The organism is Tsukamurella pseudospumae, assembly GCF_001575195.1.
GTDB classification, from domain to species: Bacteria; Actinomycetota; Actinomycetes; order Mycobacteriales; family Mycobacteriaceae; genus Tsukamurella; species Tsukamurella pseudospumae.
Genome location: NZ_LSRF01000001.1, coordinates 56,773 through 112,655 on the forward strand (window position 1 = coordinate 56,773; position 55,883 = coordinate 112,655).

The window sequence follows — 55,883 nt, forward strand, 5'->3', positions numbered from 1 at the left end:
CCCCGACACCGAGCTCGTCCCCCTGCGGGACTGGTTCCGCTCCCTGGAGGCGGTGCGCGGCGGGGATCCGAGGTACGGGCGTTCCTGGGCGGCAGCGGAATCGCTGCTCGCGGACCCGCGGGATCAGGTCGTGCTGCACGGCGATGTGCACCACGACAACGTCCTCGACTTCGGCGAGCGGGGGTGGCTGGCCATCGATCCCAAGTGCGTCGTGGGCGAGCGCGGCTACGACTACGCGAACCTGCTCACCAATCCCGACCTGCCCACCGCCGCCGATCCCGTGCGCTTCGTCCGCCAGCTGGAGGTGATCGTCGCGGAGTCCGGCCTGCCGCGCGAGCGGCTGTTGCGGTGGGTGCTCGCGTTCGCCGGGCTGTCCGCGGCGTGGTTCGACGAGGACGGTGACATCGACGAGCGGGAACGGGATTTCGCCGTCGCGGACCTCGCTGCGCGGCATCTGGAAGGGGCCGTTGCGTGACCGCTGTGGTCCTGTTGCACGGGTGGCCGGTGACGGACCTGCACTGGCGCTTCCTCGTTCCCCGTCTCCGCGACGCGGGTTTCGATCCGGTCCCGGTCACGCTGCCCGGCCTCGGCGCCGGTCCCGACGGTGCCACCTCCTTCCGCAAGCGCGACCTCGCGGAGCGGCTGCGTGAACACCTTGCGGCGCAGGGACTCACACGGTTCGCGGTGATCGGGCACGACTGGGGCGGCACGGTCGCGACGTTCCTGGCCGCGGCAGCGCCCGAGGCGGTCGGCGCGCTGGTGCTCGAGGAGGAGATCCTGCCCGGGATCGACGTGGACATCCCGGAGGACGGAGCCGCCCACTACCCGGACTGGCACGGGCCGTTCAACCGCGCCCCGGGTCTCGCGGAGGCCGTGATCCCGGGCCGGGAGGATGCCTATTACGGTGCGTTCCTGCGGCAGAGCGCGGGGCCCACGGGTCTCGATCCCGTGGTGCTGCGCTCCTACATCGACGCCTATCGTTCCCCCGGCGTTCTCGAGGCCGGACTGGCGCACTACCGGACCCGAGCCGACGACCTCGCCGATGTCGCGCAGCTCCGAGCCGCGCCGATCGGCGCACCCGTACTGGCCATCGGCGGACGGTACGCCATGGGCGCCGCCGTCGCGGAGGGCCTGCGCCCCCTGGCGGCCGACGTGAGCGGCATCGTCCTGGACGAGTCCGGGCACTACCCGGCCGAGCAGGAACCGGAGCCGACCGCCCGAGCGATCATCGATTTCCTGCAGGGATTCCACTGACGAGGTTCAGGACTCCGCGGTGATCGGTTCGCCGGGGCGCGCCGTCTCGATCACTCCGTCGAGCACCTCCCGTGCGCGGACGAGGTCGCGGATGCCCTCGTCGATACGGGCGCGCTCCGCGCACAGCGTGTCGGTGAGCCAGGGCGTGGCGCTCGCGTTCGGCGAGCCGTCCTCGTCGTGGATGCAGGGCAGCAGCTGTTCGATGACGCCGCTCGCCAGACCTGCGGCGAACAGTTCCTGGATCCGCACCACCCGGTCGACAGCCTGCTCGGTGTAGACCCGCTGGCCCGCCGCGGTCCGCGCGGACGCCAGGAGACCCTTCTCCTCGTAGTACCGGAGCGATCGCACGCTCACCCCGGTCCGCTCCGCGAGTTCGCCGATCCGCATCGCTTGCCCCTCACATCAATGTCAGGTTCTAGCGTACGGACATGTCACTCCTCACGCCGTACCGCAGTCGCACCCTCGACCTTCCGAACCGCATCGCCATGGCGCCGATGACCCGTCTGCGGTCCGAGCCCGACGGCTCTCCGACCGCCGACGTGGTCGAGTACTACCGGCAGCGCTCGGGCGCGGGACTCATCGTCACCGAAGGGATGTGGCCGCACTCGTCGGGACAGAGCGAGGCCCGCGTGCCGGGCTTGGCGACGGATCGCCACGAGCGCGCATGGGCCCGGGTCGTCGACGCCGTACACGCCGAGGGCGGGCGGATCATCGCCCAGCTCATGCACGGCGGTCGCAAGGGCCATCCCGCGGCGCGGATCGACGGGTCGGTGCCCGCGGGACCGTCGGCGATACCCGACGGCGACGTGCTGCACCTTCTCGACGGCTCGAAGGCCGCGTGGCCGCGTCCGGCGGCGATGTCGATCGGTGACATCACGGCGGCGGTCGACCAGTACGCGGCGGCGGCCCGGCGGGCGAGGGCGGCCGGCTTCGACGGAGTGGAACTGCACGGCGCCAACAGCTATCTGATTCACCAATTCCTCGCGGACAACACCAATCTGCGCGACGACCGGTACGGCGGGTCCTCGGCGAACCGCATGCGGTTCGCCCTCGAGGTCGTCGACGCGGTCACCGACGCCATCGGCGCCGAGCGCACGGCGATCCGGCTCTCGCCGGGCAATCCGCAGTTCTCCATGGTCGAGCGCGACCCCGCTGCGCTCTACCGCGGCCTCGTCGACGAGCTGAGTCGACGTGGCCTGATGTACCTGCACCTCACCGACAACGACGACTACGCGGCTCTCACCGACCTCCGCCCCAGGTACGCGGGTTCGGTCATCGCCAATGTGGGCGAGAACCGCGCTCCCACGTCGGTGACCGCGGCGGAGCGGGCGCTGAGGGACGGCGCCGACCTCGTCTCCTTCGGGCGCGCCTTCATCGCGAACCCGGATCTGGTGGAACGGATCCGGCGGTCGCTGCCGTTGTCTGCGATCCGCGAGGACGTCCTGTACGGCCCCACCGCCGAGGGGTACACCGACTACCCGTGCGCTGCAAGCGTCGTCCGCAGCAGCCGGTGATGTTGAGAACGTACATGTGAGTCACGGTTGTGTTCTCGAAAATGTGTCAGGGGGTCCGGGTAACGTCCTGGTATGGACAAAAACATTGCAGTAGAGGAAGACCCACCTCCCGACGGTGCCGTGGGTGCGGATGTGGTGGACCGGTTGCGTTCGAGTGAAATCGCGCGGTGCCGGTTGGCGGTCGAACAGTACGCGCTCGCCGCGGACCTGCTCCGGCAACGGGTCTGTGAGCGGGTCGCGGCCGGGGTGCCGCAGGATCGGTGGCAGCAGGGCGTCGCCGGTGAGGTCGCGTTGGCCTTGCACATCTCACCGAACACCGCGGGTCGGGTGTTGGCGCGGGCGGTGGAGTTGGAGAAGTACATGCCGCACACCCGCGCCCGCCTCTACAACGGGGACCTCTCCCCGGAAGCGATACCCGCACTCCTGGCCGGCCTCTCGCATTTGGACATCGCCGAGCGCCAGCAGGCTGACGAAGAGCTCTGCGCCGACCCGGTGACCCTGACGGGGTTGGGGCTCAAACAGCTGGCGGCGAAGGTCGAACAGGTCGCCTACCGGCTCGATGCGCAGGCCACCGTCGACCGCAATGCAGCGGCGGAGAAGGACCGCACCGTCACCCTCCGCCCACAACCCGAAGGCATGGCCCGCCTGTCCCTGCTGCTGCCGATGGCGCAGGCCGTCGGCGCCTACGCCGCACTCCGCAACCACGCCGACACCCACGTCGGCCACGATCAGGAACTACGGACCCGGCCGCAGCTCATGGCCGACACCGCGTTCGCCCGGTTGACCGGTCGGGATGCTGCGGAGGGGCAGCCGGTCACCGTGAACCTCACTGTCTCGGCGGAGGTGCTGCTGGGCGATGAGCCGGGCACCGCGCACCTCGACGGCGGAGGGAACATGCCGGCAGAGATCGCCCGCAACCTCATCGGGAAGGCCACCGCCAACGGCGTCGCCTGGGTGCGCCGCTTGTTCATAGCGCCGGAGACCGGGGCGGTGGTGGCGATGGATTCGCGGCAACGGTTGTTCCCCGACGGCCTCGCGGACTTGATCCGGGCGCGCGATCGGTACTGCCGCACCCCGTACTGCGACGCACCGATCGCACACACCGACCACATCACCCCGCACGCGAAAGGCGGAGCAACCAGCTTCGACAACGGGCAGGGCCTGTGCGCGGCATGCAACTACACCAAGGAAGCCCCCGGCTGGCGCAGCGCAACCGTTGACGATCCGTCGGGGCGGCACACCGTCGAAACCCGAACCCCCACCGGACACATCCACCGATCCACCGCCCCGAACCAGGCTGCCTGAGCGGGCACGAAGTCACCGGGTCTCGATGAAGGAGTCCGTCGCGGTCTGTCCCGGATGGAGATGCTGCTGAACCTGGTCGAGGACCTCCGGGGCGATGGCGAAGCCGTAGAACCACAGCGCCCAGTCGAAACCGGCCGCCGTCCAGTGGTGGACCGGCGAGTCGGTGCTGCCGATGTGCCATCGCTCCGACCGGTGCGGGCGCCGACGCAGGAATCCGTGCGCGTGCGGGGGCGAGCCGGATCTGATCCTCACCGAGAAACTGCCGTCCTCCTCGTCGAGCTCGTCGACATCGGTGATCGTGAGCTCGATCGGGACCCGGACGGTGAAAGAGCGTGCGCCCAAGTCTGACTCGAGCCACGACAGTCGGTCGGCCTGCGATTGTTCGTACTCCGCCCGCGCTGCCCGGGATTCGGCCGCGCGGCGCTCATCCATGGATACCGCGTCCCCGCTCCAGGTGAACAGGGCATCGTCGACGTCCCCGCCGACCTCGATCGAGATGAACTCGACCGACACGTCGAACTCCTCGTTCCCCTGATGCAGGACCGCGCCGGACTCGCGATCCACCACGATCTGGATCGGCGCCGGCTTGTGCGACGGCGGAGCCAGCTCCACCGCCCAGCACGCGCGCCCGAGGAATTCGCCATCGGTGACGGGTCCCGTCGGCTGCGTGAAGTCGTCGCCGTGCAACCAGTCCTGGGCGCTGCGCGAGATCAGCAGCTCCGAGCCCGGGCCGCTGTAGTAGACGCGGCCCGCGGGGGCGTACTCCGGCGGCGCCCCGGCACCGTCGAAGTGCCAGGCCGTGGTTCCGTCGCAGAGGTGCAGCGGGGAACCATCGGGCTTCTCCACTCGCACCCGCCGGCCGTCGCGCCACACGCGGACATCGTCGCCACCGGTCCCGACCCACATCGGAGGCGCGCCGATGAACCCGACCGTCTCGGTCCTGCCGAGCGCCTCGGCGTTCCGGGTACGCACGATCCCGTGCACCGGGAGTCTCGGACCGTCGACCAGGACCTTGAGGACCTCGATCCATTCCGTCATGGGCTCACCCGGCGGGGACGGGGAGCGTCGTGGGCGCGGTGCCCGAGCCGAAGGGGCTGCCGCCCAGCTTCTCCCGGCCGTGCGGGGTGAACCAGTTCTTCAGGTCCGGGCCCTTCGGGACGATGCCGGACGGGTTGATGTCGCGGTGGACCTCGTAGTAGTGCCGCTTGATGTGGTCGAAATGCGTGGAATCGCCGAAGCCGGGCGTCTGGAACAGGTCCCGCGCGTACGCCCAGAGGACGGGCATCTCGTCGAGCTTCTCCCGATTGCACTTGAAGTGGCCGTGGTAGACCGGGTCGAACCGCGCGAGGGTGGTGAAGAGCCGGACGTCGGCCTCGGTGATGGTGTCGCCCACCAGGTACCGCTGCGTGGCGAGGCGCTCGGTGAGCCAGTCGAGCCGCCCGAAGAGCTGGTCGTAGGCGGCGGCGTACGACTCCTGCGAGCCGGCGAAACCGCAGCGGTAGACGCCGTTGTTCACGTCCCGGTAGACGAGCTTGTTGACCTCATCGATGTCGGCGCGCAGGTCCTCTGGGTAGAGCTGCGGCGCGCCCGGTCGATGGAAGTCCGTCCACTCGAGCGAAAAGTCGAGGGTGATCTGCGGGAAGTCGTTGGTCACGACGGCGCCGGTGGGCACGTCGACGACCGCGGGCACGGTGATGCCCTTCGGATAGTCGGGAACGCGCTTGAAGTAGGCGTCCTGCAGACGCGGGATCTTCAGGACCGGGTCGAGCCCGCCCTCGTCGAGGTCGAAGGTCCACGACCGCTTGTCGTGCGTGGGGCCGCAGATCCCCAGCGAGATCGCGTCCTCGAGGCCGAGCAGCCGGCGCACGATGATGGTGCGGGTGGCCCACGGGCAGGCGTACGACACCACGAGCCGGTAGCGGCCGGCCTCGACGGGATAGCCGTCGCGGCCGTCACGCGTGATACGGGTTTCGATGTACCGGGTGTCGCGCTCGTACGGCCGGTCCGCGGTGACGTAACTGCCCTGATCCTCGCTCATGCCGACCAGCCTATGCGCGACGCCCCGTCAGCGCCGGAGGTCGTAACGTGCCGAGGTTATTACTCGATACAACGATTACCGAGTCGATGGAGCCAGAGTCGACCTCCCGTGAAGGAAGGAACGCATCCATGCGCAAGCCCGCGATCGCACTCGCCCTCTCCGCCGCGGCCGTCGCCGCCGGCATCGGGTCCGCAGCTGTCGGGACCGGAGCGGCCGGGGCCGCCCCCGTCTCCTGTCCCGAGCTCCCCCAGGACCGCATCGACAGCGCGATCCGCACGATCGCGCCGCCGATGCCCGGAGTCCCGTGGCGCGTCACCGCGATGGGCGGCTCCGTCGACTGCACCCTCAACTGGGTGCGCCTCGACACCGACCGCGGGACCGGCAGCTCCCCCGTCCAGATCCTGCTGTTCGACCACCAGAAGTTCGCCGGCACGGCCACCGAGAAGCCGAACGCCTTCACGTCGGTGGTCGGCAGCTCCGCGCCCGGCCAGATCACCGTACGGTTCAGGTGGTTGAACTCGGGTGACGCGAACGCCGACCCGACGGGGCACGCCGACGTCCGGTACCAGGTGCTGCCGCAGGACACTCCGCAGCCCTTGGACCCGATCCCTCCGCAGGTCGCCCGCTGACGACTACTGTCCGCGGGATTCCTCGTCCATCGCGGCGCGGAACCTTGCGGTGCGCTCGTCGAACGAGAGCCGCGAGCACCACGAGCAGAACTTCCCGTCGGGCGCCGCGTACCAGTGGCAACAGCTGACGCGGTCGTACTGCAGGCGGTCGCCCGCGGGACCGGAAAGGGTCCGGTAGGTCCCGCCCCGTCGGAGCCGGGGGTCAGCCGCAGCCACCTGTTCCGCCGCCGCGGCGACCTCGGCCGCGGGATGCGACCGCCCGAGGTGCCGAAAGGCACCGGCGAAACCGGCTGCGATGTTCCCCAGCAGATTCGGCATCCGCGGCCCGTACGCAGCGGCCAGGGCCTGCGCCACCGGGACCAGGTGCTCGTCGAGCACGATCCGCACGAGGTCGTTCGCGCTGCCCGGGAACTGCGCCGCCGGGCGAGCGAGTTCGACGAGGTCCGGGCTGCCGTCGACGAACCGCACGTGCACGTTCGTCGCGCTCAGATCCAGGACCGCGCCGTGGCGCAACCACGCGGCGACCCCGACCCCGCAGACGCGATGGCTGTACCGCTGGAACACCAGGGATCCGGCGTGGCGTGCCCGGGGCATCCCACGGAACCGGGCGTGCAGATCGACCATCCGCTGCGCCTCGCCCGTGCCGGGGACGGCGAGCGACGCGGAGGCGAACCCGTCCACCGAACCCGTCACCGGTGGCCCCTCGATACCGCGCACGGTGACCCGGAACGGCTGGCCCAACGAGTCCACGTCGGCGAGCACCTCCGCGAGGTCCTTCATGTCCGGACTCCTCTGCGGGCGCTCGGCAGCACGTACCGGACACCGTCGACCTCACGCACGACGGACGCGTCGCCGTAGAGGCCCGACACCAGCTCCTCGGTCACCACGTCGCGGGCCGGTCCCGAGGGACCGATCCGTCCGTCCGATACGACCACCAACCGATCGCAGTACGCCGCCGCCAGATTGAGATCGTGCAGTACCACCAGCACGCCGGTGCCGTCGTCGGCCAGTTCGCGGAGCAGGCCCATGATCTCGCCCTGATAACGCAGATCGAGGCTGCTGACCGGTTCGTCGAGCAGCAGGTACGGCGCGGACCGCACGAGGGCGCGACCGATCGTCACCCGCTGCCGCTGACCACCGCTCAACTCGTCCGTCCGCCGCAGCACCCTGCCCCCGAGCCCCAACCGGTGCGCGACGCCGACCGCACGCTCCTGGCCGTCCGCGCGTCCGACGCCCGCGGGGACGCCGAGCGCGATCGACTCGACGACGGTGAGCGCGGGCCCGTGCACGAGGTCCTGCTGCGGAACGTAGCCGAGCAGCGCTGCCCGCTGCGCGCCGCGCATCGTCGCGGCATCGACACCGTCGACGAGGATCCTCCCGGAGCGGAGGCGCGCGATCCCGACGAGCGCCTTCAGCAGCGTCGACTTCCCACTCCCGTTCGGTCCGATCACGCCGACGAGTTCGCCGCGCCGCACAGTCAGACTCGCGCCACTGACCGCGGCCGCACTGCGACGCCGATAGGCGACGTCCACCCCCTCGACGTCGATGGCCCCGGTCACGTCCGCGACCTCTTTCCCTCGCGGATGATCAGCCACAGGAACATGGGCACGCCGACGAGCGATACGACGATGCCCACCGGGACGATCACCGGACTGAAGACGAGCCTGCCCACGAGATCGGCAGCGAGGACCACCGCAGCGCCGATGATCCCGGCGGCCGGGATGCGGAACCGCTCGTCAGCACCGACCGACATCGATGCGATGTGAGGCGCCACGAGTCCGACGAACCCGATGACCCCCGTGACACTGACGATCGTCGCCGACACGAGCGTGATCATCAGTCCGGTCTCGAGTCTGAGCCGTCCCACGGCGACGCCGAGTGACCGCGCCACATCGTCGCCCGCCGCAAGCCGCTGGTAGCGCCCGGCGTTCCCCGTGACGTACACGCCGGCGCCTGCGACGACGGCCGCGATGACCGCGATCTGTGGCCAGGTGGCGCGGCCGAGGTCGCCGAAGGTCCACCGCACGATCGCGGACAACTGCTGCTCGTCGGCGGCGTACTGCAGCCCCGCCGCGAGCGCGGCGAACAGGTAGCTGATGGCTATGCCGGTGAGGACCAGAGCGGTCGGCCCCACCCGGGACACGCCGGCGATCGCGACGACGAGCACGGAGCACAGGCATGCCATGACGAAGGCGCAGACGATCGTGCCGGCGGTCGCCGAGCCGGCGATCGCGACGGACCCGAGCATGGACAGTGCCGCCCCGAAGGCCGCGGCGTGGGAGATCCCGGTGGTGAACGGACTCGCCATCGGGTTCCCGGTGATGATCTGCATCGCACAGCCGCACCACGCGAGCCCCGCGCCGGCGACCACCGCCACCGCGATGCGCGGTAGTCGAAGGTCGATGAACGCGGTCCACTCCATCCAGTCGAAAGGCTCCGCGATCCGGTCTCCCCGGGGCAGGAGGGTCGCGAGCAGCCGTGTCGAGCTGACGTCGGTGACCCCGTGCACGACTCCGACCCAGGCCAGCACGGTGGTCGTCGCGAGCGCCGCGACGACGACCCAGATCCGCCGACGGCGTACCCGCCGAAGCGCTGCCAGATCGGCAGCGACCGCGGAAGTCACCGCACAGCGGGCACGTCGTACGTGTGGCCCGCCACCGGCTTCACGCCCTGCAGGTCGAGCCACTGGTCGAAGACGGCATTCGGATCGACGTCCTTCATCTGCTCCGGGTAGAGCCACTTCGCGACGTAGACAGTCCCGACGGCCTTGCCGAGGCCACCACCGAGGAAGCCGGTCATGAGGTGAGTGTTCCCGGCGCGCACGGCATTCAACTGAGCCCAGCCGGGCCGTGCGACCATCTCCGCACCGATGCGAGCGAACTCACCGTCCGCCGGCGGGGTGTACCGACCGGTGTTCTTGAGCGCCCCGCCGGAGGTCGTCTTGACGATGAGATCCGGGTTCGCGCGCAGAACAGCCTCGGGGTCGATGGTGTCGCCCTTGATGTTCGGATCTCCGAAGATGTTGACGCCGCCCGCGGACACGATCATGTTGTGCCACCCGTCGTTCGAGGTCCCGGGGATCGCCGTGGTGTTCGGGTCGCCGTACTCCCAGTACACAGTCTTCTTCGGACTCTGCGACGAGACGCGGTCGGACACCTTCTTGATCGTGCCGGTGAACAGGTCGGTGACCTTCTGCGCGCCGTCGGGACGACCGAAGGCCTTCCCGAGCACCGTCATCTGCTTGGGCAGCGACGCGTTGTCCCAGCCGGTGACGACGATCGTCTTGATCCCGGCACCGTCGAGCTTGCGCGCGTACTCGTCGACCGGCGAGTTCTTCGGGATGATCAGCGCTTCTGGCTTGAGCTCGATGACCTTCTCCAGGTTGATCTCGCTCTGACTCTTGCCGATCACGTTCGCCGGATCGAACTGCGGCCAGTAGGCACGGTCCTGCGCCGTGTTGAGATCGACCGACTTCACCGCGCCGATCGAGCCCATCGCGCGGATGAGCTCGACGTTGTAGCGGTTGGCGACCACCGCCGAGCGGAACGGGTGCGCCAGTTCGACGGTGCGCCCAGCATCGTCGACGACGGTGACGGGGGCGTCGGACGACGACGGTGCCGCCGCGTCGCGGGAGGGGGCGGAGCACGCCGACGCCGCGATGACGGCGACGAGCGTGAGCAGTACGACGAGCGGACGCAGGGTCCTACTTGCCGGATTCGTTTCGGTATTCACGTGTTTCGGGCTCCTCGGCCGGTGTGACGAGCGCCGGGAGGTATCGGACTCGCGGAGCGCGGGCTCCACTCACCGTTGCGGGACAGTCCCGGAATCGCACCAGGTTCCCTCAGTAACGACGTCCAGGCTGGACGCCGTACCGGCGGCCGTAGCTTAGCCGATGTCCGGGATGCCCTGATCGAATCGGCGGATCAGCCCTGCGCGGCCGCCCACTCCTCGACGCGGGCCGCGCTCTCCTCGTCGCTGAGGTCCTCGACCCGCGTCATGATCGACCAACGCACGCCGAACGGATCGCGGATGCTCGCGAACCGGTCACCGGAGACGAAGTTCATGACCGGTTCGCGGACGGTCGCGCCCGCGGCCTCCGCCCGCGCGACGACGTCGTCGACGTCGGCGCAGTACAGGCCCAGCGAGTAGCAGTCGGCCTCCCCCTCCGGCATGGGGATGAGGCCGAACTGCGGATTGGGCTCGCCCACCTGGAGCCGGCCGTTCCCGAAGTCGAGTTCGGCGTGGGCGACCACGCCGCCCATCTCGGTGACGCCGAGGGAGCGCGCACCGAACACGGAGATGTAGAAGTCGATGGCTCCCTTGGCGTTCGGGATCGAGAGGAAGGGCGTCAGCGAGGAGAAGGAGTGCGGGACGCCGTTCGTGGTGTGTACGCCGTTCGCGGCGGCGGTGTTCTCTGTCATGACCACAACGCTACGAGCCGCGGCCCGGCCGGGAATTGAAGATTCGCGACAGATCCCGTGGCGCCTACGATCGATCCGTGAACCCCCGCGGCATCCTCTACCCGGCGCAGCTGCCGACCTTCGAACGACGTGCGCCCTCCCCCGCCGCGGACCCGCTGGTGCGGTGGTTCTGGATCTCGCAGTGGAACGTCGCGCCCGGCCGCACGTCGCGGCAGAACGTGCTGCCGTTCCCGGCGCTGAATCTGGCCGTGGAGTCGGAGCTGGTGGGGCTCGCCGGAGCGAGCACGGGCCGGAGTCATCGCGACCTCACGGGTACCGGGTGGGTCGTCGGTGCACTCCTGCGCCCCGCCGCGACGGCAGCAGTCACCGACGACGCCCCGTCGATCCTGGACCTGTACGTCGAGCTCGACGAGCCCGAACTGCACGCCGAAACGTCCGCCGCAATGCGGCTCGGAGACCTCGGAGCCGCTTGCCTGGCCATCGAATCCTGGCTCGTCGCGAGGGTTCCGACGGTGTCCGACGACGCCGACCTGGCCAACCGCCTGGTGGCCCGGATCGAGGACGACGGAACGATCCTCACGGTGGAGGACGCGGCCGCGGCGGTCGGCGTCTCGGTGCGGACCGCGCAGCGGCTCACCCGGAAGTTCGTGGGCCTGACTCCTCTGGCGCTGATCCATCGCCGCCGCCTCCAACACGCAGCCCAGTTGCTGAGCACCGAGCCGGACACCTCGGTCTCCCGGATCGCCGCCGACCTCGGCTACGCCGACCAGCCGCACCTGGTCCGGGACTTCCGGAAGGTGCTCGGCTTCACGCCCGGCGGGTACCGACGGGGCGAGGTCTAATCGCGGGGCTTGTTGACTTCATCGGCGACGGAGTCCGCCGCCTCGCGGACGCCGTCGAGGTTCTGGCTCGCGATCTTCACGCCCTCCGACGCGGCCGTCGTCGCGATGTTCGCGGCGCTCGCGGCGATCTTCCCCGCGCCGGCCCGCACGTCGCCCTTGAGCACCTGCGCCGCGCCCTCGACGATGTCGCCCGCCTTGTGCACGGAGTTCGTGGCGATCTTCGCCGCGGCGTCGATGTTGTCCTGGATCCGCTTCGCGACCATGGTGCCTCCTCGGGCTTCAGTGCCGTCAGCGTAGCCAGCCGATCCGTCCGGCGTCGAGAGTCCGGAAGACCGGCCGGGCGATTCGCTAGCTGGACGGACGGATCGACGGCCTGGTGCCGTCGTGACGCGGGACGACCGCACCCGATCCCGCGAGGGAAACGAGTAGTTCACTCGCCGTCGACGCCGGCCTGCCGCTGTCCATGTCGGTGCTGATCATCCGCGCGCAGTCGCTGCCCCGCACGTTCCAGACCGCGCGGCGCCCCAGTCTCGTCGCCTCGCCCACGGTGCCCTTGTCGACGTCGCCGATGTCCCAGGACGACGCGGCGTCGCTCGAGCACGATCCCGCGTTGATGACGACCGCGTGGATCGGCTTGCCGGAGCGACCGTTCCGGAGGCTCTTGAAGTCCGTATTGATCTCGTCGTAGCCACGATCGTCGCCGGCGGGCAGGATCAACACCGCGCTCGCCCCTTCGGCGCTCATCTCCTTCGCCGTCCACCCGCTCGGCGTCCGGACTTCGACGGTGATCGCCCGATCGAGCTCGAAGGTCTGCACGCCACCGCCCGACTTCTTCCACGGCTGCACCGCAAGAACGATGATCAGCGCGACGACGAGTACCACACCGACGGCGCCGAGTGACCAGTACAGCGCCTGCCTGTTCCGCCTCGGCGGCTGCTGCGGCGCCCCGAGCCGGGGACCTCCGTACTGAGGGCCTCCGTACTGCGGGGACTGCCAACCGGGTTGCTGCGGCTGGTTCGGCCATCCGGGTTGCTGCGGCCGGCCTGGCTGCTGCGGCTGGCCGGGGAACGGGGGCTGCTGGGGCGGCTGCACCAGCGCATTCTCACCCCGCGCCGGACGTGAGCGCAATCGTCCGAACGGACGACACGCCAGCTCAGCCCAGGGCCGGCCGCTCCGTGCCCTCACCCAGTTCAGCGCGGGAGGTGTCCTTGAGGTCCACGCCGGAACGGCCGAGCCGCCGGGCGCCGACGACGAGGCCGGCCGCGATCCGCGCAGCATCGGCGTAGCCGAGCCCCTCGGGCGGATGGATGTTGGAGATGCAGTTGCGGTGCGCATCGGTGACGCCCACCGCGAAGTCCTCGGGATCGGCCCGATGGGTCAGGTAGATACCCAGGCTGTCGGCCACCGACAGCCCCGGCCGCTCCCCGATCAGCACGAGCAGGGTGCGCACGCCCAGCGCTCGCGCCACGTGGTCCCCCAGCGCCACCCTCGCCTGCGTCGCGATGACCGGCCGCGCGACCGTCACGTCGGGTGGCAGGGCGTCGAGGATCGCGCGGGCCAGCGCCGCACCGTGATCGGTGAGCGCCTTCGGCGAGAGCCCGTCGGCGAGGACGATGGCGACGTCCGCGTCGGGCACCGTCGGGACGTCGGACAGGTCGGCGGGCACCCGGCCGAGGTCCGGTCGTCGCAGATATTCGCCGCGGTCGGCGGCGCGGCTGGTCACTGCGATCGGGTCGCCGATCCCGAGCTCGCGGACGCGGGTCGCGACATCGTCCACGTCGAGCGGCTGGTGGACGGCATCGCGGGCCGCGGCGTGCGCAGCCGAGAACTCGAGGACGCGGCGCGTCGGCAGCGCATCGCCGGTGCGGCCCAGGCCGATCCGCGACTGCGTGGTGGCGCGCAGGACGTCCCAGAAGGCACCGTCGGACCGCTCCGGCGCGCTCACCGCCCGACTCCCGCCGCGAGTTCGCGGAGGGGAGACGCCTCGACGGCCACGTCACGGAGGCCGCCCGACTCGTCGGTCATGCCCTGGCGGGCGAGCCACGCGTCGAACTCGGGCGCGGGCCGCAGGCCGAGCGCCCGGCGCGCGTAGAGCGCGTCGTGGAAGGCGAGCGACTGGTAGCCGAGCATGACGTCGTCGGCGCCCGGCACGGTGATGACGAAGGACACGCCCGCGACCGCGAGAAGGGTGAGCAGGTCGTCCATGTCGTCCTGATCGGCCTCGGCGTGGTTGGTGTAGCAGACGTCGACGCCCATCGGCAGGCCGAGGAGCTTGCCGCAGAAGTGATCCTCGAGCCCGGCGCGGGTGATCTGCTTGCCGTCGTAGAGGTACTCGGGCCCGATGAACCCGACCACGGTGTTCACGAGCAGCGGGTCGAGGTGCCGGGCGACGGCGTAGGCACGCGTCTCGAGGGTCTGCTGGTCGACGGGGGCGCCGTCGGTGCCGAGGTGCGTGCCGGACGAGAGCGCCGAGCCCTGCCCGGTCTCCAGGTACATGACATTGTTCCCGACGGTGCCGCGGCCCAGCTCGCGCGCTGCGGCGTTGGCCTCCTCCAGGAGCGGAATCGTCACGCCGAAGGCCGAATTGGCCCCCTCCGTGCCGGCGATGGACTGGAAGACGAGGTCGACGGGCGCGCCCTGCTCGATGAGGCCGAGCGTCGTGGTGACGTGGCTCAGCACGCACGACTGCGTGGGGATGTCGAACCGGGTGCGCACCTCGTCGAGCAGGTGCAGCAGGTCGGACGTGGCGTGCGGCGAGTCGGTCGCGGGGTTGATCCCGATCACTGCGTCACCGCAACCCAGCAGCAGGCCGTCGAGGGTGGCGGCGGCGATGCCCCGCGGATCGTCCGTCGGGTGGTTGGGCTGCAGGCGGGTGGCGAGCGTGCCGGGAAGACCGACGGTCGTGCGGAAACCGGCCGTGACCCGGACTGCTCGCGCGACCGCGATGAGGTCCTGGTTGCGCATCAGCTTGCTCACCGCCGCAACCATTTCCGGCGTGAGTGCCGGTCCGAGGGCGGCGAGCCGGGCACCGGCATCGTCGGCGACGGCGAACCGCAGGAGGAGGTCCCGGAGGTCTCCGACGGTGAGGTGCGCGATCGACGCGAACGCGGCGCGGTCATGGGTGTCGATGATGAGGCGGGTGACCTCGTCGGACTCGTAGGGCACGACGAGTTCCTCGAGCAGTGCCGTCAGCGGGACGTCCGCGAGGGCCCACCGCGCGGCCGCACGCTCGGCGTCCGAGGCGGCGGCGCAGCCTGCGAGCTGATCGCCGGAGCGCAGCGGCGTGGCCTTGGCCAGCAGGTCGGCCATCGAGGTGAAGGTGAAGGTCTTCCCGCGAACGGATTGGCTGCGGATCATGATTGCTCCGATTTCAGACGTGACTTCTAGTAGACGGTATCCGCGACGGAGCCCAGCGGGGCGCCATCGGCACCTCGGACCGGTACCTTCGCCCCCGCGGCATCGGTGCCCGCGGTGGCGCAGGCGTAGGGCTTCGCCTGCGGCTTCGGCTCGATGAACATGGGGTTGACGAGCCACTTGTCGTCGGCGTCCGCGTACGCGGTGCACATCAGCTCGGGGACGTTGCGGTTGATCACGAGCCGCAGGCCGGTGGCGTCGGCGAGGAAGGTGAGGTCGGTGACGGAGTCGCCCGCGGAGAGCACCTGCCGCCGATCTTCGGGGGCCTGCTGCCAGGCCTGCGCCCCGGTGATGCCGAGGACCTCCTGGTTGACCAGACACCGCTTGCCGTCGATGTAGTTGATCATCGAGTCGTCACCATCGGGTACATCGCCGCATCCCCGCAGGTGCGGAACGATCTTCCCGTCGGTGACGACGGGACGGATGCCGATCAGCTTGTCGGGTGCGAGCCCCACCTCGGGCGCCCACGCCCGCACGACGGGCTGCGCCGACGCGGAGATGATCCGCACGTCGAAGCCGTTGTCCACCAGCGTCCCGATCAGGTCCTTGATCTGGCTGTAGTACCGCACCCAGGCGGCCACCTCGGTGGTCCCGACACGTTGCTTCGCGCCCTCGGGGGCGGCGAGCGCCTCTGTGCGGGCGGTCTTCGCGAAGTCCTCGATCTCGGCCTCGGTGTAGCCCGCCATGAGCTGGACGACCCAGGCGTACGCGGGCTCCATCCGCCGGTGGTCGTAGCCGGCGAAGGCGGGCTTGCCGCCGATCTCGCCGTCCTCGACGACCGCGACGAGCGCGTCGGCGCAGCGGGTGTCCCGGTCGGTGGGCAGCGGCGTGCCGGGCGCTGCGAGCGCAGTGGGGCACGCCTCCGCGAGGGCCTGCGCCGCCTCGGGGACGAGATATCGGCTCGTCGTCCGCCAATCGCCGTTCGCGGGCTGCCGGATCTTGCCGGTGCGGATCATCCAGTACGCGGTCGCCGAGCCGATGTCGTTGCGCACGACCGTGTTGTCCCAGTCGAACAGGGCGACGGGGGCCGCACCGTCGTGCGCGGTGCCGCAGTGGCCGCGCTCGGCGATGAGCTTCTGGAGGCGATCGCGATTGTCGCCGTACCACCCCTTGTCGGACGCGAGGGTGCGGCACTCCGTCGACGTCGACCCCGAGTGGCTCGAGGAGCAGGCGACGGTCGCGGGGGCGAGGGTGAGCAGGGCGGCGGCGAGCAGCGCCGCGCGACGGCGCATCACTGCAGGTCCCGTTCGGCATCGGCGAGGGCGGCGAACTCCTCGTCGGGCGAATTGGCCACCAGGTGGTGCCGGCTGTACACGCCGAAGTAGACGAGGAAGGCCGCGAACGCTGCCAGGGTCAATCCTGCTGCCGTGGGGTCGACGAGGAAGGTCGCGACGACGGCGATGCAGGCGACGACCAGGGCGAACGAGGTGGTGACGATACCGCCGGGCGTGCGGTACGGGCGCGGCATGTCGGGCTCGCGGCGGCGCAGCACGATGTGGCTGATCATCATGAGCACATAGCTGACCGCGGCGCCGAAGACGGCCATGTTGAGGAGCATCGCGCCCTCGCCGGTGAGGGACAGAGCGAAGCCGATCACGCCGGGCACGATCAGCGCGAGGACCGGCGCCTTGCGGGAGTTGGTGACGGACAGGCTCTTCGGGAGGTAGCCGGCGCGCGAGAGCGCGAAGGTCTGCCGCGAGTAGGCGTACATGATCGAGAAGAAGCTCGCGACCAGGCCGGCGAGGCCGATGTAGTTGACCACCTTCGACGCGGTGCCGTCGCCGAGTGCCTCGACGAGGGGGTTGCCGGACGTCGACATCGCATCGGCGCCCACCGCGCCCGGGGCGAGGAAGAACACCGTCGCGCCGGTGACGACGAGCATCAGCATCGCCACGATGATGCCGCGGGGCACGTTCTTCTCGGGCTCGCGCGCCTCCTCGGCGGCCAGCGGCACGCCCTCGATCGCGAGGAAGAACCAGATCGCGAAGGGCACGGCCGCCCAGATCCCGAGGTAGCCGTGCGGGAGCCAGCTCGAGGCGCCCGCCGCGTCGGTGGCGGCGATGTCGGTGAGGTTGTGGACGTCGAACTTCCCGATGGCGAAGATCGCGAAGATCACGAGGCCGACGAGCGCGATCGCGGTGATCACGAACATCGCCTTGAGCGCCTCGCCGGCACCCGTCAGGTGGATGCCGATGAAGAGCGCGTACACGAGCAGGTAGACCCACCAGCCGTCGGTGATCCCGAACAGGTTGAGCGACTGGACGTACGCGCCGATGAAGGTGGCGATCGCGGCGGGCGCGATGGAGTACTCGATGAGGATCGCGATGCCGGTGGCGTAGCCGCCCCACGGCCCGAGCGCGCGCCGGGCGAAGGTGTAGCCGCCGCCGGCCGCGGGGAGCGCCGAGGACATCTCGGCCATGCCGAGCACCATCGCGAGGTACATGCCGGCGATGACCACCGCGGCGATCGCAAGACCGCCCCACCCGCCCTGCGCGAGACCGTTGTTCCATCCGGCGTAGTCGCCGGAGATCACGTAACTCACGCCCAGGCCCGCCAGCAGCACCCAGCCGGCGGAACCCGACCGGAGGGTGCGTTTGGCGAGGTAGTCGTCGGACTCGATGGTCGCGTCCACCCCGTCGTGGTGGAGCTGGTGCGGCGCCTGGCGCTCAGTACTCATGTGGGCCTTCCTGATCACGGTCGATCCTGTTCCCGGCGTGTTGCCGGGTGGTGTCGGCGTGTTTCACCGACGGTTCTTGTCGGTGTGATCTGGAACACGACGAGTCAAGCGTTGCAGCGGGGTTGCAGCGCAGGTCGGCCACTGCGGGCGCCACCCATCGACGAAGGTAGGCGCGCAGGTCCTCCTGGGAGCGGGGCGGGTCGCCCGGGGAGATGAAGAAGGACTGCATGATCCGCAGTTGGAACTCGACGAGCTCGCGCAGCCGCGCCTCGTCGTAACCGTGGGCGGGCCAGTCCACGTCGAAGCGCTGGATCATCGTCATGCCGAAGGCCATCGCCTGGCCGGAGGCGATGGCCTCGGTGTGCGAGTGCTCCCCCGCGAGCATCAGGCGCAGGTGCGGGGCGCGGGGCACCTGATCGAGAGTGAAGACGATGCCCTCGACCACGGCCTCGGAGGGATCATCGATCCCACGCACGTGCGCGGCGAGCCGATCGAGGAACGTGCCCACCGACCGCACCGCGGCGGCCTGCAGCAGCGCGTCGACCGTCGGGAAGTACCGGTAGACGGTCTGCCGGATCACGCCGAGTGCGTCCGCCACCTCCGCGATCGACGTCGTGCCGCGCACGCCGATCAGGTCCACGGCGGCGGCCACGATGCGCGACGACGCCTCGTCGTCATTCGTCGGCGGCGTGCCACCCCATCCCCTGCGTGCCATCGCCCCAGGCTACAGCTTCGCGCGATCTCAACATACAGAACGTGTTCTATGCGTATGGTTACCTCATGACGGACCTGCACCCCCGCAAGATGGACTTCCACTTCGACGAGGCGCCCGTGCCCTTCCTGTGGAACCCCGACAATCCCGCCTTCTCGTCGATGATGAACGCGGTCAGCTTCCTCGCCGTCGGCTTCGAGAAGATGATCGTCAAGCTGATCCTGCAGTTGCGCAAGGAGTTCGCGGACCCTGAGGTCGCGGCCGAGGCGAACGCCTTCATGCAGCAGGAGGGGCACCACTCCACCGCGCACCGTCGACACGTCCAGGCGCTGATCGCGCAGTACCCGGGCCTGGAGAACACCCTCGACGCGGTGATCGGCGAGTTCGACCTCCTCACCGAGGCCACCTCCACCGACTACCGGCTGGCCTACACCGCCGACCTCGAGGCCACGTTCACGCCCGTCTTCAAGCTCATGCTCGACAACGAGGAGGCGCTGTTCCGCCCCGGTGACGACCGGGTGGCGTCGATGTTCCTGTGGCACTTCGTCGAGGAGGTCGAACACCGCAGCTCGGCGCTCATCATCTACAACGCGATCGTGGGCAGCGAGGTCTACCGGATGCGGATGGCACCGTCGATCTTCGCGCACGTGCTCAAGGTGATCCGGATCGCCTGCGCCGGCTTCAACCAGCACGTGCCGCTCAAAGACCGGAAGGTCGACGCGCTGTCGATGTTCGGCCGGTACCGGCTCAAGCAGAAGGTGCTCGTGGCCGTCGCGCCGCACCTGACGAAGGGCGCCATGCCGCGGGCCTTCGACGTGCTCCCCAAGGCCGAGCAGGCCGTCGCGATGAAGGGCATCATCCGCAGCCAGATGCCGCTGCACGATCCGGCGCACGAGAACCTGCCCGTCCTGGCCGGTGAGTGGCTGCGCCGCTACGACAGCGGCGTCGACTGCACCCGCTGGTACACCTCGGACGCGGCGATCGGGGCCTGACCCATGGACCTGTGCACCCCCACCTTCGACGCGCTCGCGCGCCGAATGGGCTTCACCTGCGACGACACCGGTGGACTGTTCTCCGTGCGCAGTCCGTTCCACCTCGAGAACTGGACGCTGCCCGTGCTGGAGCTGACGATCATCGTCGGCTCGGTCCTGATGCTGGTGCACGCCGTCCGACGGTGGCGGCGCGGCGATGCGACGAACCTCGCGGTCTGGTTCGGCGCCACCGCCTACCTGTTCGTCATCGAACCTCCGCTGTACTTCCCCGGCGCGTTCGGCCTCGAGGGGCACGTGGACACGATGTTCGCGCACAACCTGTTCACCGTCGAGTTCCTCTGGGGCCGCTTGCCGCTCTACATCGTGGCGATCTATCCGTTGATGGCCACGATGTCCTTCGAGATCGTCCGCATGCTGGGCGTCTTCCGACGGTGCGGCACGTTCCTGGGTGCGTGCACCGTCGGGCTGGTGCACGGCGCGTTCTACGAGATCTTCGACCACCTCGGGCCGCAGCTGCGCTGGTGGGAATGGGCGCCGGACAATCCGATCAACCTGCCCTTCTTCGCCTCCGTTCCGATGGGGTCCGTCGTGGTGTTCGCGGCGCTCTGGCCCATGTCGCTGGCGCTGTGCGTGCAGTTCCTGGTCGGACGGCACGTCGACGCGGGCGTCCGGTTCAGCGGGCCGCAGCTGGTGGGGCGCACCGTCGTCATCGGACTCGCGGCATCGGTGGGCACGTTCGTCCTGCCCCTGCCCGCCACGATCATCGGCCTGGCCGGCGACACGGTGCGGGGCACCGTCTACGCCCTGGAACTGGCCCTGATGGCCGGGGCCGCCGTCTACGCGGTCCGACGGTGCCTGTCCCCCGGGCCCGGCGCACCGTCGTTCCCGGTCCACCGCAACCGCCTGGTCCAGGTGTACGCCACGCTCTATCTCGTGGTGTTCGCGGGACTGTGGCTCGCGGCGCTGCCCGACTTCCTCGACGCGCGGCACGGAGTGACGGCGACCGGCGACCCCGTCGGGAACCTGCCCTTCACGGTGCTCTGTTTCGCGATCGGAGTCGCGGCGCTCGCCTTGACCTTCGTCGTCGGCGATCAGGAACCGGTTGCGCCCGAGCCGATCGGGAGCACCATGGAGGTGTGAGCACGCTCGCCGCAACGTGGATCGGCGCCGGTCAGGGCTGGCGCCAGATCGAGCAGCTCGTGCTCGCGTTCGGGCTCTCCACCGTCGTCGGACTCGAGCGCGAGTTCCGCGGCAAAAGCGCGGGGCTGCGGACACAGGCGATCGTCGGCACCACGTCCGCCCTGATCCTGCTCGTCAGCAAATACGGTTTCAGCAACGTCCTGGCGCCCGGCGCAGTGGTGCTCGACCCGTCGCGCGTCGCAGCGCAGATCGTGTCGGGCATCGGCTTCCTCGGCGCGGGACTGATCATCACGCGTCGCGGCGCGATCCAGGGCCTGACCACCGCCGCGGCCGTCTGGGAGACCGCCGCGATCGGGATGGCGGCCGGGGCGGGGCTGGAGGTCCTCGCCGTCTCGGTCACGGTGCTGCACTTCGTGGCGGTCCTCGGATTCACTCCGCTCGGGCGGATGGTCGCGGCGCGGGGAACCGCCGAGCGCGGCTTCACACTCACCTACCGCGACGGCGCCGGGGTACTGCGGGACGTACTCGCCGCATGCACCCGGCGGGGGTGGACTGTGGCGTCACTCACAGTCGTGGACGGCCCCTCGGGCGAGGCGATCACCCGACCGGAGGTCACCGTTGCATTATCGCTGGTCGGACGCGGTGTCACGGAGGCCGGGGCCGCCCTCGGCGCCGTCGACGGCGTGCTGCGGATCGACCGCGGCGCGGACGAGGACTGAAGGTGAACCGAACGGTTCGTGACGATCCCACAAGAGTCGGCTGTGAACTTCTCACCTGACAACAGGCGAATGGCCGATCCGATCCTGTTTCATGGAAGACATGGCAGACATCCGTAGTTTCAGCACGCTCGGCGGACAGTTCCCCAACGTCGTCGTCACCGCGATCGAGATGACCACCTCGATCGGCACCGACACCGAGTCCACGTGGGAGGGCCTCCTCGCCGGCAAGAGCGGCATCCGCGAGCTCAAGGGCGACTTCATCGGCGTCGACATCGCCGATCTTCCGGTTCGCTTCGGCGGCCAGCTCCTCGAGGATCCCACCTCGGAGGTCCCCGAGCGTCCCGACCGCAAGTACGCGGGCGACATCAGCAAGCAGCACGTCTCCAAGCGCCGCATGTCCTACGTGGAGCAGGCCGCGCATGTCATCACCAAGCGCCTGTGGGACAAGGCCGGCCGTCCCGATGTCGACCACAACCGCCTCGCCGCGGTCGTCGGCACGGGTCTCGGCGGCGGCGAGTCGATGGTCGAGGCCGTCGACGCGCTGCGCGATCACGGCGTCCGCAAGGTCTCGCCGTTCACCGTGCAGATGGCCATGCCGAACGGTGCCTGCGCCGTCTCGGCCCTGGAGATCGGCGCCCGCGCCGGTGCCATCGCCCCCGTCTCCGCGTGTTCGACCGGCAACGAGGCCATCGCCCACGCCTGGCGCCAGATCGTCCTGGGCGACGCCGACATCGCCGTCTGCGGCGGTATCGAGGGACGCATCGACAGCCCCGTCATCGCCCCGTTCGCGATGATGCGCGCCCTGTCCACCCGCAACGACGATCCGCTCTCGGCATCGCGTCCGTTCGACAAGGACCGTGACGGCTTCGTCTTCGGCGAGGCTCAGGCCCTGATGATCATCGAGACCGAGGAGCACGCCCTCGCCCGCGGCGCGAAGCCCATCGCGCGCCTGCTCGGCGCCGGCATCACCTCCGACGGCTACCACATGGTCTCCCCCGACGTCGAGGGCGGCGGCGCCGCTCGCGCCATGAAGCGCGCGATGGAGACCGCCGGCCTGACCCGCGCGGACATCGACTACATCAACGCGCACGCCACTGCGACCCCGATCGGCGACCTCGCCGAGGCCAAGGCCATCAACGCGGTCGTCGGCACCGACGCCGCGATCTACGCCCCGAAGGGCGCGCTGGGCCACTCGATCGGCGCCGTCGGCGCCCTCGAGGCCGCCCTGACGGTGCTGTCGCTGCGCGACGGCGTCATCCCGCCGACCCTCAACCTGGAGAACCAGGACCCCGAGATCGAGCTCGACGTGGTGCACGGCGAGGCACGCAAGGGCGACTACAAGTACGCGCTGAACAACTCTTTCGGCTTCGGCGGCCACGACGTGGCGCTGGCCTTCGGCAAGTACTGATCCGCTCCATCAGGACCGGCGGTCGGGATTCGTCCCGGCCGCCGGTTCTCGTTTTCGACGGTGCGCCGCCGAGCCGCCTCGGGACCTACGCGGGATCGTCCGTGTCCCACGCTGAAGTGATCAGGTCCTGCCACGTCGTCGCGATGTAGGGCACGACCGGATAGCCGAGAGGCATGGCGTCCCGGACCTCGCGCCTCGATACGGCGCTGGCCATCGTTCCCGGGTCGAACACAACCGCACCGCATGAATCGAGCAGCTCCCAAATCAAACGGAAATCGTCGGCACGCCCCGGTCGATCGAAGGTGATTGCATTGCCACTGACGATGGAAATATCCGTGTACGTACACGATTCGGGGTCCCCGTGAACGAGACCTCTGGGGCCAGGGACGACTCCGAACCTGTTCATGATCTCGTCGATCTGGCCCGCATCGAACTCCGGCATGTCGCCGTCCCTCACCGGCATGACGATCAAACTCCACCCCATGGCTTGAGGCTACTCAGCTAGACCCAGGAACATCGGAATGCGCTGGCCGATCGTGATGAGGTGCTCGCGTTCAAGCACCCCCACGCGCTCACGCAGATTCGCGCGCTTGAGCGTGGTGACCGCGTCGATCATCGCCCAGGAGTCCTGGGAGAGTCCGTTCTCCGGGCTGGCCGGAACCGGCACCCGCAACAGGGGCATCGCTCGCTCACTGCTGGTCAAGAAGCACACCGTCACGGCCTCGGTCGCATCGAAGTAGTCACTCTGCAGGATGACCACCGGCCGCGGTTTCGACGCCCGGCCGGATCCTGCTCCCGTCCAGATCTCGCCACGCTTCAATCGGCGTCCCAGTCCGTCACGTCTTCGATGAAGTCGTGCACGGCGCGCGTCTGAAGATCCGCAGCAGCGATCACCGATTCGCGGTGCGCCTGCTCGGCGAACCCCTCGGCACGCGTGTCCGGCACCCATATCTGGATCGGGCGCAGCCCCTTCTCGCGCAGTGCCGCGCGGTGCCGTGCCACCCGGTCCTTGGTGCTCATGACCCGATGTTACATGTAACACGACGTCCACACGTGGGACGGAGCGATCAGACGGCGAAGGCTCCGCGGTTCCCCTTGACGTCACCCTCCTTGAGCACCAGGAGGATGTTCTCGTTGTCGCCGACCAGGTCGGCGTCCTGACTCGGATCGCCCTTGACGACGACCACGTCGGCGAGTTTGCCCGCCTCGAGAGTGCCCAGCGTGTCCAACAGGCCGCAGAGCTCGGCGGAGTTCTTGGTGGCCGCGGAGATCGCCTGCAGCGGAGTCATGCCGCCGAACTTGACGAGCAGGCCCACCTCCTGGAGGTTAGTGCCGTGGTCGGGCACCAGGCCGGCATCGGTACCGGTGGCGATCTTGATCCCGGCCGCGACCGAGCGGCGAATGGAGTCCTGCGCCATCGCGTGCCACTTCTCGCTCTTGGCCACGGCCTGCGGAGTGGCAGTGTCCGGATGCAGCGTCTCCAGCAGCGTCGGCACGAGGAACTGACCGTTCTTCACCATCTCCGCACGGAGCTCATCGTCGATCTCGTAGCCGTGCTCGATGCTCCGCACACCGCCGCGCACCGCAGCCGCGATGCCCTTGAGCCCGATCGCGTGCGCGGCGACGGGACGTCCGCCGTACCCCTCGCCCTCCTCGACGAGCGCTTCGACGAGCTCCTGCCGCGCGCCCAGGTAGTCGGGCTCGTCATTGATGGACGTGACCCCGCCGCTCGAGGCGACCTTGATGACGTCAACGCCCTCGCGACAGAGCTTCCGGGCCTCGAGCCGGGCCTCGTCGACGCTGTCGATCAGGACGCCACCGACGACGGAGCTGCCGTCGACTCCGGACTTCAGATGGAAGTCCGCGTGGCCACCGGTCTGGCTCAGGAGCCGGTCCGCCACGAGGAGACGAGGCCCCTCGATGAGCCCGTGCGCGACCGCATCGCGAACGCCGACGTCGACTCCCATGAGGTCGCGGACCGTCGTCACCCCGGCCTCGAGAGTCACCGCGAGCCGCTCGATCAACTCGAAGTAGCGGTACGACGGCGGGACCATCGCGGCCATGATCGGCGACCCCTTGGTGCCGGGCAGGGAAAGATGGACGTGCACGTCGAAGAATCCCGGACAGATGGTGTTTCCGTCGAGGTCGACCTTCGTCGCCCCATCGTCCGCCGGCGGGGCACCGTCCGCCGGTCCGGCGTAGGTGATGGTGGCACCGTCGACCACGACGACGGCATTGTCAACGGGCACACCGCCGTTACCGTCGATGAGACGTGCATTGTGCAGAACGATCATCGTCATGTCCTCTCATCCACACCGTCGATTCGTCCGGTGCTTGCCAGCGAAAACGGGGCGCACTCACCGGTTCTTGTACACCACACCGTCCTTCATGATCACGTCGAAGTTCTTCGTGGGATCGGCGATGAGACCGACATCGGCCAGCGGGTCGCCGTTGACCAGGATCACGTCGGCCAGGGCATTCGGTTCCACGACGCCGAGCACTCCGGAGTAGGGGCTCCGCGGGCCGCTCAACGCGAGGAGCTGGGCGTTGTCATAGGTGGCCAGCCGCAGCAGTTCGGCCGGACTGAACCACTCGCTGAGCGAGAGCAGCATCTGGTTCTGCTTCGGGTTCATCTCGGGCTCGAAGAGGAAGTCGGTGCCCCACGCGAGCTTCACCCCGGCCTTCTTCGCCATCGGCCACACCCGGGAGTTGCCTTCAAGGATCCCCTGCCGCTTGGCCTTCCGTTCCGCGGGCATCGAGTCCGAGTTCGGGACCAGGTACTGTCCGGACAACCAGATCCCCCGCTCCGCCAGCAGGTCGATCGTCGGCTGGTCGAGCAACTGCCCGTGCTCGATGCACTGCACACCCGCTTCGACGGCCCGTCGCACCGACTTCGGGGTGTACGCGTGCACGGTGACATAGGTGTTCCAGTCACTCGCGGCATCGACCCCGGCCCGCTGCTCGTCGAGGGTGAACTGCGTGACATCGATCGGGTCGTACGCCGAGGAGGTGCCGCCGCCGGCCGTCATCTTGATCTGGCTGGCCCCGAATCGCAGGTTCTCCCGCACCGCGGTCAGGACCTCGGCGCGCCCGTCGACGATGAAGGTCGCGCCCAGCTTCTCCGCCCGGGACTGCTGGGAGGTGAAGCGCCGGGCCAACTCGTCGGCGGTGCGGAAATCGCCGTGCCCGGCGGTGGGCGAGACCATGGCACCGGACGGCCACTCGCGCGGCCCCGTCGCCTTCCCCTTGTCGATGGCCGCCTTCAACGGGAAGATCGGGCCTCCGAGGTCCCGGACCGACGTGAACCCGCGCATCAACATCGCACCGGCCGATGCGAGCGCCCCCTTCGCGTAGTCGTCCGGGGTGAGGGCGGCGTCGGACAGCTGGGCCATCGTGGTGCTGCCGAACATCAGGTGGACGTGGTTGTCGATCAGACCGGGCATCAACGTGCGGCCGCGACCGTCGACGACGGTGGTGTCGGCCCGGGCCTGCAGGCCCGGGCCGATCGTCTCGATGACATGCCCACGAACGAAGACATCGGTGGGCTCACCGAGGCGACCCGCACGGACATCGAGCACCCGCACGTTGCGGAACAGCGTGTTGGGCTTCGCAGGCACAGGGGGCGCCGAAGGCGTCGACGATGCCGCTCCCAAGGTGGTCCCATCGCTGGAGCACGCCGCGGTGCCGAGGAGCACCGCGCCGATGGACGCAGCTCCCAGCGCGGCGAGGAAATCACGGCGCCCCCACCCGGAGCCCGAACCGCAACACGACTGGTGACGATTGTTTCCCCGCACGGTCTGCCCCTTCTTGACAAACCCGACAAACGACCACCGGATGTTAACACCGGCCCGACACCTCCGCACCGAACCGGGAGTCCCTCGGCCACGCCGGATCCACCTGCGCCGAAACGGTATTCGGAATTCCTCGTGTCCCGATCAGCGCAGCGGACAGATTCCGTAGCTACCTAACGATCGCCGTCGCGCAGCGGCGACGCGCCAGGACGATTCGCTAGGTCAAGGACTGATAGGTCCGGGTCTCGAAATCCAGGAACGCATTGAACGAGGCGGGATCCGCGAACGGCAGGATCTGCGTCGCCCACAGCCCGGCGACGTCGGCGCTCCGGTCGATCCAGTAGTACAGGTTCGCGAGTCCCGCCCAGCCCACGGAGCCGGCCGTACGGCCCGTGGGTGCCTGCTCGTCGTTCACCATGAACGTGTACGCCCAACTCTTCGACTGCCCGGGGAAGAACTCGGCGTCGTTGGAGAGGGCCGGCTCGACCCCGGGCAGCATCGTCGACTGCAATCCGTCGAGCCCGTTGCGTACCGCCGCCGCGACCGTCTCGGGCCTCAGGACCCTCCCGTGCTCGCCCGCACCGTCGTCGAGCCACATCCGCAGGAACCGGGTGTAGTCGGGCACAGTCGAATACAGGCCGTGGCCACCCATGTGCACCTCGGGCTCCTGCGGCAGTACCAGGCCGGTCGGCACGAGCGCCCCGTCGGCGGTGCGCTGATGGATCTCGGTGAGCCGCTCGGACATCGAGGTGGTGAGCGTGAAAGCGGTGTCGCGCATACCGAGGGGCTCGAACACGCGCTCGGCCATGACCTCGCCGAGGCGCTTGCCGCGGATCGATTCGACTACCAGGCCCGCCCAGTCCATGTTGCTGCCGTAGTTCCATCGCGTTCCCGGCTCGAAGATCAAAGGCGTTGCCAGCGATCGCTTCTCGGCCGTGATCACACTGGGCTGGCGACCGTCCTCGGAGAGGCGGTGATAGGACTCGTCGAAGAACGAGTACGCGAAGCCTGCGGTGTGGAGCATGAGCATGCGCGTGGTGATCGGCGTCTTCGCCGCGCGCAGGATCGGCTCACCCTGCTCGGTGAATCCATCGAGGACGGGGATGTCGGCGATCTCCGGCACGTACTGCGCCGCCGGGGCATCGAGGTCCAGCAGTCCGTCCTCGATGCACTGCAGAACGGTGGTGCCGGTGACAGCCTTGGTCGTGGAGAACATCGCGAAGACGGAGTCGGAGGTCATCGCCGCATCGGACGCGTTCGAGCGCACGCCCGAAGCACCCTCGTAGATCGTGCCGGTCGATCGTGTCACCGAGGCGACCACGCCGGGCACCCCGCCGTTGCCCTGTCTCGTCGTCGCCTCGGTCAGAACCTCATCGAGCACCTGGTTCAATCCGGATACATCCGCGGCGGTCATGAATCACACTCCTTCTGCGCTGTGAACTACAACACAGGAGGCTATGGAGCTTCCTCCGGTCCACATGCCTGCGATCGGCACCGGATGATCGCCATCGGCATCGATTTCGGACCGCTCGGATCGAGCGCTCCGCTCAGCGGGGACCTCCCGCGGAGCCGCGGGCCAGGGTCGCCGAGGGATTCTCCCCGAAGCGACGCGTGTACGCCGCCGCGAAGACGCTCATGTTCACGTAGCCCCAGCTCCGGGCCACCGCAGAGACCGATGGCGCGCCGGCGGACAGCTCCCGGTAGGCCCCGCACAGTCGTTGCTCCACCAGGTACGCGCGGGGCGACATACCCACGTACCGGTTGAAACCACTGCTGAGGCTCCGTGCGCTGACCCCGGCGGCGGCCGCGATATCAGTGACCGTCGGCAGGTCCCGGGCATGCGCATCGATATAGCTGACGGCCACTCGAACCTGCCGGGGTGCAGCCACCCTGGGCGCCTCGCGGAGATCAACCCCGGCGCGGTGCGCCCATTCCTCGAGGAGTTGGGAAGCGATCATCTCCTGCAGATTCGTGCCGATCGGTCCCGCCGTCGCCTTCTCCGGGGCGGCGGCCACCGTTCGCGTCGCGTACTCGAGGAGGGAGAGCCAGGCGCTGTCGGCCCCGCCGATCGCGCAGCGGTGCGTCCACAACCGGTCGTCCGGAACGTGCCCCCACCATCGCAGGGCGAGATCTGCGAGAAGCCCATGGGGCACGGTCAGATTCAGCTGGAGATGGTCGGGATCGGCCTCCAAGCCGTAGCTGCTGCGGCTGCAGTCGGCGACGTAGGTCTGCCCGGTGGTCAGCTCTGCACTGTGGGGTGTGCCGGGCGCATGCCGGGTCCACCCGCGCAGAGTGGTCAGCACCAGCACGTTCCCCGCATCGGAATCGAAGTTGTCGAGGTCCACTCCGACGCCGTAGCGGAAGCGGGTCATCGTGATGTCGCCGATCTGTACGGAGAACATCGACGACCGGGGTACCGCATTGCGTCCCAGCGGCCGCACGTCGAAGGCCATGTACTTGTCGTCGGTCCATGAGCGAATGGCATCCCAGTCGGTTTCAGCGGCCACGAGCTGCCTACTGCCCACCGGGCGCGGATCCAGTTCCGGCGACACGTCTCCACCCTATGCGAGTGGTGCCCCCGGTGAGACTCGAACTCACACTGGACGGGTTTTGAATCCGTTGCCTCTGCCAATTGGGCTACGGGGGCGTCCGGCGGACCGTCGGAAACGGTCGGCCGAGCCAGCTTACCGGGCGGGGTGGACGGCCCCGGACTCGGCATCCACGGAGGCGAGGAAGGCGTCGATCACGGGCCAGGTCTCGCGGACAGCGTCGGGGCCGGCGACGAGGCCGAGGTGGCTCGACTCGACGGTAGCGAACTCCACCCGCGGCGAGCCGGTGAACAGGTCCACGCCGTGCCGAGCGGTCTCCCACGCGCACAGCGCATCCCGGTGCGAGCCGAACAGCTGGATCGGGACGTCGATGGTCGACAGATCCAGCACCGTCTCCCCCAGCGTCACACGCCCCGCGGCCAACTCACCGCGGAAGATCAGCCGCTCCCACAGCTGCGTCGCCAGCTTGCCGGGATACCCCGGAAAGGTGCGCTGGAAGCGGTCGATGACCTCCATGCGCGCCAGCTTCTCGGGCTCGCCGAGGTTCTCGAGGACGAACTTGGGCTTCTTGAGCTCCCGATCCCACGACGTGGCGCGGTAGGCCACCTGGACGATCGGCGCCGGGATGCCTCCGAGCAACGCGATCAGCGCACCGGGACCGAAGCCGTCGAGCGGCTTCATCACCGAGGTCACCAGCGGATAGGGCTGCTGTGCGGCGTAGTTCAGCGGCGTGGCGATCGAGACGATCGACCGGATCGAGGCGGTCGACGCGCCTGCGGCGAGGAAGGACAGCGTGCCGCCCAGGCTCCAGCCGTACAGGTCGACGCCGGCACCGTCGGGCACCTCGCCGCCCCAGAAGTCGTCCAGAGCCCGGGCGATGGCCTGCGGAATGATGTCGAGGGCGAAGTTCTCGAACCCCAGTTTCCGGTCGGCGTAGGCCATCTCACCGAAGTCGACGACGTACGGGACGCGCCCCGTCGCGGCGAGGTGCGCGACGACGGAGATCTCGGGCGCGAGGTCGTAGCAGGTGGCGGGCGCGGCGATCGGCGGCACCAACAACACCGGCGCCGCCCCGGGGACCGCGGCCGCGTGGCGGGCCCCGTCGGAGGCGAACCGTCGGAGGGTGCGATGACCACCGTCGGCGACGACGACGTGCGGCGTGCGCGCAACGGGACGGATCCCGTCACCCACCGTGAGGGCCCAGAGGTTGCCGGCGCGCTCCCGCAATTGAGTCAGGCTCAATACGTTCATGGCGCAACGGTACCGCGCACGTCGCGACGGAAGTCCGTCGACCGGTAACGTACCCACCGATGAAGGACACCGCACCCGTACCGCACCGCGTGCTCGTCGCCGAGGACGAGGCGATCATCCGCATGGACCTCTCCGAGATGCTCCGGGAGGAGGGCTACGACGTGGTCGGTGAGGCCGAGAACGGTCAGGTCGCCCTCGACAAGGCCCGTGAACTGCGGCCCGACCTGGTGATCATGGACGTGAAGATGCCCGTGCTCAACGGACTCGAGGCCGCGCAGGACATCGCGCGGGAGCGGATCGCCCCCGTCGTCATGCTGACCGCCTTCGGCCAGCGCGAGTTCGTCGAGAAGGCGCGCGAGGCCGGCGCGATGGCCTACCTCGTCAAGCCCTTCACCAAGGCCGATCTCGTGCCCGCGATCGAGATCGCCATCAGCCGCTTCGCCGAGCTCGCCGCCCTCGAGAAGGAGGTCACGAGCCTCTCCGAGCAGCTCGAGACCCGCAAGGTCGTGGACCGCGCGAAGAGCATCCTGATGCAGTCGCACCGCGTGACCGAGCCGGAGGCCTTCCGCTGGATCCAGCGCACGGCCATGGATCGGCGCACCGACATGAGGACCGTCGCGCACCTGGTGATCGACACACTGGGCGGGAAGCCCGAGTCCTAGTCCTCAGTGCGCCGCCGGTGCCGGTGCCGGTGCCGACGGTGACGGCGTGCCGGTCAGGTGTCCCGCCACCGTCGCCAACACCGGGGTCAGCGCCTGGGTAGCGGACTCCCACGTGTGACCATGGCTCGACGCCTGCACCGTGCAGGCGATGTCGACCTTCGTCATCGCGGTGCACAAGGTCTGCGACGCGCCGGCGGAGTACGGGTCCGGCTCGTAGCCGCGGCCGCCCGCGCCGCCGCCCTGCCCGCCCCACTGCCCGGCCGGATGCTGCCCGCCGCCCCGACGGGGCTTGCCGCCCGGGCGCTGCGGATGCCCGGCGGCATCGACGAAGATCCCGGCCACCCCCCGATAGGCGCCGTGCTGCGCCATGACCGTCTGCGGGTCGTAGGCGTCCCACTTCGACGCGTCACCGCCGAACAGTCGGGACACGGTCTGCGCCTGGTTCCCCGCGTTGGGCCGGAGGTCGCCGCCGATGTCGCCGAACGCGCTGAAGAGCTCCGGGTGCACCACCGTCAGGTCCACGGCGCAGGTCCCGCCCATCGACCAGCCGATGACGCCCCAGTGGGCCGCGTCGGACGCGGCCCCGAAGGTCGAGATCACGTACGGCCGCACGTCCTTCGTCAGGTGCGAGGCCGAGTCGCCGCGGGGACCGTCGACGCATTCGGTGTCGTTGTTGAAGCTGCCGCCGGAATCGACGAACACCAGGATCGGCGCCCGTCCGCCGTGCTGGGCCGCGTACTGATCGGCGACCTGCGTGGCCGAACCGAGCCGGATCCAGTCGGCGGGAGTGTTGAACTCGCCGCCGATCATCTCCACGGCGGGCAGCGCCGGCGGGGTCTTCCCCGCGAACCACGCCGGCGGGAGGTAGACGTACTCGGTGCGGTGCGCGAAGCCGCTCGCGTCATCCGGGATGTCGACGGGGACCACCCGTCCCTGCTTCTGGACGGTGTCGCGCAACCCGGGCAGATCGCCCTGGGAGGTCTGGTTCGGCAGCGGGCCGGCGGTCAGGGCCGACCATGCGACCTGCACGGTCCGGTAGTAGCCCACCCATTGGTTCACGACCAGCAGGGCCGCGATCAGGAGCAGCGGCACGGCGAGCATCGACACGATCCGGCCCCGCGGACGTCCGGACCGGAACCGGACGATCGCCGCGATCAGGGTCGCGACCGTCAGGCCCAGCCACACCCACAGCATGACCGGCGCGGGCTCCCCCGCGAGGCCCTGCGCTCCCATCTCCGCGTCGGCACCCCACGCGGCGAGCGCGCCGAGCGCGAGGCAGACGGGCAGCCCGATCCGCAGCCACCGCCCGTGCCCCAGCAGTACGACCGCCGCGGCCACCGCCGCGAGCGCGAACACGGACAGGGGCAACCAGCCGGTGAGCAGCGATACCCCGCCGCGATGGTCCATCACCCGACCGAGGATCCCCGGCGTTCCCGACAGAACGCTGGGAGCCGCCCGCCAGGCGGCTGTCAGGCCCTGGGCACGGTCACCGTCGGGCGGTCACCGTCGGGCGGTCAGACCGCGCGGACGGGGCGCGACGGGGGCAGCTGCTGGCCCCGGTAGTAGCCGGTGCGCGGCGTGTTCGGGAACGCTGGCGCATCGCCGGCGGCCTTGTCGTTCTGCCGGTCGATGACCTTCTTGACGGCCTGCGGCGAGGTGCCGGTGTACCGCGCGATGTGAACGATCGGGATACGGGCGGCGTACGCGGCGAGGATGGTCTTGCGGTACTGCTCCTCCGCGTTCGCCTTCAGGTGCGACCAGTGCGAGATCGGGCTGAGGAAGTCGCGGACCTCTTGAGGCGTGGGCTCGGGGACCTTCGGCATCTCTACTCCGTGAGTTCTAGCCCGGGGCGGGTGCCCAGGCAGGCTGTTAAGGGGCGTTCGTGGCGTACATCGGCCGTCCACCGTGGTTTGTTACACGCCGGTTGGATTAGTCTGCCAGGGGTGGTACAACGGGCATCGATGCATCCCTCACCTGTACTGACCCAGCAGCCCGACGCGCTCCACACCTGGGTGTTCACGCCCGTCGTGACCACCCTGATGGTCGTCGCGACCATTCTCTACGTCTACGGCGTCGTCCGGGCGCGGCGCGCCGGCACGGCGTGGCCGATCACCCGCGTCCTGGCGTGGTTCATCGCCATGGCGCTGCTCGTGTTCGCGGTCAACAGCGTCATGGCCGAGCTGGCCAAGCACCTGTTCTGGGCGCACATGCTCGTGCACCTGGTCCTGATCACCGTGATCCCGATGTTCCTCGTGCTCGCCGAGCCGATCCGACTCCTCGCCACCGCCACCGGGGAGACCGGAAACCGCCGCGTGCGCGCCGTGCTCGGCAACCGGGTGGTCCGGCTAATCACCAGCCCCGTCGTCGGTCTCCCGCTGTACGCGTTCGCGCTGATCAGCACGCACCTCACCGGGTTCCAGGACCTCGCGCTGGAGCACCCGTGGCTCAAGCAGCTCGAGTACACCGGCTACTTCGTCATCGGCTGGATCTTCATGCTGCCGCTGATCGGCAACGAGCTGTGCGGGCCCACCAAGCTCTCGCACCCGCTGCGGTTCGCGTCGTTCCTGCTGGCCATGGGCCCGGACACGCTCGTCGGTGTGACGCTCATGATGACCACCAGCGAGCTGGCGCCCGGCTACTCCGCGTCACGCGCGGGCTGGGGTCCGACGGGCCTCGAGGACCAGGCGGCCGCCGGCGCGATCATGTGGTTCGGCGGCGACGGACTGATGATGATCCTGCTCCTGGTCGTCGCCTTCCAGTGGATCACCGCCGAGGCCACCGGCAAGCGCGGCGGCGGCATGGGCACCTGGCTCGACTCCGCGCGCCGCGGCACGCTCATGGGTGACGATTCGGATGTGGACGTCGACGACGACGAGGCCGCGCTGGCCGCCTACAACGCCCGCCTGCGGGAGATGAACCGCGGGCACTGATCACTGCAGCGTGTAGACCTGCGCGTCCGGGTACGTGCCGAACCGGATCGCGATGGCCGCGACCAGGACCGCGGCGATCACGCCGACGCACGACCAGCCGACGGCTTCCACCTGCTTGCGGGTACGCCGGTCGCGCGGCAGCAGCTCCGGGCCGTAGACGATGCCGGCCGTGACCGCCGCGCCGGCCACGAAGCCACCGGCGTGGCCCAGCCACGAGATACCGGACAGGGTGAAGGACGCGACCACGTTCACGCCTATCAGCACGAGCAGCGAGGTGGGGTCCATCTTCATCCGCAGGAACAGGATCAGCTCGGCGGCGATCAGCCCGAAGATCGCGCCGGACGCGCCGACGGTGATCGTGTTCTCGAGCCCGAACCACAGCACGGCCGCGCTGCCGCCGAGCAGCGACAGGGCGTAGATCGCGCCGAACCGTGCCCGGCCCAGCGCCTGCTCGATGTTCCGCCCGAAGACGTAGAGCGTGAACATGTTCACCAGCAGATGGATCGGCCCGAAGTGCAGGAACCCCGAGGTCACCGCGGTCCACCAGCGATCGGTCGCGGTGGCGTACTCCGACAGCGCCAGCTCGGCCACCTCGCGGGAGTACATGTTGTGCTCGATGCTGCCCGATGCCTTCGCGCTGAACGCGAAGGCGATCACGTTCACCGCGATCAGCGAGTAGGTCAGGACGGGTTGCCAGTCACGACGGGTCGTCGATCCGAGTGCGGTCATGCCGCTAGTCCACCATGCCGGGGAACACGCCCCCGAGCACGACCCCGGCGACGAGGACCACGACGGTGCCGAGCACGACGGCACCGTCGAGCCGCGTGGGCCCGCGGTCGGGCTGCGCGACCGCGCCGAGCCCGCCGCGGGAGCTGATGGCGTCGGCGAGTTCCCCCGCCCGGCGGCACGATTGGACCGTGGCCAGCAGGAGCAGCTCGAGCATCGTCTCGATGGTCACGCCACGCGGCCGACCGCTGGGCCGGAGCGGGCGCCGCTGCCGCGCGAGTCCCCACATCGTGCGGACCTCCGCCAGCGCCAGCGGTCCCAGCCGGATCGCCAGCGCGAGCGCCGACGCCGCGGCCACGCCGCGGCGGCCGAGCCCACCGAGCCGGTCGAGGCAGGTCTGCAGGAAGCCCGGGACGTCGCCGAGCGGGGTGGTCCAGCAGAACACCAGCGCCGCGAACAGCGAGACGAGCAGCGCCGCGAGAGCGCGGAAGAAGACATCGACGCCCGACAGGCTGATCTCGACCCCGAACAGGTGCCCGGTGGTCGCGCCGGAGCCCATGGCGGTGAGGAACAGGCTCACGAACCCGAACGCGAAGAACAGCCGGGGCAGGCGCGGCCAGGCCCGCCACGGCGCGCCGGCGAGGAGGAACCATCCGAGCAGCACGAGAGCCGAGGCGCCGATGTTCCACCAGTCGGTGCGCACCCCCATGACGACGCCCATCGCCGCGAGGACGGCCAGCTTGGTGCCCACCCACACCCGGTGCGCGGGCGTCTCCTCGGGCAGGGGCCGGCCCACCACGTCGCCGAACTGCGGCCGCCCGTGGCGCCTGCGGTGCGGCGCCGGCGCCGCCGTGGACGCCGCGACGTCGTGGACGCGATCCGTGACGCGGCGCAGGGGCGCCAGGTCGTGCGTGACGATCACCAGGGTGGTGCCCGCAGCCTTCGCCGCGCCCAGCGCTTCGATCATGTGCGTCGTCGCCTCGTCGTCGAGGCCGGCGAGCGGCTCATCGAGGACCAGGACCTGCGGGTTCGATGCGAGTAGCCCCGCGAGCACGACTCGCCGCTGCTCCCCGCCGGACAGTTCGTCGGCGCGGCGATCGGCGAAGTCGGCCGGGTCCAGCCCGACCAGCCGGAGGGCGTCCCGCACGCCGGCCCGGTCGGCGCCCGACGCGTCGGCCACGTCCTCGCCGACGGTGTCGCGCAGTACCTGCAGGCGCGCGTGCTGCACCCCGATGACGACACGCCCGCGCCCGTTGACGACGGGCGCACCGTCGACGGTGATCGATCCGGACGTGGGCTGCAACAGACCGGCGATCATCCACGCGAGGGTCGACTTGCCCGCCCCGTTGTCGCCGGTGATCGCGAGCGCGGTGCCGCCGGGAACGACGAGGTCCAGGTCGCTGATCACGGGGCGGTCCCAGGGCGTCCCGGCGTCGCGGATCAGCGTCACGCCCTGCAGCTCGACGGTGCCGCGGGCGGAGTCCCGGGCGCGCACCGTCGGGCTCGCGGGCCCGGGTTCCGCGCCCGACGGTGCCCGGGGCGGCCCGAGCCGCACCTCGCGCTCCGCGCCCGCCGCCTCGGCGTCGTGGTGCGTGACGTGCACGACGGCGGTCCCCGCGCCGGCGATGTCCCGCATCACCCCGACCACCGACGCGCGCCCCTCGGCGTCGAGCATCGCGGTCGATTCGTCGCTGATGAGCAGCGCCGGCTCGCGGGCCAGCGCCGCCGCCACGGCGAGCCGCTGCAGCTGCCCGCCCGAGAGGGTCGCGGTCTCGCGGTCGGCCATCCCCGACAGTCCCACGCGGCGCAGCACCCCGTCGACATCGGCGTCGGGCGCCAGCGCGCGGCCGAACCGCACGTCGTCGCCGACGCGCACGCCCAGGACCTGCGACTCGGGCCGCTGGAAGACCACCGCGGTGCCGCCCGGCTCACCCAGGCCGGGCCCGCCGGGCCGCTCCACGACGCCCGTCGTCGGCGGCGCGCCCGCGAGCACGCGGGTCAGCGTGGACTTGCCGGTGCCGTTGCGTCCGGTCACGGCCAGGTACTCCCCCGGCTCGACGGTGAGCTCGGGCACCTCGAGCGCCAGCCGATCGCGGTAGCGGACCGTCACGTCCTCGAGCCGGACGGGCACCGGGCCGGCCGGACCCGCCCCCACCGGGACGCCCGACAGGTGCCCCGTGGAACGGGGCAGCACCCGGTCGGCGCGGGAGAGCAGGGCGCCGAACGCGGCCCGGGCGAGAGCGACAACGGCGAGTACCGCGACGACGAGCAGCAGCGGCACCGTCAGCGGCCACCAGCGCAGCGCCCAGTCCCAGATCGCGACCAGCGCCCGGCCGATCACCCCGAGATGGACATTGCCGAGGATCCGGGCCAGGCCGGTCACCGTCGAACCGGTGATCCGGAAGAGGAGCTCCCGGACGCCGGGGAAGATCACCAGCAGGCCGACCGCGAGCGCGGACGACGGGATCGCCAGCAGCGGCAGCGCGTACAGCACGAGGCGGCCCGTCGACCAGCCCCGGCGGATGGACGCGCCGAGCAGCATGCCCACCAGGCCCGTCTCGATGGTCAGCACCACCGGCGCGGTACCGCCGAGCAGGAAGCCCATCGTGACGCCGACCAGCAGGGCCAGCGCGCACGTGCGGAAGGTGTGCCGCAGCCCGATCACACCGAAGGGCAGGCAGGCGGCGAAGGACACGCCGATCGCCAACGGGAAGACCTGCGAGATGAGGACCAACGCGGCGGCCACGTCGGCCAGCGCCGCGGCCTCGGTGATCTGGCGGGCGCCCAGATGCCGCGAGGGCGCCCGCTCCGTCGTCTCGGTCAGAACTAGCTCACGTAGACGACGACGGGGTCGGACGAGTTCGCCAGCTCCGCGCCGCTCACGGGCGTGCCCTCGACGCCGCCGACGGTGACCCGGTAGTTCAGGTCGGTGTCGACGTCGAGCGCGGACAGTTCGAAGCGGAAGACGCAGCGGCCGCCGCGCAGCTCGCCGCCGCCGAGGGTGGACTCGAAGCTGGTCTTGCTGTTCCGGAAGACGACCTTGGCGCCCTTCTTGACCTCCGCGGCGTCACCGGCCCCCGAGCACGCCTTCTCGGTGGGGCGGTACTCGGTGGGGAAGAGCACTACGGCGCCGGTCCGGTCGAAGGCGTTGTTGGCGAAGCCGAAACCCACGGCGAAGACACCGACCACGGCCATGACGACGCCCGCCAGCGCGGTGATCACCACGACCCAGGTGCGGTTGCCCGGGCCGTGCCGGCGCCACGGCTGCTGCGCGCCCGGGGGCAGCGGGGTCGGGAGCTCCGCGCGCGGGTCACGGCCCGGCGTGCCCTCCGGCACGGACGGTATCGCCGAGGTGTTGTCCCGCTCCTGCGTGTCCTGGCTGGTCACTTCGCCCCCTTCGACGGGAAGTACTTGAGCACACCCTCCTGGGTGGTGCTTGCTACCAGGATGCCTTCTGCATCGAAGAATTGCCCGTTCGACATCCCGCGCCCGCCGTCGGCCACCGTCGAATGCGAGGAGTACAGGTTGTACTGGTCGAACCGGACGCGGCGGTGGTACCACAGCGACTGGTTGAGCGTGACCGCCATGATCCGGTCGTACCCCCAGGACAGGCCGTGTCGCGTGATGATCGAGTCGAGGATCGTCGTGTCCGAGGCGTAGGCCAGGGCGGCGTCGTGGATCACCTGGTCGTCGGGCAGCGGACCCGCGGTGCGGATCCAGACGTTGTTGTCCTCCTGGATCAGGCCCTTGCCCTTGGCGATCCACGCGGTGTCGTTGGTGAAGCGCATGTCCATCGGCTGCGGCGCGTCGACGAACATGGTGACGACGTCCTCGTAACCGTCGAGGGTGTCCTGGATGTTCGGCAGGCCCTCGGGTCCCGGCACCTGCGGTGCCGGATCTCCGTGGACGAGCGGATTGCGCCCGTCCGTCTGGTAGGCCAACTGCATCAGCGCGAGGACGGTGCCGCCCTGCTCGACCGAGACGAGCCGGTTCGCCACGTTCCGCGTGTCGCGCAGCCGCCGGACCACGAACTCCAGGTCCGCGGTGACCTCGCCGCCGTTGATGAAGTGCGTGTGCGCGGCGTGCAGGAACAGCGAATCCCGGGACCCGGGAACGGTGTTGCCCGACGCGACGATCGCCTGCGAGAGGATCTGACCGCCGAAGGTACGGGACGCGACCTTGGCGGGGTGAGAGCCGAGGAACCGGTCCTCCCCCGCCTCCGCGAGGTCGAGCGTGCCGAGGAACTCGTCGAAATCGGTGAGTGTCTCCGTCATGACGAGAAGCCTACTGGGGCGGGTCCTAGTGGTCGTCCTCGCCGATCCGGTGCACCTGGATCAGGTTGGTCGAGCCGATGGTCCCGGGGGGCGCACCGGCGACGATGACGACCTGATCGCCCTTCGAGTACCGGCCGATGCCCTCGAGCGACTGGTCGACCTGCCGGATCATCGCGTCGGTGCTGTCCGCACCGTCGACGAGGAAGGTCTCCGTGCCCCACGACAGCGCGAGCTGGCTGCGGACCTCGGGCAGCGGCGTGAATGCCAACAGCGGCAGCCGGGTGTGCAGGCGGGCCAGGCGGCGCACGGTGTCGCCGGACTGGGTGAAGGCCACGAGGGCCTTCGCGTTGAGCCGCTCGCCGATGTCGCGGGCGGCGTAGGAGATGATGCCGCGCTTGGTGCGGGGCACGTGGTTGAGCGGCGGGACCGACGGTCCGCCGTCCTCGACGGCCTGCACGATCTTGGCCATGGTCCGGACGGTCTCGATCGGGTACTTGCCCACCGACACCTCACCCGAGAGCATCACCGCGTCCGCACCGTCGAGCACCGCGTTCGCGACATCCGAAGCCTCCGCCCGCGTCGGACGGCTGTTCTCGATCATCGACTCGAGCATCTGCGTCGCCACGATCACCGGCTTGGCGTTCTCCCGGGCGATCTGAATCGCGCGCTTCTGCACGAGCGGCACCTCCTCGAGCGGCAACTCCACACCCAGGTCACCGCGGGCGACCATCACGGCGTCGAACGCCAGGATCACCGCCTCGAGGTTCTCGATGGCCTCCGGCTTCTCCAACTTCGCGATCACCGGGATCCGACCGCCCACGCGGTCCATCACCGCATGCACCCGCTCGATGTCCGCCGGCGAGCGGACGAAGGAGAGGGCGATGAAATCCACACCCAACTGCAGCGCGAACTCGAGATCCTCGATGTCCTTCTCACTGAGCGCCGGCACCGACACGTTCATCCCCGGCAGCGAGACGCCCTTGTTGTTCGACACCGGGCCACCCTCGGTGACCTCACAGACCACGTCGTTGCCGTCCACCGAGGTCACCGTCAGGCCGACCTTGCCGTCATCAACAAGGAGGCGGTCGCCCGGGCGGGCGTCCTGCGCCAACTCCTTGTACGTCGTCGACACCCGATCATGCGTGCCGACCACATCGTCGACGGTGATCCGGACCGTCTCACCCGTCTCCCAGACGGTGCGGCCATCGCCTGCGAACCGCCCCAGACGGATCTTCGGGCCCTGCAGATCCGCCAGGATCCCCACCGCACGCCCGGTCGAGTTCGACGCCGCACGGACGCGGTCGTAGTTCACCGCATGATCGGCGTGCTCACCATGACTGAAATTGAGGCGGGCGACATCCATGCCCTCCTCGACGAGAGCGAGCACCTTCTCCTCGGTTCCGACAGCAGGGCCCAGAGTGCAGACGATCTTGGTTCGACGAGTCACGGCGACCACGTTAGTCCTCCTTATTCCGCAATGTGGAGTCTCCCGGCAACCCGCCGGTATCCATCTGACGAACATTGTCCTCCGCGACGGCGTCGCCGTCCTTGTCCAGCGACAGCGTCTCCGACGGTTCTTCCTGGTCGGGGGCACTTTCCGCCGGATCCGGCTCCGGTCCGGCCACGAGCACCGCCGCCTCCCGCCCCTTCGGGGCGAGGAAGAAGTAGGCGAGCGCGCCGGCGAACACGAGCGCGGCGGTGAACACGTTGATCCGGACGCCGAGGATGTGGGTGGCGTGATCGTCGCGCATGAGCTCGATGAAGAAACGGCCCAGGCAGTACCCGGCGACGTACAGCGCGAACAGGCGTCCGTGCCCGATGCGGAAGCGGCGGTCGGCGATCACGAGCAGGCCCGCGACCAGCAGGTTCCACACCAGTTCGTAGAGGAACGTGGGCTGCACCGTGGCGAGGACGACACCGGTGCTGTGCCCGTCGAGCACGTCGGGGCCGCGCTGGCCCACGTCGTTGGCCCGTTCGAAGATCTTCAGTCCCCATGGGAGCGTGGTCGGTGCGCCGTAGAGCTCCTGGTTGAACCAGTTGCCGAGACGGCCGATGGCCTGCGCCACGATGATCGCGGGCGCGATCGCATCGGCGAAGGGCCCGAGCTTGATGCCCATCTGCCGGCATCCGATCCACGCGCCGACGCCGCCGAGCGCGACGGCGCCCCAGATCCCGAGGCCGCCGTCCCAGATCCGGAACACCGCGCCGAAGCCGCGCCCGTTGGCACCGAAGTACGTCGTGAAGTCGGTCATCACGTGGTAGAGCCGGCCGCCGATGAGGCCGAAGGGCACGGCCCACACGGCCACGTCGATCACCTGGCCGGGCTTGCCCCCGCGGGCGACCCACCGGCGATCACCCCACCAGCAGGCGACGATGATGCCGACGATGATGCACAGGGCGTAGGCGCGGATCGGGATGGGCCCGAGGTGCCACACGCCCTGGGCGGGGCTCGGAATGCTCGCGAGGATCACGCCCGTCACCCTACTGACCCGCCGCGGAGGCCGTCACTGCGAGCGCAGTCGCTCCCACAACGCGGGCCACGCCACCGTTCGGTCGGTGTACAGCCGGACCACCGGGTCGCCGTCCTCGCCCGGTACGGGAACGGCCCGACGGTGCCGGAACGCCCCGTCGAGCACGGGCGACGGGTCGCCGACCCAGAGGACGGCCCGGGCGTCGTCCGGCGGGCGGCCGAAGTAGTAGTACGCGCGGTGGCCGCTGTAGGCGCGCGGCAGCCCCTGGTCGCGGCCGTAGAAGTCGACCGCAGCGGCGAAGGGGTAGCTCTCGGCGACGATGACCAGCCCGTCGCGGTCGGCGGGCGGCAGGCTCCGATAGGCCGCGACGACGGTGTCCGACAGTCCCTCGAGCATGGTGTCGCCGTCGATGAGCATCGTCGCGGGAGCGCGGAAGGGCGGCGTGCCGATGCGTTCGGCGATCGCCGGCGACCACACCGGCGCGGCCGCGATCCAGCTCGCGGTCGAGCCGAGGAGCGCCAGGACCGCGACGATCCGCAATGCCGTACGCACGCCGCGACGGCGCCGGCCGGCCCACGACTCCACTGCGACCGCGCCCGCCGCCATCGGCAGCGCGTAGACGGAGGCCAGGTAGTACGCGCGGCCGTGGGTGATCACGATCGCGGCGACGACGAGCACGAGTGCGACGCCGAGGAACCGGTACGGGTGCAGCGCCGGGGACCGCAGCAGCGCGACGACGCCGACCAGCAGGAGGGGCAGCCCGATGAGCAGGCCCGCCCCGAACAGCCCGACCAGCGCGAAGCCGGCGCCGCCCGGCCATTCGGCCCGGACGACGGCGCCCATCCGGGTGTACGCCCAGTCGTGGCCGGCCTGCCACCACAGGGTCGGCACGATCGCGGCGACGGCCAGTGCCGCGCCGCCCCGGAGCGCGGGTCGGGTGAGCATCCGCCGGGGCCCGCAGGCGAGCGCGCCGACCGCGACCGCGATCCACAGCGCGGGGACCAGGAACTTGGTGAGCAGCGACAGCGCGGTGACGGCGCCGGCCGCGAGCAACAGCCGGTCGTCGCGGGTGCGCACCCAGCGGACCAGCAGGTAGACGATGACCGTCCACCACAGCGGGTCGAGCGAGTAGGTCGCGAGCCAGTGCCCGACGGAGCTGACCAGCGACATCGCGGCCGCCGCCGCGGCGAGGACCTGTGCCCATCGACGGCCGCCCAGCTCGCGGGCGATCAGTCCCGCGAGCAGCGTGATCCCGACGACCGCGAGGGTCGCCGGGAGACGCAGCACGACGAGGTTCCCGTGCGCGAGGCGGTCGAGTCCGGCGGCCAGGAGCGGCACCAGCGGCGGTTGGTCGAAGTAGCCGGCGGCCGGGTGGTCGCGCCCGGCGACCACGAAGTAGGCCTCGTCGAAGAAGTACCCGTAGTTGCGGCTGCCGAGCAGCATGACCGCCAGCACGACGGTGCCGACGGCGGCGAGCGGAAGCCGCGCGAGCGGTGGAAGTACGCGGCCCGCCGCAGCGCGCGGCCCGGTGGCGAGTGCGGTGACCTGGGATGTCATGCCCTCGACGGTGCCGGGCGCGCGGCGTCGCCGGTAGCGCCGTTCGGCGGCGCGTCGACCGACGAAAGGAGGTGTCGGCACCGTCGGGCCGCTCCCTACGATGGCTGCATGACCTTCGAACCCGCCCGCCGCGTGCGCGCCGTCCAGGCGGCGTTGCTCGCGCTGTCCGCGGCCGGCACGGTCGCGTTCGTGGCGGTCCTGTTCCCCGGGATGCGGGGCGCGGACCTGGCGTCGGGCGCCGTAGCGATGCTCGCGGCCACCGTCGCGGTGGCACTGCTGCGTCCCGTCCTCACGGCGCCGGTCGTCGCGGCGGCCGGGTGCTTCCTGGTACTGGGGCCGTGGGCCGAGGCGGCGGAGTCGGGCGCGGCGGTGTGGATCGCGGTGGCCGCCTCGCTCGTCTCCTCCGCGGCCGCGCAGACCGCCCGGGACCGGCGCGACGCGGTGCTCGCGTTCGCCCCGTTCGTCGTGTTCGCGGTGGCCGTCGCCGCGTCCTCGCAATCGGTGTGGGGCGCGTTGGGCTCGCTCGCGCCGGTGCTCGGCGGCTCGACGGTGGGCCTCGGGATCCGGCTGCGGACCGCGGCGCGGGAGCGCCGGGCGCTCGCGGATCGGCATGCCCGGGCCGACGAACGCCTCGCGCTCGCCGCGCAGCTGCACGACCTCGCCACCGCGCGCCTGACCCGGATCGTGCTCGCCGCCCGGTCCGCGGGGCAACCCGGGATCGAGGCCGATGCGCAGGCCGCACTCGCCGACCTGCGGCGCGTCGTGATCGGGTTGCAGAGCGACGACGCGCCCTCGGCGCCGCTCTCCACGGGCGGGCTCGTCGCGGCCGCTGACATCGACGGTGCGGTCGCCGACGCCGTGCACCGGGCCCGCGGCGCGGGCCAGCGCGTCGACCTGACCGGCTCTCTCGCCGCGCCGCTCCCCCGCGCCGCCGCCGACTGCCTGGCCCGGGTGCTCGAGGAGGGCCTCGCGAACGCCCGCAAGCACGCCGCCGGAGCGCCGGTCGACGTCGAGGTCACCGCGCACGGCCTCCGGGTGCACAACCCCGCCGCAGACGCCGACGCCGAGCTCGCGGCGACCGGCAGCGGGACGGGCCTGCGCGGACTCGACGCCCGCACAGCGCTGGTCGGGGGAACGCTCCGACACGGCCGCTCGTCCGACGGTGGCTGGACCCTGCAGGCCGAGTTCCCGGCGGCCACCGAGTTCCCGGCGGCCGCCCGATGACGGTGCGCGTGCTGGTGGCCGACGACGACCCGATCGTCCGGGAGTATCTGCGGTCGGTGCTGTCCACGGAGCCGGACCTCGACGTGGTGGCGACGGCGGCCGACGGCGCCGCGGCCGTCGAGGCGGGGATCGCGTACGCGCCGCAGGTCGCGCTCCTCGACGTCAGGATGCCCGGCGTCGACGGCATCGTCGCGACCCGTGCGCTCCGCGACCTCGATCCCCCGGTCGCCGTCGTACTCATCACCACGCTCGACACCGATGCCGTGCTGGTCGACGGGCTCGCCGCGGGCGCAGCGGGATTCGTCGTCAAGACCGCCGAGCCGGCGCTGCTCGCCTCCGCGGTGCGGACCGCCGCGAGCGGCGGGTCGCTGCTCTCCCCCGACGCGCTCGCCCGGCTGGTGCGCCTCGCCGGCGATCGGCCACGCCGCGATCCTCGGGTCGACGCACTCGGCCCGCGCGACCGGGACGTGCTGCGCGAACTCGCGACCGGCGCGTCCAACGCGGAGATCGCGGCACGCCTGTTCCTGGCGGAATCGACGGTGAAGGGCTACGTCTCCGCCCTGATGACGCGCCTGGATTGCGCCAACCGGACCCAGCTCGCCCTCATCGGGGCGGGCCTGTGAGAGCGACCCCGGACCTCGTGGTGCTGGGCCTCGGCCCGGCCGGGCGGGCCGTCGCGCACCGGGCCGCGGCGGCGGGCCTGACGGTGCGCGCCTTCGACCCCGCGCCGGACGCGCGGTGGCGGCGCACCTTCGGCCTGTGGGCGGACGAGCTCCCGCCGTGGCTCCCCGCCGGGGTCGTCGCCGCGGTCTCGTCGCCGCAGGTGATCGCGCGGACCCGGTTCGACCTGCGCCGCGAGTACGCCGTCCTCGACGTCGACCGCCTGCAGGACGCGCTGTCGCTCGACGGCGTCGACGTGCGCGCGGACCGCGCCGGCCGGGACGGGCACGGCGGCGCCTTCGTCGTCGACGCGCGGGGGCCGGCACCGTCGGGAACCCCGGACGTACCCCGGCAGACGGCCGCCGGGGTCCTGGTCCCCGTCGGGGCGCACGACGAGCTCTGGATGGACTGGCGGGTCGCGCCCGGCGTGCCCGACGGTGCGCCGGCCTCGTTCCTGTACGCGGTCCGGGTGTCCGAGGACGCCCTCCTGCTGGAGGAGACGTGCCTTGCGGGGGCACCGGCGCTGACCGTCGCCGCGCTGGAGGCGCGGCTGCGAGCCCGGCTGGCGGCGCGCGGCGTCGCGGCCGGTGAACTGCATGAGCGCGTGGACTTCCCGCTCCTCTCGCCCGGTCCGCGACGCGGAGACGGGTGGTGCGGGGTCGGCGTGCGGGGGACGACGCTGCACCCGGCGACGGGCTACTCGGTGGCGGCGTCGCTGGCCTTCGCCGACGATGCGGTCGCCGCGCTGCGGGCCGGTCGCAACCCGGTGAGCCGGGGCGATGTAGCGGCCCACCGGCTGCGGGAGGCCGGATTGCGGGCGTTGTTGAGCATGTCGCCGGACGAGCAGCGCGACTTCTTCGACGTGTTCTTCGGCCTCCCGGACCGGCACGTGCGCGCCTTCCTGTCAGCCCGGACCCCGACGACGACGAACGCCGCAGCGATGGCTGCGGCGTTCGTGGCGGCACCGTGGGGGCTGCGCCGGCGCCTGGCGCGGGCGGTTACTCCGCCGGCTTCTCCGCGGTCTCACCGGCGCCGTTGAAGTTCGCCTGCTCGATGTCGAGGGCGCGGGCCTGCGAGATCAGGTCCTCGAGCGCCGCGGGCGGCAGGGCGCCGGCCTCGTTGTAGACCAGGTTCCCCTTCTTGAACACCATGAGGGTGGGGATGGAGCGGATGTTCGCGGCGGCTGCGAGGCTCTGCTCGGCCTCGGTGTCGACCTTCGCGAAAACCACATCGGCATGGGCCTCCGATGCCTTCTCAAAGGTGGGTGCGAAGGCGCGGCAGGGGCCGCACCAGGAGGCCCAGAAGTCGACCAGCACGATATCGTTGCCGGTCACGGTCTGATCGAACTTGTCAGAGGTCAATTCAATGGTCGCCATACCCCCACCAACGAATTTTCCGACTCCATGATTCCCATTCGCCGAAATGTCGGATGGGCTCGCTATCCTCTACTCGGGCGCGCACCCGCGCGCCGCATGTACACCGGTACATCTTTAAGGGGATACACATGACCGACGTGCTTCGCGCAGGTAACCAGCTCGGCCTCGGGGAGACTCTCGACTCCCTCAACGGCGGCTACACGCTGACCCTGCAGGGCGATGGCAACCTCGTGCTCACCGAGGGCGCCGGCACCGTGGTGTGGGCCAGCGGCACCGAGGGCAAGGGTGTCGAGCGGGCCAACTTCCAGACCGACGGCAACTTCGTGCTCTACAACGGCGCCGGCGAGGGCGTCTGGTCGACCAACACCGAGGGCTCGGGCGCTGACCGCCTCGTCCTGCAGGACGACCGCAACCTCGTCGTCTACGCCGGCGATGCCGACAAGTGGGCCTCGAACACGGCGACCGATCAGCCCGCCCCGGCCCGTCAGGCCGCTCCGGAGCCCGAGCCCGTCGCCGCCGAGGCGCCGGCCGCTCCCGCGCCGCGCACCCACACCGTCGCCTCGGGCGACACCCTGTGGGCCATCGCCGAGCAGTACCTGGGCGACGGCAACCGCTACACCGAGATCGCGCAGCTCAACGGCATCGCGAACCCGGACCTGATCAACGTCGGCCAGGTCATCACCATCCCCTGATCTGCCTCCGACGGGCATCACAGCACCGGCCGGCCCTCATCGCGAGGGCCGGCCGGCGGCGTTGTAGGGCGGCCTACTCCCCGCGCAGCAGCCCCTTCGCCACGTGCGTCACCTGGATCTCGTTGCTGCCCGCGTAGATCATCAGCGACTTCGCGTCGCGGGCGAGCTGCTCGACCCGGTACTCGGCCATGTAGCCGTTGCCGCCGAAGAGCTGCACGGCCTCCATCGCCACCTCGGTCGCGGCCCGCGAGCTGTAGAGCTTCATGGCGGACGCCTGCGCCAGCGTCGGCGGTTTCCCGGCCCGGGAGGCCTCGATGGCCGTGAACAGCATGTTCTGGACGTTGATCCGGGCCACCTCCATCTCGGCGAGCTTGAGCTGGATGAGCTGGAACTTCCCGATCTCCTGACCCCACAGGGTGCGGGAGCGGGCGTAGTCGATCGACAGCCGCTGCGCCTCGTTGATGATGCCCAGACTCAGCGCCGCGATGCCGATGCGCTCGGCGGTGAAGCCGGCCTTCGCCGACGCCCCGCCGCCGCCCGGCGTCTCCTCGGTCTCGCCGAGCAGCCGGTCCGCGCCGAGGTGGACGTCGTCGAAGAACAGCTCTCCGGTGGGCGAGCTCATCATGCCCATCTTCTTGAAGGCCTTGCCCTGGGTGAGCCCCTCCATGCCCGTGTCCAGCACGAAGGTGAGCACCTTGCGGTCGCGGATCGGCGTACCGTCGCCCTCGTCGAGCTTGGCGAAGACGACGATCGTGTCGGCGTGCGGGCCGTTGGTGATGAAGGTCTTCTGTCCCTTGAGGATGTAGCCGCCGGAGCCGTCGCGGCGCACCGTCGTCTTCATGCCCCCGAGCGCGTCCGAGCCGCTGTCGGGCTCCGTGATCGCCCAGGCGCCCACCTTCTCCATGGTGACCAGCTCGGGCAGCCAGCGCTTCTTCTGCGCGAGGGTGCCGCGGGACTTGATGGTGGACACCGTCAGCCCCATCGAGACGCCCATCGAGCCGATGAGGCCGAGGCTGACCCCGGCCATCTCGACGTTGAGGATGAGGAACATCGACGAAGACAAGGTGCTGGAGGCTCCACCACCACCGGGGGCCCCGGGCGTCTCCCCCGCCTCCTCGGCGGCGAGCTCCGCCGCGAGGTTCTCCCGGTTGACCTGGTCGATGCCGAAGGTCCGCAGCATCTTCCGGGTGATGTCGTAGGGCGGCAGGACGCCCGTCTCCAGCTCGTCGACGTGCGGGCGGATCTCCTTGTCGATGAACGCGCGCAGCGCGTCGCGCACCATCAGGTCTTCGTCGGACCACTCGAACACGGCATCCTCCTGCGTAGAACGTGTTCTATCGTTGGGTCTCATCATCCCACCCCGACACCCAGACGGTGCGCCGAACCTCCGAAAGCACCCTTGACCTGAAGCATCATTGAGGAATTAGCGTCGTCGGCATGGAGACCTCCAGCGGTGGACGCTCAACTACGTCGCCGACCGGCCCGCGGCGGTCACGATCGACGAGGTGGTCGAGTTCCACCGCGGCTTCGTCGACACCGACGACGCCCTCCGCCCGGACGCGCTCGCCCTGGTCGCGACCGGCCTACTCCTCGAGGTCGACGGTGCCCTCACTGTCAGCCCGACGGGGCAGCAGCGCCGGGAGGAGACCTGGTCCGACGTCCACGCCGCCCTCGCGGCCATCCGCGAGGGCGTCACGGACGACGAGTACATCACCACGGTCCGCTCGCTGCAGCGGATGATCGACAACGTCGGCGCGACCGCCTGGCACGCGTGAGAGGCGTCAGTTGACCTTGCGCTCCAAGGAGTCCCAGAAGGGCGAGCGCAGCAGGAACTTCTGGATCTTGCCGGTCGCGGTGCGGGGCAGCTCGCTGACGAAGTCGATCCGCTTGGGGCACTTGTAGCCGGCGAGGTGCTCGCGGGTGTGGGTGATGAGCTCCTCCGAGGTGACGCCGTCAGCCACGACGATCGCCGTCACCAGTTCGCCCCACTTCTCGTCGGGGATACCGATCACGGCCACCTCGCGCACGGCGGGATGCAGCGCCAGCGCGTCCTCGACCTCGATGGAGGTGACGTTCTCACCGCCGGAGATGATGACATCCTTCTTGCGGTCGGCGATCGTGAGGTAGCCACCCTCGAAGGTCCCCCGGTCACCGGTGTGGAACCAGTCGCCCTCGAGCGCCTCGGCGGTCTCGACCGGCTTGTTCCAGTAGGCCGTGAGTGCATGGTTGGTGCGGGCGAGGATCTCGCCGTCCTCGTCGATCTTGAGTCGCACGCCGAGCGCCGGGGCCCCGGCGCGACCCAGCCTGCGGGCCACCTCCATCGGGTCGTCGGCGGCCCACTCCGCACGCTCGCGGTTCACCGTGAGGAGCGGCGAGGTCTCGGTGAGGCCGTAGATCTGGATGAACTCCCAGCCCAGTTCGAATCGGACGCGGTGGATGATGCGCGTGGGCGGCGGGGCGCCCGCGCAGATGACACGGACCGTGCCACTACCCGGAATCGGGCCGACCCACTCGGCGGCCGCGTCGAGCGCCGCCGTGACCACGGCGGGGGCCGCGCACATGACGGTGACGCCGTGATCACGTACCCGGCGGAGGATCTCGGCACCGTCGACCTTGCGGAGGACGACGTGCTTGATCCCGACTCCCGTGGCGGCGAAGGGCATTCCCCAGCCGTTGGCGTGGAACATGGGCAGCGTGTGCAGCAGCACGTCGTTGTCGGTGAGCGACATGTGCAGGCCGAAGGTGGTGGCGTTGAGCCACAGGTTCCGATGCGTGAGCTGCACGCCCTTCGGCCGCGCGGTGGTGCCGGAGGTGTAATTGATGGTGGCCGTGGCGGTCTCATCGCCCGCCCAGGGACGCGGTTCGGCGGTGGCTCCGAAGATCGCGTCGTCATCGCGGCCGAACACGAAGACGTGCTTGGCGGTAACGGTATCGAGGAGGTGCTCGACCTCGGGGTCGACGATCAACACCTCCGCACCGGAATCCTCGACGATGTACTCGACCTCCGCCGGCGCGAGGCGGAAGTTGATCGGGACCAGGATCCGGCCCCAGCCGGAGACGCCGAAGAACGAGGTCAGCAGGCGCGCTGCGTTCTGCGAAACGATCGCGACCCGGCCGCCCACGGGCACGCCGAGCTCGTCGAGCCGCGCGGCCTGCCCGCGGGCCAGCGCCGCCATCTCGGCGTAAGTCTTCTCCCCCCACGACGGTGCCGACTGGTCGGGCTCGTCGACCATCCCCACCCGGTCGGGATACACGAGCTCGGCTCTATCCAGGAAATCACGTACACCCAGGTCAACGAACATGGCGACATGATATTGCGGCACTGGACTTTTCACCGTGAAATAGGACAATACCCGTCCATATGGGTAGGTGCTCCCCGGTGCGCGCACGGACACCGATGCCGTGCCGCCCGGCCCGCGCCCCTAGACCGTGAAGCCGAGGGCGCGGAGCTGCTCGCGACCGTCGTCGGTGATCTTGTCCGGGCCCCACGGCGGCAGCCAGACCCAGTTGATCTTCGCGTCGGTGGCCAGCCCGGAGGTGACCAGCGCGGCGCGGGTCTGGTCCTCGATGACGTCCTGCAGCGGGCACGCCGCCGAGGTGAGCGTCATGTCGATGAGGACGGCGGCATCGTCGTCCACCTTGAGGTCGTAGACGAGGCCCAGATCGACCACGTTGATACCCAGCTCGGGATCGACCACGTCGCGCATGGCCTCCTCGACGTCGAACAGGGTGGGCAGGTTCAGCGGATTGTCGCCGGCCTGCGCCGGTTCGGCCGCGGTCGCCTCAGCCGCAGTGGCCTCGGCAGCATTTTCGCTCATGCCGTCTTCTCCTCCGAGTCGATGATCTGGGACAGGGCGTCCTTGAACGCCATCCAGCCGAGCAGCGCGCACTTCACGCGCGCCGGGTACTTCGAGACGCCGACGAAGGCGATGCCGTCGCCGATGAGGTCCTCGTCGCCCTCGAGCTGACCACGGGACTGCAGCATCTCGGTGTACGACTGCAACATCTTCAGGGCCTCGCCGACGGGCGCGCCGATCACCTGGTCGGTGAGGACGGACGTCGACGCCTGCGAGATGGAGCAGCCCTGCCCGTCGTACGAGACGTCGGTGACGGTCTCGTGGTCGTCGGAGAGCTGCACCCGGAGGGTCACCTCGTCCCCGCACGTGGGATTGACGTGGTGGACCTCGGCCCCGAAGGGCTCGCGCAGCCCGCGGTGGTGCGGGTGCTTGTAGTGGTCCAGGATCACGTCCTGGTACATCTGCTCCATGCGCATCAGATCACCCCGAAGAACTTCTGGGCCTTGACGATCGCGTCGCCGAGCACGTCCACCTCAGCGGCGGTGTTGTAGACGCCGAAGGACGCGCGCGCGGTCGCGGCCACGCCGAACCGGCGGTGCAGGGGCCACGCGCAGTGGTGGCCCACGCGGATCGCGACGCCCTCGTCGTCGAGCACCTGCCCGAGGTCGTGGGCGTGGATCCCGTCGACCACGAACGAGACCGCGCTGCCGCGGTCCCGGTTCTCGGTGGGCCCGATGATCCGAAGCCCCTCGATGGCGCCGAGCCGATCGAGCGCGGCGCTCACGAGCGCGTGCTCGTGTGCCGCGACCGTGTCCATGCCCAGTGCGGTCAGGTACTTCACCGCAGCACCGAGGCCCACGACCTGCGAGGTCATCGGGACGCCCGCCTCGAACCGCTGCGGCGGCGCGGCGTAGGTCGAAACCTCCATCGTGACGGTCTCGATCATCGAGCCGCCCGTGATGAACGGCGGGAGCTGGGTGAGGATCTCACGCTTGCCGTACAGGACGCCGACACCCGACGGGCCGTACATCTTGTGGCCCGAGAACGCGGCGAAGTCCACGTCCAGCGCCGCGAGGTCGACGGGGCTGTGCGGTACCGACTGGCAGGCGTCGAGGACGACCACGGCACCGACCGCACGGGCCCGCGCCACCAGCTCCGGCACCGGCGCGATCGCGCCGGTCACGTTGGAGGCGTGCGTGAACGCGACGATCTTCACCGACTCGTCGAGCTCCAGCGAGTCGAGGTCGATGCGGCCGTCGTCGGTGACGCCGTACCACTTGAGGGTGGCTCCGGTGCGCCGGCACAGCTCCTGCCAGGGCACCAGGTTCGCGTGATGCTCGAGCTCGGTGACCACGACCGTGTCGCCCTCACGCAGGCGGTGCCCGCCCAGCACGGCGGCCGAGCGATCGTCACCGAGGGTGTACGCCACCAGGTTCAGCGACTCCGTGGCGTTCTTGGTGAACACCAGCTCGTCCGGCGAGACCCGCACGAATTCCGCGATCGCGGCGCGCGCGTCCTCGTACGCGTCGGTGGCCTCCTCGGCCAGCTGGTGCGCGCCGCGGTGCACCGCCGCGTTGTGCGTGGTGAGGAACTCCCACTCGGCGTCGAGCACCGGGCGCGGGCGCTGCGAGGTGGCCCCGGAGTCCAGGTAGACCAGCGGTTTGTCGTCACGGACCGTGCGGGCGAGGATCGGGAAATCCTGCCGCACGGCCGTCACGTCGAAGGTCGTTGTGGTCATGCCCCTGCGCCAGCTACCGAGCCCTGGGTGAACCGCACGTAGCCGTTCTCCTCCAACTCGTCGGCCAGCTCGGGGCCGCCCGACTCCACGATCCGGCCGTTCACGAAGACGTGCACGAACTCGGGGTGGATGTAGCGCAGGATGCGGGTGTAGTGCGTGATGAGCAGGATGCCGCCGTGCTCGCGCTCCGCGTAGCGGTTCACGCCCTCGGAGACGACGCGCAGGGCGTCGACGTCGAGGCCCGAGTCGGTCTCGTCGAGGATGGCGAACTTCGGCTTGAGCAGACCCAGCTGCAGGATCTCGTGACGCTTCTTCTCGCCGCCGGAGAAGCCCTCGTTGACCGAACGCTCGCCGAACTGCGCATCGATGGACAGCTCGCCCATCGCGTCCTTGACCTCCTTGACCCAGTGCCGCAGCTTCGGGGCCTCGCCACGGACCGCGGTGGCGGCCGAGCGCAGGAAGTTGGACATGGAGACGCCGGGCACCTCGACGGGGTACTGCATGGCCAGGAACAGGCCGGCACGGGCGCGCTCGTCGACCGTCATCGACAGCACGTCCTCACCGTCGAGCGTGATCGTGCCCTGCGTGACCTCGTACTTGGGGTGGCCCGCGATGGCGTAGCTCAGCGTGGACTTGCCGGAGCCGTTGGGGCCCATGATCGCGTGGGTCTCGCCGGACTTGATGGTCAGGTCGACGCCCTTGAGGATCTCGATCGGCTCGGCGTTCTCGTCCGCCTGCACGACGTTGACGTGCAGATCACGGATTTCCAGAGTAGACAACGTAATTCCTTCTTCGAGTATCAGACGCCGGCGGTGGCGAGTTCGTGTTCGATGGCGGCGGCGAGTCGCTCGCGCAGCTCGGGGACGGAGATCCGGTCGATCAGCTCCTGGAAGAAGCCGCGGACCACGAGGCGGCGCGCCTCGTCCTCCGGGATGCCGCGCGAACGCAGGTAGAAGAGCTGCTCGTCGTCGAACCGGCCGGTGGCGCTGGCGTGGCCCGCGCCCTCGATCTCGCCGGTCTCGATCTCCAGGTTCGGCACCGAATCGGCGCGCGCACCGTCGGTGAGCACCAGGTTACGGTTGAGCTCGAAGGTGTCGGTGCCCTCGGCCTCGGCGCGGATCAGCACGTCACCCACCCAGACGGTGTGCGCGTCGGGCAGCTTGGACGACGGATCGCCCTGCAACGCGCCCTTGTAGATCACGTTCGACTTGCAGTGCGGCACCGCATGATCGACCAGCAGGCGCTGCTCGAGGTGCTGGCCGTCGTCGGCGAAGTACAGGCCGAACAGCTCGGCGTTGCCGCCGGGCGCGTCGAACTGCACGCGGGGGGTCATGCGGACCAGCTCGCCGCCGAGCTGCACGGCGAAGTGCCGGACATGGGCGTCGCGGCCCACGCGGACGTGGTGCTGCGTGACCCACACCGCGTCGTCGGCGAAGTCCTGCGCGTCGATGATCTGGAGCGACGCACCGTCGCCCAGGATGACCTCGACGTTCTCGGCCACCGTGCCGGAGCCGGTGTGGTCGAGCACGACCACGGCGCGGGCGTGGCGCTCGAGCCGCACCTGGATGTGCGTGAAGGAGGTCTTGCCCTCGCCGGGGCCGGCGATGCGGACGAAGACCGGCTCCGCGACCTCCGCCTCCTTGGCGACGGTGAGCACGAATGCCTCCGTCATGGACGTGAAGGCCTGCGCCGCAACGCGATCGAAGGGCGTACCACCCTGGCCGAGCCGCTCGTCGCCCTTGGCGACGGTCTCGAAGGACACGCCCTCGGGCGTCGCGTCGACGGTGGCGGTCACGGCACCGTCGGCCTGCGCGGAACCGTCGTGCAGGCCCCGCAAGCGGCGCAGCGGGGTGAACCGCCACGCCTCGTCGCGGTGGCTGGGGATCTCGAAGGCCGCCGCGTCGAAGGACGTGAATAGCTCGCCCTTGTTGGCGACGGGATGTGCCTCGACAGCCTCGTTGAGAGTGTTGCTCACTTAGCCCACGGACCCTTCCATCTGAAGCTCGATCAGGCGGTTCAGCTCGAGCGCGTACTCCATCGGCAGCTCCTTGGCGATCGGCTCGACGAAACCGCGCACCACCATGGCCATGGCCTCGTCCTCGGTGAGGCCGCGGCTCATCAGGTAGAACAGCTGATCGTCGGAGACCTTCGAGACGGTGGCCTCGTGGCCCATCGTCACGTCGTCCTCGCGGATGTCCACGTACGGGTACGTGTCGGATCGGGAGATCGTGTCGACCAGCAGCGCATCGCACTTGACCGTGGACTTGCTGCCGTGCGCGCCCTTGTTGATCTGGATCAGGCCGCGGTAGCTGGCCCGGCCGCCGCCGCGGGCGACCGACTTGCTGACGATGTTGCTCGAGGTGTTCGGCGCGAAGTGCACCATCTTCGAGCCGGTGTCCTGGTGCTGGCCCTCGCCGGCGAAGGCCACGGAGAGCACCTCGCCCTTGGCGTGCTCGCCCATCATCCACACCGCCGGGTACTTCATGGTGACCTTGGAGCCGATGTTGCCGTCGATCCACTCCATGGTGGCGCCGGCCTCGGCCTTGGCGCGCTTGGTGACCAGGTTGTAGACATTGTTCGACCAGTTCTGGATGGTCGTGTAGCGGCAGCGGCCGCCCTTCTTGACGACGATCTCGACCACGGCGGAGTGCAGCGAATCCGACTTGTAGATCGGCGCGGTGCAGCCCTCGACGTAGTGCACATAGGCGTCCTCGTCGACGATGATCAGCGTGCGCTCGAACTGGCCCATGTTCTCGGTGTTGATCCGGAAGTAGGCCTGCAGCGGGATGTCCACGTGGACGCCCTTGGGCACGTAGATGAACGAGCCGCCCGACCACACGGCGGTGTTCAGCGCGGAGAACTTGTTGTCGCCCGCGGGGATGACCGAGCCGAAGTACTCCTCGAACAGCTCCGGGTGCTCCTTGAGGCCGGTGTCGGTGTCGAGGAAGATGACACCCTTCTCCTCCAGATCCTCGCGGATCGAGTGGTAGACCACCTCGGACTCGTACTGCGCAGCGACACCGGCGACGAGGCGCTGCTTCTCCGCCTCGGGGATGCCGAGCTTGTCGTAGGTGTTCTTGATGTCCTCGGGCAGGTCCTCCCAGGACTCGGCCTGCTTCT

General features: G+C 70.0%; 57 protein-coding genes, 1 tRNA gene, 1 pseudogene and 1 riboswitch (2 of these 60 only partly in view). Of the genes and pseudogenes, 17 read left to right on the forward strand and 42 right to left on the reverse strand.

Translation table 11 applies throughout. From position 1 onward, the window contains the following. A protein-coding gene (locus tag AXK60_RS00255; RefSeq protein ID WP_082777708.1) for an aminoglycoside phosphotransferase family protein crosses the window boundary here: on the forward strand, positions 1-475 show its 3' portion. Its footprint begins 350 nt before the window's first position; 475 of the gene's 825 nt are visible here — the last part of the coding sequence; the start codon falls outside the window, past its left edge; the stop codon is at positions 473-475. Then, on the forward strand, positions 472-1,254 hold the full coding sequence (locus AXK60_RS00260; protein ID WP_068569002.1) for an alpha/beta fold hydrolase: 783 nt from the start codon (positions 472-474) through the stop codon (positions 1,252-1,254). The genes AXK60_RS00255 and AXK60_RS00260 overlap by 4 nt, the downstream gene beginning before the upstream one ends. Positions 1,255-1,260: 6 nt before the next feature. On the opposite strand, the gene AXK60_RS00265 is transcribed toward AXK60_RS00260, so the two are convergent. Beyond that, positions 1,261-1,641, reverse strand: a complete 381-nt coding sequence (locus tag AXK60_RS00265) for a MerR family transcriptional regulator (RefSeq protein WP_068569003.1) — start codon at positions 1,639-1,641, stop codon at positions 1,261-1,263. A 41-nt stretch (positions 1,642-1,682) separates the two neighbouring features. Here AXK60_RS00265 and AXK60_RS00270 point away from each other — a divergent pair, with 41 nt between their 5' ends. Beyond that, positions 1,683-2,768, forward strand: coding sequence for an alkene reductase (locus AXK60_RS00270; protein WP_068569004.1), 1,086 nt, complete (start codon positions 1,683-1,685; stop codon positions 2,766-2,768). Positions 2,769-2,840: 72 nt separating this feature from the next. Then, positions 2,841-4,073, forward strand: coding sequence for an HNH endonuclease (locus AXK60_RS00275; RefSeq protein WP_082777709.1), 1,233 nt, complete (start codon positions 2,841-2,843; stop codon positions 4,071-4,073). Positions 4,074-4,085: 12 nt separating this feature from the next. On the opposite strand, the gene AXK60_RS00280 is transcribed toward AXK60_RS00275, so the two are convergent. Together AXK60_RS00280 and AXK60_RS00285 are read right to left on the reverse strand one after the other, a co-directional pair. Continuing rightward, entirely contained in the window at positions 4,086-5,111 is a 1,026-nt protein-coding gene (locus tag AXK60_RS00280; protein WP_068569006.1) for a LolA family protein, read from the reverse strand. Between the two features lie 4 nt (positions 5,112-5,115). Further along, entirely contained in the window at positions 5,116-6,111 is a 996-nt protein-coding gene (locus AXK60_RS00285; protein ID WP_068569007.1) for a glutathione S-transferase family protein, read from the reverse strand. Between the two features lie 128 nt (positions 6,112-6,239). Here AXK60_RS00285 and AXK60_RS00290 point away from each other — a divergent pair, with 128 nt between their 5' ends. Next, on the forward strand, positions 6,240-6,740 hold the full coding sequence (locus tag AXK60_RS00290) for an LppP/LprE family lipoprotein (protein WP_068569008.1): 501 nt from the start codon (positions 6,240-6,242) through the stop codon (positions 6,738-6,740). A gap of 3 nt (positions 6,741-6,743) precedes the next feature. Here the strand turns inward: AXK60_RS00290 and AXK60_RS00295 are convergent, their stop codons facing one another. The 5 genes from AXK60_RS00295 to AXK60_RS00315 all read right to left on the reverse strand — a co-directional run bounded on the left by AXK60_RS00295 (position 6,744) and on the right by AXK60_RS00315 (position 11,161). Then, positions 6,744-7,520, reverse strand: coding sequence for a ferric iron reductase (locus AXK60_RS00295; protein WP_068569009.1), 777 nt, complete (start codon positions 7,518-7,520; stop codon positions 6,744-6,746). After that, positions 7,517-8,299, reverse strand: coding sequence for an ABC transporter ATP-binding protein (locus AXK60_RS00300; RefSeq protein WP_068569010.1), 783 nt, complete (start codon positions 8,297-8,299; stop codon positions 7,517-7,519). The genes AXK60_RS00295 and AXK60_RS00300 overlap by 4 nt, the downstream gene beginning before the upstream one ends. Continuing rightward, positions 8,296-9,363: a FecCD family ABC transporter permease gene (locus AXK60_RS00305; protein WP_068569011.1), complete on the reverse strand. Its 1,068-nt coding sequence runs from the start codon at positions 9,361-9,363 to the stop codon at positions 8,296-8,298. The genes AXK60_RS00300 and AXK60_RS00305 overlap by 4 nt, the downstream gene beginning before the upstream one ends. Continuing rightward, on the reverse strand, positions 9,360-10,472 hold the full coding sequence (locus AXK60_RS00310; RefSeq protein ID WP_244880990.1) for an ABC transporter substrate-binding protein: 1,113 nt from the start codon (positions 10,470-10,472) through the stop codon (positions 9,360-9,362). The genes AXK60_RS00305 and AXK60_RS00310 overlap by 4 nt, the downstream gene beginning before the upstream one ends. 18 nt (positions 10,473-10,490) lie before the next feature. Continuing rightward, positions 10,491-10,631, reverse strand: a riboswitch (cobalamin riboswitch). 32 nt (positions 10,632-10,663) lie between these two features. Then, the gene (locus tag AXK60_RS00315; RefSeq protein ID WP_068569863.1) at positions 10,664-11,161 is read right to left on the reverse strand and encodes a VOC family protein; all 498 of its coding nucleotides are present in this window, start codon (positions 11,159-11,161) and stop codon (positions 10,664-10,666) included. Positions 11,162-11,238: 77 nt separating this feature from the next. On the opposite strand from AXK60_RS00315, the gene AXK60_RS00320 reads away from it, so the two are divergent. Then, positions 11,239-12,003 (forward strand): helix-turn-helix transcriptional regulator, encoded by a 765-nt coding sequence (locus AXK60_RS00320; RefSeq protein ID WP_068569012.1) that lies wholly within the window; start codon positions 11,239-11,241, stop codon positions 12,001-12,003. Here AXK60_RS00320 and AXK60_RS00325 read toward each other — a convergent pair. From AXK60_RS00325 to AXK60_RS00355, 7 genes and pseudogenes are all read right to left on the reverse strand, one after another. Then, a complete protein-coding gene (locus AXK60_RS00325; protein ID WP_068569013.1) occupies positions 12,000-12,266 on the reverse strand; it encodes an Rv1893 family protein in 267 nt (88 codons plus the stop codon). The genes AXK60_RS00320 and AXK60_RS00325 overlap by 4 nt on opposite strands. Before the next feature lie 85 nt (positions 12,267-12,351). Next, a complete protein-coding gene (locus tag AXK60_RS00330) occupies positions 12,352-13,095 on the reverse strand; it encodes a hypothetical protein (RefSeq protein ID WP_139057674.1) in 744 nt (247 codons plus the stop codon). A gap of 61 nt (positions 13,096-13,156) precedes the next feature. Next, positions 13,157-13,948 carry an ethanolamine ammonia-lyase subunit EutC gene (gene eutC, locus AXK60_RS00335; protein WP_068569015.1) on the reverse strand — a complete coding sequence of 264 codons (792 nt, stop codon included), beginning with the start codon at positions 13,946-13,948 and terminating at the stop codon, positions 13,157-13,159. Beyond that, on the reverse strand, positions 13,945-15,360 hold the full coding sequence (locus AXK60_RS00340; protein ID WP_068569016.1) for an ethanolamine ammonia-lyase subunit EutB: 1,416 nt from the start codon (positions 15,358-15,360) through the stop codon (positions 13,945-13,947). Before AXK60_RS00340 ends, eutC begins: the two co-directional genes overlap by 4 nt. A gap of 26 nt (positions 15,361-15,386) precedes the next feature. Further along, positions 15,387-16,649: an HAD family hydrolase gene (locus tag AXK60_RS00345; RefSeq protein WP_068569017.1), complete on the reverse strand. Its 1,263-nt coding sequence runs from the start codon at positions 16,647-16,649 to the stop codon at positions 15,387-15,389. Beyond that, on the reverse strand, positions 16,649-18,094 hold the full coding sequence (gene eat, locus AXK60_RS00350) for an ethanolamine permease (protein WP_082777712.1): 1,446 nt from the start codon (positions 18,092-18,094) through the stop codon (positions 16,649-16,651). Before eat ends, AXK60_RS00345 begins: the two co-directional genes overlap by 1 nt. 136 nt (positions 18,095-18,230) lie before the next feature. Further along, positions 18,231-18,809 (reverse strand): annotated as a pseudogene (locus tag AXK60_RS00355) (TetR/AcrR family transcriptional regulator); the annotation flags it as partial. A gap of 65 nt (positions 18,810-18,874) precedes the next feature. Between AXK60_RS00355 and AXK60_RS00360 the strand changes: the two are divergent. The 4 genes from AXK60_RS00360 (at position 18,875) to AXK60_RS00375 (ending at position 23,065) form a co-directional block, all read left to right on the forward strand. Next, positions 18,875-19,798 carry a metal-dependent hydrolase gene (locus tag AXK60_RS00360; RefSeq protein ID WP_068569019.1) on the forward strand — a complete coding sequence of 308 codons (924 nt, stop codon included), beginning with the start codon at positions 18,875-18,877 and terminating at the stop codon, positions 19,796-19,798. A 3-nt stretch (positions 19,799-19,801) separates the two neighbouring features. After that, positions 19,802-20,938: a DUF7802 domain-containing protein gene (locus AXK60_RS26080; RefSeq protein ID WP_068569020.1), complete on the forward strand. Its 1,137-nt coding sequence runs from the start codon at positions 19,802-19,804 to the stop codon at positions 20,936-20,938. Further along, positions 20,935-21,657 carry an MgtC/SapB family protein gene (locus AXK60_RS26085; RefSeq protein ID WP_139057675.1) on the forward strand — a complete coding sequence of 241 codons (723 nt, stop codon included), beginning with the start codon at positions 20,935-20,937 and terminating at the stop codon, positions 21,655-21,657. The genes AXK60_RS26080 and AXK60_RS26085 overlap by 4 nt, the downstream gene beginning before the upstream one ends. Positions 21,658-21,757: 100 nt before the next feature. After that, a complete protein-coding gene (locus AXK60_RS00375; RefSeq protein WP_068569021.1) occupies positions 21,758-23,065 on the forward strand; it encodes a KasA/KasB family beta-ketoacyl-ACP synthase in 1,308 nt (435 codons plus the stop codon). Between the two features lie 85 nt (positions 23,066-23,150). Here the strand turns inward: AXK60_RS00375 and AXK60_RS00380 are convergent, their stop codons facing one another. From AXK60_RS00380 to AXK60_RS00420, 9 genes are all read right to left on the reverse strand, one after another. After that, positions 23,151-23,549, reverse strand: coding sequence for a hypothetical protein (locus tag AXK60_RS00380; RefSeq protein WP_068569022.1), 399 nt, complete (start codon positions 23,547-23,549; stop codon positions 23,151-23,153). Between the two features lie 9 nt (positions 23,550-23,558). Next, positions 23,559-23,885, reverse strand: coding sequence for a type II toxin-antitoxin system PemK/MazF family toxin (locus AXK60_RS00385; RefSeq protein ID WP_068569023.1), 327 nt, complete (start codon positions 23,883-23,885; stop codon positions 23,559-23,561). After that, positions 23,882-24,085 carry an antitoxin MazE family protein gene (locus tag AXK60_RS00390; protein WP_068569024.1) on the reverse strand — a complete coding sequence of 68 codons (204 nt, stop codon included), beginning with the start codon at positions 24,083-24,085 and terminating at the stop codon, positions 23,882-23,884. Before AXK60_RS00390 ends, AXK60_RS00385 begins: the two co-directional genes overlap by 4 nt. A 47-nt stretch (positions 24,086-24,132) precedes the next feature. Beyond that, positions 24,133-25,365, reverse strand: a complete 1,233-nt coding sequence (locus AXK60_RS00395; protein WP_068569025.1) for a metal-dependent hydrolase family protein — start codon at positions 25,363-25,365, stop codon at positions 24,133-24,135. 57 nt (positions 25,366-25,422) lie between these two features. Further along, complete coding sequence (locus AXK60_RS00400; RefSeq protein ID WP_244880992.1) at positions 25,423-26,859, reverse strand: metal-dependent hydrolase family protein; 1,437 nt, start codon at positions 26,857-26,859, stop codon at positions 25,423-25,425. Positions 26,860-27,073: 214 nt separating this feature from the next. Further along, a complete protein-coding gene (gene acmB / locus AXK60_RS00405; RefSeq protein WP_068569026.1) occupies positions 27,074-28,270 on the reverse strand; it encodes a methyl acetate hydrolase AcmB in 1,197 nt (398 codons plus the stop codon). A gap of 133 nt (positions 28,271-28,403) precedes the next feature. After that, on the reverse strand, positions 28,404-29,408 hold the full coding sequence (locus AXK60_RS00410) for a helix-turn-helix transcriptional regulator (RefSeq protein WP_139057676.1): 1,005 nt from the start codon (positions 29,406-29,408) through the stop codon (positions 28,404-28,406). 18 nt (positions 29,409-29,426) lie between these two features. Continuing rightward, positions 29,427-29,503, reverse strand: a tRNA-Leu gene (locus AXK60_RS00415). Between the two features lie 37 nt (positions 29,504-29,540). Then, positions 29,541-30,656: a hydrolase gene (locus AXK60_RS00420; protein ID WP_068569027.1), complete on the reverse strand. Its 1,116-nt coding sequence runs from the start codon at positions 30,654-30,656 to the stop codon at positions 29,541-29,543. Between the two features lie 59 nt (positions 30,657-30,715). Here AXK60_RS00420 and AXK60_RS00425 point away from each other — a divergent pair, with 59 nt between their 5' ends. Beyond that, a complete protein-coding gene (locus tag AXK60_RS00425; protein ID WP_068569028.1) occupies positions 30,716-31,318 on the forward strand; it encodes an ANTAR domain-containing response regulator in 603 nt (200 codons plus the stop codon). 3 nt (positions 31,319-31,321) lie between these two features. Here the strand turns inward: AXK60_RS00425 and AXK60_RS00430 are convergent, their stop codons facing one another. Next, complete coding sequence (locus AXK60_RS00430; RefSeq protein ID WP_068569029.1) at positions 31,322-32,725, reverse strand: alpha/beta hydrolase; 1,404 nt, start codon at positions 32,723-32,725, stop codon at positions 31,322-31,324. A 107-nt stretch (positions 32,726-32,832) separates the two neighbouring features. Beyond that, complete coding sequence (locus tag AXK60_RS00435) at positions 32,833-33,141, reverse strand: helix-turn-helix domain-containing protein (protein WP_068569030.1); 309 nt, start codon at positions 33,139-33,141, stop codon at positions 32,833-32,835. A 138-nt stretch (positions 33,142-33,279) separates the two neighbouring features. On the opposite strand from AXK60_RS00435, the gene AXK60_RS00440 reads away from it, so the two are divergent. Further along, positions 33,280-34,248, forward strand: coding sequence for a cytochrome c oxidase assembly protein (locus AXK60_RS00440; protein WP_068569031.1), 969 nt, complete (start codon positions 33,280-33,282; stop codon positions 34,246-34,248). On the opposite strand, the gene AXK60_RS00445 is transcribed toward AXK60_RS00440, so the two are convergent. The 7 genes from AXK60_RS00445 to AXK60_RS00475 form a co-directional block, all read right to left on the reverse strand. Beyond that, positions 34,249-34,977, reverse strand: a complete 729-nt coding sequence (locus AXK60_RS00445) for a rhomboid family intramembrane serine protease (RefSeq protein WP_068569032.1) — start codon at positions 34,975-34,977, stop codon at positions 34,249-34,251. Positions 34,978-34,981: 4 nt separating this feature from the next. Further along, positions 34,982-37,720 (reverse strand): ATP-binding cassette domain-containing protein, encoded by a 2,739-nt coding sequence (locus AXK60_RS00450; protein WP_068569033.1) that lies wholly within the window; start codon positions 37,718-37,720, stop codon positions 34,982-34,984. Between the two features lie 80 nt (positions 37,721-37,800). Beyond that, complete coding sequence (locus AXK60_RS00455) at positions 37,801-38,361, reverse strand: hypothetical protein (protein ID WP_068569034.1); 561 nt, start codon at positions 38,359-38,361, stop codon at positions 37,801-37,803. Next, positions 38,358-39,248: an acyl-CoA thioesterase gene (locus AXK60_RS00460; RefSeq protein WP_068569035.1), complete on the reverse strand. Its 891-nt coding sequence runs from the start codon at positions 39,246-39,248 to the stop codon at positions 38,358-38,360. Before AXK60_RS00460 ends, AXK60_RS00455 begins: the two co-directional genes overlap by 4 nt. 25 nt (positions 39,249-39,273) lie before the next feature. Next, entirely contained in the window at positions 39,274-40,695 is a 1,422-nt protein-coding gene (gene pyk / locus AXK60_RS00465) for a pyruvate kinase (protein ID WP_068569867.1), read from the reverse strand. A gap of 10 nt (positions 40,696-40,705) precedes the next feature. Next, positions 40,706-41,719, reverse strand: coding sequence for a prolipoprotein diacylglyceryl transferase (lgt, locus tag AXK60_RS00470; RefSeq protein WP_082777793.1), 1,014 nt, complete (start codon positions 41,717-41,719; stop codon positions 40,706-40,708). A gap of 33 nt (positions 41,720-41,752) precedes the next feature. Continuing rightward, positions 41,753-43,276, reverse strand: a complete 1,524-nt coding sequence (locus tag AXK60_RS00475; protein ID WP_068569036.1) for an ArnT family glycosyltransferase — start codon at positions 43,274-43,276, stop codon at positions 41,753-41,755. Positions 43,277-43,384: 108 nt separating this feature from the next. On the opposite strand from AXK60_RS00475, the gene AXK60_RS00480 reads away from it, so the two are divergent. Genes AXK60_RS00480 through AXK60_RS00490 form a run of 3 tightly spaced genes read left to right on the forward strand, consistent with a single transcriptional unit; the run spans position 43,385 to position 46,199 of the window. Then, positions 43,385-44,500: a sensor histidine kinase gene (locus AXK60_RS00480; RefSeq protein WP_068569037.1), complete on the forward strand. Its 1,116-nt coding sequence runs from the start codon at positions 43,385-43,387 to the stop codon at positions 44,498-44,500. Next, a complete protein-coding gene (locus tag AXK60_RS00485; RefSeq protein ID WP_068569038.1) occupies positions 44,497-45,123 on the forward strand; it encodes a response regulator transcription factor in 627 nt (208 codons plus the stop codon). Before AXK60_RS00480 ends, AXK60_RS00485 begins: the two co-directional genes overlap by 4 nt. Beyond that, positions 45,120-46,199: a lycopene cyclase family protein gene (locus AXK60_RS00490; RefSeq protein ID WP_068982463.1), complete on the forward strand. Its 1,080-nt coding sequence runs from the start codon at positions 45,120-45,122 to the stop codon at positions 46,197-46,199. The genes AXK60_RS00485 and AXK60_RS00490 overlap by 4 nt, the downstream gene beginning before the upstream one ends. Here AXK60_RS00490 and trxA read toward each other — a convergent pair. Then, on the reverse strand, positions 46,159-46,536 hold the full coding sequence (gene trxA / locus AXK60_RS00495) for a thioredoxin (RefSeq protein ID WP_068569040.1): 378 nt from the start codon (positions 46,534-46,536) through the stop codon (positions 46,159-46,161). The genes AXK60_RS00490 and trxA overlap by 41 nt on opposite strands. Positions 46,537-46,664: 128 nt before the next feature. Between trxA and AXK60_RS00500 the strand changes: the two genes are divergently transcribed. Beyond that, a complete protein-coding gene (locus tag AXK60_RS00500; protein WP_068569041.1) occupies positions 46,665-47,228 on the forward strand; it encodes a LysM peptidoglycan-binding domain-containing protein in 564 nt (187 codons plus the stop codon). Positions 47,229-47,301: 73 nt separating this feature from the next. On the opposite strand, the gene AXK60_RS00505 is transcribed toward AXK60_RS00500, so the two are convergent. Then, on the reverse strand, positions 47,302-48,537 hold the full coding sequence (locus AXK60_RS00505) for an acyl-CoA dehydrogenase family protein (protein WP_068569042.1): 1,236 nt from the start codon (positions 48,535-48,537) through the stop codon (positions 47,302-47,304). 196 nt (positions 48,538-48,733) lie between these two features. Here AXK60_RS00505 and AXK60_RS00510 point away from each other — a divergent pair, with 196 nt between their 5' ends. Further along, positions 48,734-49,003 (forward strand): hypothetical protein, encoded by a 270-nt coding sequence (locus tag AXK60_RS00510; RefSeq protein WP_068569043.1) that lies wholly within the window; start codon positions 48,734-48,736, stop codon positions 49,001-49,003. 6 nt (positions 49,004-49,009) lie between these two features. Here the strand turns inward: AXK60_RS00510 and AXK60_RS00515 are convergent, their stop codons facing one another. The 7 genes from AXK60_RS00515 to sufB form a co-directional block, all read right to left on the reverse strand. Next, positions 49,010-50,530, reverse strand: coding sequence for an AMP-binding protein (locus AXK60_RS00515; RefSeq protein WP_068569044.1), 1,521 nt, complete (start codon positions 50,528-50,530; stop codon positions 49,010-49,012). 120 nt (positions 50,531-50,650) lie between these two features. Beyond that, the gene (locus tag AXK60_RS00520) at positions 50,651-51,046 is read right to left on the reverse strand and encodes a metal-sulfur cluster assembly factor (RefSeq protein ID WP_068569045.1); all 396 of its coding nucleotides are present in this window, start codon (positions 51,044-51,046) and stop codon (positions 50,651-50,653) included. Continuing rightward, positions 51,043-51,501 carry a Fe-S cluster assembly sulfur transfer protein SufU gene (gene sufU, locus AXK60_RS00525; RefSeq protein ID WP_068569046.1) on the reverse strand — a complete coding sequence of 153 codons (459 nt, stop codon included), beginning with the start codon at positions 51,499-51,501 and terminating at the stop codon, positions 51,043-51,045. Before sufU ends, AXK60_RS00520 begins: the two co-directional genes overlap by 4 nt. Further along, positions 51,501-52,763 (reverse strand): cysteine desulfurase, encoded by a 1,263-nt coding sequence (locus AXK60_RS00530; protein ID WP_068569047.1) that lies wholly within the window; start codon positions 52,761-52,763, stop codon positions 51,501-51,503. Before AXK60_RS00530 ends, sufU begins: the two co-directional genes overlap by 1 nt. Next, a complete protein-coding gene (sufC, locus tag AXK60_RS00535) occupies positions 52,760-53,542 on the reverse strand; it encodes a Fe-S cluster assembly ATPase SufC (RefSeq protein WP_068569048.1) in 783 nt (260 codons plus the stop codon). The genes AXK60_RS00530 and sufC overlap by 4 nt, the downstream gene beginning before the upstream one ends. 20 nt (positions 53,543-53,562) lie before the next feature. Continuing rightward, a complete protein-coding gene (gene sufD, locus AXK60_RS00540; protein ID WP_068569049.1) occupies positions 53,563-54,738 on the reverse strand; it encodes a Fe-S cluster assembly protein SufD in 1,176 nt (391 codons plus the stop codon). Next, positions 54,739-55,883, reverse strand: partial view of a Fe-S cluster assembly protein SufB gene (gene sufB / locus AXK60_RS00545; protein ID WP_068569050.1) — the 3' portion only. 286 nt of this gene lie beyond the right edge of the window; only the last 1,145 of its 1,431 coding nucleotides appear in the window; its start codon lies beyond the right edge, outside the window; its stop codon occupies positions 54,739-54,741.

Bases quoted from the DNA above. Each gene is read 5' to 3' on its own strand.
- AXK60_RS00285 (WP_068569007.1), bottom strand. From the start codon at position 6,111: ATGAGCGAGGATCAGGGCAGTTACGTCACCGCGGACCGGCCGTACGAG.
- AXK60_RS00390 (WP_068569024.1), bottom strand. From the start codon at position 24,085: ATGAGCACCAAGGACCGGGTGGCACGGCACCGCGCGGCACTGCGCGAG.
- AXK60_RS00380 (WP_068569022.1), bottom strand. From the start codon at position 23,549: ATGGGGTGGAGTTTGATCGTCATGCCGGTGAGGGACGGCGACATGCCG.
- AXK60_RS00515 (WP_068569044.1), bottom strand. From the start codon at position 50,530: ATGTTCGTTGACCTGGGTGTACGTGATTTCCTGGATAGAGCCGAGCTC.
- AXK60_RS00270 (WP_068569004.1), top strand. From the start codon at position 1,683: ATGTCACTCCTCACGCCGTACCGCAGTCGCACCCTCGACCTTCCGAAC.
- AXK60_RS00265 (WP_068569003.1), bottom strand. From the start codon at position 1,641: ATGCGGATCGGCGAACTCGCGGAGCGGACCGGGGTGAGCGTGCGATCG.
- AXK60_RS00425 (WP_068569028.1), top strand. From the start codon at position 30,716: ATGAAGGACACCGCACCCGTACCGCACCGCGTGCTCGTCGCCGAGGAC.
- AXK60_RS00430 (WP_068569029.1), bottom strand. From the start codon at position 32,725: ATGGACCATCGCGGCGGGGTATCGCTGCTCACCGGCTGGTTGCCCCTG.
- eat (WP_082777712.1), bottom strand. From the start codon at position 18,094: ATGAGTACTGAGCGCCAGGCGCCGCACCAGCTCCACCACGACGGGGTG.
- AXK60_RS00530 (WP_068569047.1), bottom strand. From the start codon at position 52,763: ATGACCACAACGACCTTCGACGTGACGGCCGTGCGGCAGGATTTCCCG.
- AXK60_RS00295 (WP_068569009.1), bottom strand. From the start codon at position 7,520: ATGAAGGACCTCGCGGAGGTGCTCGCCGACGTGGACTCGTTGGGCCAG.
- AXK60_RS26080 (WP_068569020.1), top strand. From the start codon at position 19,802: ATGGACCTGTGCACCCCCACCTTCGACGCGCTCGCGCGCCGAATGGGC.
- AXK60_RS00485 (WP_068569038.1), top strand. From the start codon at position 44,497: ATGACGGTGCGCGTGCTGGTGGCCGACGACGACCCGATCGTCCGGGAG.
- acmB (WP_068569026.1), bottom strand. From the start codon at position 28,270: ATGACCGCCGCGGATGTATCCGGATTGAACCAGGTGCTCGATGAGGTT.
- AXK60_RS00480 (WP_068569037.1), top strand. From the start codon at position 43,385: ATGACCTTCGAACCCGCCCGCCGCGTGCGCGCCGTCCAGGCGGCGTTG.
- AXK60_RS00315 (WP_068569863.1), bottom strand. From the start codon at position 11,161: ATGACAGAGAACACCGCCGCCGCGAACGGCGTACACACCACGAACGGC.
- AXK60_RS00520 (WP_068569045.1), bottom strand. From the start codon at position 51,046: ATGAGCGAAAATGCTGCCGAGGCCACTGCGGCTGAGGCGACCGCGGCC.
- AXK60_RS00345 (WP_068569017.1), bottom strand. From the start codon at position 16,649: ATGCGCCGTCGCGCGGCGCTGCTCGCCGCCGCCCTGCTCACCCTCGCC.
- AXK60_RS00375 (WP_068569021.1), top strand. From the start codon at position 21,758: ATGGCAGACATCCGTAGTTTCAGCACGCTCGGCGGACAGTTCCCCAAC.
- AXK60_RS00360 (WP_068569019.1), top strand. From the start codon at position 18,875: ATGACGGACCTGCACCCCCGCAAGATGGACTTCCACTTCGACGAGGCG.
- AXK60_RS00275 (WP_082777709.1), top strand. From the start codon at position 2,841: ATGGACAAAAACATTGCAGTAGAGGAAGACCCACCTCCCGACGGTGCC.
- AXK60_RS00325 (WP_068569013.1), bottom strand. From the start codon at position 12,266: ATGGTCGCGAAGCGGATCCAGGACAACATCGACGCCGCGGCGAAGATC.
- trxA (WP_068569040.1), bottom strand. From the start codon at position 46,536: ATGGCGACCATTGAATTGACCTCTGACAAGTTCGATCAGACCGTGACC.
- AXK60_RS00280 (WP_068569006.1), bottom strand. From the start codon at position 5,111: ATGACGGAATGGATCGAGGTCCTCAAGGTCCTGGTCGACGGTCCGAGA.
- AXK60_RS00475 (WP_068569036.1), bottom strand. From the start codon at position 43,276: ATGACATCCCAGGTCACCGCACTCGCCACCGGGCCGCGCGCTGCGGCG.
- AXK60_RS00435 (WP_068569030.1), bottom strand. From the start codon at position 33,141: ATGCCGAAGGTCCCCGAGCCCACGCCTCAAGAGGTCCGCGACTTCCTC.
- AXK60_RS00445 (WP_068569032.1), bottom strand. From the start codon at position 34,977: ATGACCGCACTCGGATCGACGACCCGTCGTGACTGGCAACCCGTCCTG.
- AXK60_RS00500 (WP_068569041.1), top strand. From the start codon at position 46,665: ATGACCGACGTGCTTCGCGCAGGTAACCAGCTCGGCCTCGGGGAGACT.
- sufU (WP_068569046.1), bottom strand. From the start codon at position 51,501: ATGCGCATGGAGCAGATGTACCAGGACGTGATCCTGGACCACTACAAG.
- AXK60_RS00440 (WP_068569031.1), top strand. From the start codon at position 33,280: ATGCATCCCTCACCTGTACTGACCCAGCAGCCCGACGCGCTCCACACC.
- AXK60_RS00395 (WP_068569025.1), bottom strand. From the start codon at position 25,365: ATGACGATGATCGTTCTGCACAATGCACGTCTCATCGACGGTAACGGC.
- AXK60_RS00290 (WP_068569008.1), top strand. From the start codon at position 6,240: ATGCGCAAGCCCGCGATCGCACTCGCCCTCTCCGCCGCGGCCGTCGCC.
- AXK60_RS00340 (WP_068569016.1), bottom strand. From the start codon at position 15,360: ATGATCCGCAGCCAATCCGTTCGCGGGAAGACCTTCACCTTCACCTCG.
- AXK60_RS00420 (WP_068569027.1), bottom strand. From the start codon at position 30,656: ATGAACGTATTGAGCCTGACTCAATTGCGGGAGCGCGCCGGCAACCTC.
- AXK60_RS00460 (WP_068569035.1), bottom strand. From the start codon at position 39,248: ATGACGGAGACACTCACCGATTTCGACGAGTTCCTCGGCACGCTCGAC.